Source organism: Pseudomonas gebzensis (assembly GCF_034427815.1).
Taxonomy (GTDB): domain Bacteria; phylum Pseudomonadota; class Gammaproteobacteria; order Pseudomonadales; family Pseudomonadaceae; genus Aquipseudomonas.
In genome coordinates, this window is sequence record NZ_JAXQNS010000007.1 from 1 (window position 1) to 57,671 (window position 57,671).

Here is a 57,671-nt window from a genome sequence, read left to right on the forward strand (position 1 = left end):
TGGCTGTAAGCCCCGCTGGATGGGGGCTGCAGCGGTTTTTAGGGGCTGTAGGGCGGGGTTTTGCTGTGCAACTTCTTGCGCACTCACTCCTTACGGCTGCAGATTTCAAATGGGATCGGTTTGGAGATTTCAGGGCGCTATTCGTCCCTCTTTTTAAGCGATGGGTACTCGTCAAAATACCCGTCGAGAAAACGCTACTTCACAGGGGCTATGCAAACGTGTCGCCTCTGGAAGCAGTCAAAGATGGGCAGGTCTTACGCAGGGCTTGTCTCCCCCCTCAATGCCCGTGACTGCGCCCGACATGGGACGGCTCGGTGTCGGGCGCAGTGACGGCGCCGTTGACCTCCAGCTGCTGCAGGATCGCGCATTCGGCGCCTTGCTCGCGGCAGCGCTCGCGCAGCTCTACCAGCTGGCGCTGCAATGCCACCAGACCATCGATCCGCGATTGCACATGCTCGATGTGCTCATCGATCAGCGCGTTGACGCTACCGCACTGGCCATCGGGGCTGTCACGCAAGTGCAGCAGGCTGCGGATTTCGTCGAGGGTCATGTCCAACGTGCGGCAGTTGCGGATGAACGTCAGGCGCTCGGCGTGGGCCTGGGTGTACTGGCGGTAGTTGCCCTCGCTGCGCGCGGGTTCGGGCAACAGGCGTTCGCGTTCGTAGTAGCGAATGGTTTCGACAGCGCAATCAGTGGCTTTGGCCAGTGCTCCAATCTTCATCGACATTCTCCATGACGGTGCTTGACCCTATAGTGGCTACAGGGTGTTCACTTGGCAACAGGTGCCCTTTAAGGAAGATCCGATGAACTCGCCCGTCAGCCCAAAGCCTCGCCACGATCACGATCACGATCACGATCACGATCACGCGCATGCTGATGCCAGACACCCCAGTCAAGCCCCGGTGCAGACCGACGTCGAAGGCCGCGGTCCTGAATGTGCGCCTGTCGAAGGCAACGACCATCCTGACCGGGCGCCTGCCGACGCTGAAGCACACGGTCATGCCCACTCGCACGCCCACGAAGAGCACGGCCATGAGCATGCGCACGACCAGGCCACATCCCACGCTGGCCACAACCACGGCGCCGACGCCTGTTGTGGCACCTCGGCCGCCCCGGCGCACGTGCAGCTCACCGAGCAGGCCAGTGACGACGCCCAGTTCAGTCGCTTTCGCATCGAGGCCATGGACTGCCCCACCGAGCAGACCCTGATTCAGGACAAACTGGCCAAGCTTGCCGGCGTCGAGCAACTGGAATTCAACCTGATCAACCGCGTACTGGGCGTGCGCCACACCTTGGGCGGCACCGAGGCGATCGAGGGCGCCATCGCCAGCCTGGGCATGCACGCCGAACCCTTGACCGGCGATGACGCCAGTGCTGTCCCAGGCGCGGCGCCGCGCACCCGCTGGTGGCCGCTGGCATTGTCGGGCGTGGCTGCCGTGGCCGCCGAATTGGTGCACTTTACCCAGACCGGCCCCGAATGGCTGGTCGCGGCGCTGGCGCTGGTGGCGATCCTTGGCTGCGGGCTGAGCACCTACAAAAAGGGCTGGATCGCCCTGAAGAACCGCAACCTCAACATCAACGCGCTGATGAGCATTGCCGTGACCGGTGCGGTGCTGATCGGCCAATGGCCCGAGGCGGCCATGGTGATGGTGTTGTTCAGCGTTGCGGAACTGATCGAGGCCCGCTCGCTGGACCGTGCACGCAATGCGATCGGCGGTCTGATGCAGCTCAGCCCGGACCTGGCCACGGTGCAGCAGGCCGATGGCCAGTGGCGCGAGGTGGACGTACGCCAGGTGGCGATCGATGCGCGGGTGCGGGTCAAGCCTGGCGAGCGTATTGGTCTGGATGGCGAGGTGCTGAGCGGTCAATCGAGCGTCGATCAGGCGCCGATTACCGGCGAAAGCCTGCCGGTCGAAAAGGGCGTCGGCGACAAACTGTTCGCCGGCACCATCAACCAGGCCGGCGCGCTGGAATACCGCGTCACCGCGGCGTCAGGGCAGTCGACCCTGGCGCGCATCATCAAGGCCGTCGAAGAGGCCCAGGGCAGCCGCGCACCGACGCAACGCTTCGTCGATCAGTTTTCGCGCATCTATACCCCTGCGGTGTTCGCCGTGGCGCTGGCCATCGCCGTGCTGCCGCCGCTGTTCATGGGCGCGGCGTGGTTCGACTGGGTCTACCGCGCGCTGGTGCTGCTGGTGGTGGCCTGCCCATGTGCGCTGGTGATCTCCACCCCGGTGACCATTGTCAGCGGGCTGGCGGCGGCGGCGCGCAAGGGCATCCTGATCAAGGGCGGGGTGTACCTGGAAGGCGGGCGCAAGCTGGACTTCCTGGCCTTGGACAAGACCGGCACCCTTACCCACGGCAAGCCGGTACAGACTGATTTCCAGGTGCTGGATCCGGCGTTCGAGGCCCAGGCCCAGGCGCTGGCTGCCAGCTTGGGCGCGCGTTCCGACCATCCGGTGTCACGTGCCATTGCACAGTTCGGTCAGCAGCAAGGCTTGGCGCTGCGCGAGGTAGAAGCATTCGCGGCCCTGGCAGGGCGTGGGGTGCGTGGCGACATCGACGGCCGGCGCTATCACCTGGGCAACCATCGCCTGGTCGAAGAGCTAGGCCTGTGCTCACCGGCGCTGGAAGCCACCCTCGACGGCCTCGAACGTCAGGGCAAGACCGTGGTGCTGCTGCTTGATGCGTCGGGCCCGCTGGCGCTGTTCGCCGTGGCCGACACGGTCAAGCAGAGCAGCCGCGAGGCGATTGCCGAACTGCATGCGCTGGGCATCAAGACCCTCATGCTGACCGGCGACAACCCGCACACCGCGCACGCCATCGCCGCCCAGGTGGGCATCGATCGCGCCGAAGGCAACCTGATGCCGGCCGACAAACTGGCCGCTATCGAAGGGCTTTACGCCCAGGGGCATCGGGTCGGCATGGTGGGCGACGGCATCAACGACGCACCGGCTCTGGCGCGTGCTGAAATTGGTTTTGCCATGGCGGCGGCGGGCACCGACACCGCGATCGAAACCGCTGACGTGGCGCTGATGGACGATGACCTGCGCAAGATCCCGGCCTTCGTCCGGCTGTCGCGCCAGGCCAGTGCGATTCTGGTGCAGAACATCGTGCTGGCACTGGGCGTCAAGGCGATCTTCCTGGCGATCACCTTCGCCGGGTTCGCTACGCTGTGGATGGCGGTGTTCGCCGACATGGGCGTGAGCTTGCTGGTGGTGTTCAATGGGTTGCGGTTGTTGCGTAAATAGCCACTGATCGACGTCGACTGCACAGGGTGACACTGTCGCGCGCACACCGGTGTCGTGTTGAAGCACCGGAGCGTCCGCTCGCGGACCGCGTTTCTTCCCGAGAAGAGGCGCAGATAGGCGCTCGCATGACCCTGCCCACCGCGATCTCTGCAGACGCCAACCCACCGCGGTCCGTGTAGGAGCGAGCTCGCTCGCGATGACCGGCAAAGCCGGTCCTCTGGCCGCCACGCTTTATCTGCAGGTCATTCGTGCTGTCTACATTGGGGCGGCTTTGCCGGTCGCCTGGCTGGCATGCTTTATCTGCAGGTTATTCGTGTGATCTACATTAGGGCGGCTTTGCCGCCCTTCGCGAGCAAGCTTGCTCCTGCAGGGGCCGTTTTTTTGTGAGACGCGAGCATGCATTGGGGTTCGAATGAGCCCAAGGTCAAAGGTATCGCTGGGAGCGCCTGCCGTTGCAGGGGGCTTGGCTACAAGCCTTCCAGCAAAGCGCGGTAGTCATCCACCGCGGCAAATTCCTGGGTATCTCGGTCCGCCGCTTTGCTGTCTGGCTTGAGCACGGCCAGCAGGTGCGCCACGCCGAAGCGTCCGGCGCTGCGCAGGATCGCCAGGGTGTCATCGATGAACAGGCTACGCGCCGGATCAAAGCCCAGGTCAGCCCGCAATGCGTCCCAGAACTGCGGGCTTTCCTTGGGAAAGCCATAGTCGTGGGAACTGATCAGCCGCTCGAAGTACGGCGCCAGCTCCACCCGCTCCAGCTTTAGCGACAGCGAGTCGCGGTGGGCATTGGTGATCAGTACCACCTGCTTGCCAGCCCCACGAATCGCGCTCAGAAACGGCGGTGCATCGGGTCGCAGGGCGATCAGCTCGATCAGTTCCTGCTTGAGTTCACGGATCGGCAGTTGCAGCTCGCGGCTCCAGAAGTCCAGGCAGTACCAGTTCAAGGTGCCGGCATTGCGCTCGAACAACGGCTGCAGCTCCAACTCGGCCATCGCCCGGCTGACCCCATGCACCTCGGCATAGCGCTGTGGCAGATGCTGCAGCCAGAACTGGTTGTCGTAATGCAGGTCGAGCAGCGTGCCGTCCATGTCGAGCAACACGGTGTCTATGTCGGACCAGGGAAGAAGTGCCATGGGAAACTCTCGTAGGGTAAGCCAGCCACGGTATAGTAACCCGTTCATGCCAAGGAGCCTCCCATGCGCCAGAAACCCACCGTCTTGAGCCGCGAGATCGTCGCCAGCAGCCGCCTGTTTCGCGTCGAAGCCGTGCAGTTGCGCTTCAGCAACGGCGTCGAACGCACCTATGAGCGGCTGGTTGGCAGCGGGAATGGCCCGGGCGCGGTGATGATCGTGGCAATGCTCGACGCCGAGCGCGCGGTGCTGGTGGAGGAATACTGCGGCGGCACCGACGCCTACGAGCTGTCGCTGCCCAAGGGTTTGATCGAACCGGGTGAAGACGTGCTCGCCGCCGCCAACCGCGAGCTCAAGGAAGAAGCCGGTTATGGCGCGCGGATGCTGGAACACATCACCGAGCTGTCGCTGTCGCCAGGCTACATGAGCCAGAAAATCCAGGTGGTGTTGGCCAGCGACTTGTATGAAGAACGCCTGGAGGGCGATGAGCCTGAGCCGATGCGTGTCGACAGCATCGACCTGCGCGAGCTGTCATCGCTCGCCACCCACCCGCAGTTCTCCGAAGGCCGCGCCCTGGCGGCGCTGTACCTGGTACGAGACCTGCTCACCCAACGAGGCCTGTTCAGCGCATGAACGACAAACACTTGATGCTTGAGGTAGTCCAGCTCGCCCGTGTGGCCGGGGCGGCGATCCTGCCGTTCTGGCGTGCTGACGTGGCCGTGACGGCCAAGGCCGATGATTCGCCCGTGACCGCTGCGGATCTCGCCGCGCACCATGTGATCCTGGCGGGTCTGCAGGCCCTGGCGCCGGACATTCCGGTGCTCTCGGAAGAAGACTGCGACATCCCTCTGCAGGTCCGCGCCGGTTGGCAGCGCTGGTGGCTGGTCGACCCGCTGGATGGCACCAAGGAATTCATCGCGGGCAGTGAGGAATTCACCGCCAACATTGCCTTGGTCGAGCGCGGTGAAGTGGTGTTTGGCGTGGTGTCGATGCCCACCAGTGGGCGCTGCTATTTCGGCGGCCATGGGCTGGGCGCCTGGCGCTCCGAGGTGGGTGGAGAGGCGCAGGCGATTTCCGTGCGCAGCACGCTGGGGGCGGGCGAACGCTTCACCGTGGTGGCCAGCCGGCGCCACACCAGCGCGCAGCAGGAAACCTTGCTCGAAGGCCTGTCCCAGGCCGTGGGCGAACTGACCCTGGCCAACATTGGCAGCTCGCTGAAATTCTGCCTGCTGGCCGAAGGCAGCGCCGATTGCTACCCGCGCCTGGCGCCCACCTCGCAGTGGGATACCGCCGCCGCGCAAGGGGTGCTGGAAGGGGCAGGGGGCGAGGTGCTGGGGCTGGACGGGTTGGCGCTGACCTACCCGGCGCGCGAGTCGCTGCTCAACCCGTTCTTCCTGGCCTTGCCGTCGCTAGCCGGCTGGCGTGAAGCGTTGGTCAGATTGGCTGCAACGGTGTGAGCGCGAGCTTGCTCGCGAAAAAATGCCGTGGTTGATCAGGCAGGCTGGCTATAGCCCACGTGCTTTGCGAGCGAAGTCGCGCCTGCCGACAAAGCTGGCGCGGTGGATCATGCCAGCCTCAGCGGTGCAGCACATACTGCCCGGTGAAACTCACCGCCGCCGCCTCGCTGCCCCTGTTGCTCACGGTGGTGTGCAGGGTCAGCCGCGCCCGACCGCGGCGCTGGTACAGCGCCAGGAAGCGCTGCCAGAGCGCGTCATCGGGCGCTCTGCAGCAGGCCACTGCAGCCGTGGTCACCGGTAGCGGGTAGTCGATCTGGCCCTGCTGGATAACGATATGCCCATCGCTGACGCCCTCCTCGTGCAGCCGCAGGTGCAGCCAGCCCCAACCCGCCAGCACTGCCGCGCAATACAGACTGCCACCGAACATCGTGTGTTTGTGGTTGACGTTGGCGTCGAGCGGTAGCTGCAGCCGCAGAGTGCCGGCCTGCCAGTCGAGCACTTCCAGGCCCATCTCGCGCGTCAGTGGAATGTCATGGTGCAGCACCTGCTGCAGCGCCGCGGCCTCTGGGTTCATGGGCGGTGTTCCTCGTGATCGTCGTGGCCGCTGTGGCCCTCGAAGCTCAAACCGTGCTTGCGCAGCTTGTCGTGCAGGGTCTTGCGCGGCATGCCCAAGGCCTCGGCCAGGCTGCGCATGGAGCTGTGCGGCTGGCTCAGTTCGGCGGCAATCAGCGAGCGCTCGAACTGCTCGACCTGCTCGGCGAGCGGCCCGCTACGCAGCACCGGAGCCACACTGACAGGCGCCGGCGGCGGCGTGTCCAGGGCCAGCTCCAAGCCCAGGGCGAAGCGTTCGGCGGCGTTCTGCAGCTCGCGTACGTTGCCTGGCCAGTCATGGCGCAGGAGCATGGCGCGCTGTGCGGGTTGCAGCATGTGCGGCGGCAGACCATGGCGCTGGCTGGCGGCATCGGCGAAGTGCTGGAACAGCACCAGAATGTCATCGCCGCGCTCGCGCAGTGGGGCGATGCGCAGTGAGGCCACGTTCAACCGGTAGTACAAGTCAGCTCGGAAGCGCCCCTGGTCGGCGGCCTGGCGCAGGTCTTCCTTGGTGGCAGCGACGATGCGGATGTCGAGCGGGATCAGCTGGTTACCGCCCAGTCGCTCGACCACCCGTTCTTGCAGCAGGCGCAGCAATTTGACCTGCACATCCAGGCTCATGCTTTCGATTTCATCGAGAAACAGTGTGCCGCCGTTGGCGAACTCGAACTTGCCGATGCGCCGTTTCTGCGCGCCAGTGAAGGCGCCCGGCTCATGGCCGAACAACTCGCTTTCCACCACCGACTCCGCCAGCGCGCCGGCGTTGATCGCCACGAACGGCCCCTCGCGACGGCTCGACAGGTCATGCAGCGCACGCGCCACCACCTCCTTGCCCGCGCCCGTCTCACCGAGGATCAGCACGTCGGCGCGGGTGCCCGCCAGGGCACCGATCTGCTCGTGCAGACGCAGCATGGTGGGCGACTGACCGACCAGGCGCGTCGAAAGCTGCTGGCGGTCGCTCAGGGCCAGGCGCAGGCTGCGGTTGTCCAGCACCAGCCGGCGCAGGGCCAAGGCGCGGCGCACGCTGTCGAGCAGGGCATCGCTGGCGAAGGGCTTCTCGAGAAAGTCATAGGCCCCGGCGCGCATCGCTTGCACCGCCAGCGGCACATCGCCGTGGCCGGTGATCAGCAGCACTGGCAGCTCCGGGTCGCGGGCGTGCAGCTGTTCCAGCAGTTGCAGGCCATCGATGCCCGGCATGCGGATGTCGCTGACCACAACGCCTGGCCAGTCGGCTTCGATGCGCTCGGCCAGACCCTGGGCGTCGGTCAGCGAAGCGACCTTGAGCCCGGCCAGGTCGAGGGTCTGGCTCAGGGCCTGGCGCAGGTGCGGGTCGTCGTCGACCAGGATCACCTGGGTCTGGCTGTCGATCAGCGTGGTCATGCCGAAGGGTCCTCTGAAGATTGCAGGTTGACGCCCGCGGGAGCTACGCGCAGGCGCAGGGTAAGCAGCGCGCCGCCCTCGGGGTGATTGGCCAGCAGCAACTCGCCGCCCAGGGTACGCATCAGGCTGTCGCAGATGGCCAGGCCCAGACCCAGGCCCTGGGTGCGGGTCTTGGTGGTGAAGAACGGCTCGCGGGCGTGAGCCAGGGCCTGGCTGCTGAAGCCTGGGCCGTTGTCGCGGATGAGCAAGTGCACGTGCTCGTCGCGGGTTTCGGCGCTCAGCCACAAGGTGCGCGGGTTGGCCTTTTCGGTCAGAGCGTCGAGGGCATTGGCCAGCAGGTTGCCGAGCACTTGGCGCAAGCGCGTTTCGCCGGCCTGCACCCACAGGGTGGCGTCGGGCAGGTCGCGCACCAGCTCCACGGCCATGGCCCGGCGGCGCTTGGCCAGCAAGGCCAGGGCATCGTCCAGCGCCGGTTGCAGGGCCACACTTTCCGGGGCATGGCGATCACGCCGGGCGAAGGCGCGCAGGTGGGCGATGATCGAGGCCATGCGCCCGGTCAGCTCGCCGATCAGCTTGAGGTTGCCGCGTGCGTCTTCGGTGCGTTCATGGTCAAGCAGCACCTCGGCGTTCTCGGCGTAGCTGCGGATGGCCGCCAGCGGCTGGTTCAGCTCATGGCTGATGCTGGCGGACATGGTGCCGAGCACCGACAGCTTGCCGGCCTGGACCAGCTCGTCCTGCGCGCTGACCAGTTCCTGCTGGGCGTTTTCCCGCTCCAGCACGGCGCTTTTCAAACGGGTGTTGAGGCCTTCCAGCGCGGCGGTCCGTTCGATCACGCGCTTTTCCAGCTCTTGTCTGGCATGCGCCTCGAAGCGGATGCGGTCGATGTAGTGGCGCCGCCTTTGCATCACCAGGCCGGCCAGCAGCATCAGCACCAGCAAGGCGGCGCCACCAATGGCCATCACCGTCTGTACCGAGCGGTCGACCAGCGTGCGCGGGGCGAGGATGCTCACTTTCCAGCCGGTCTCGCGGATGTCGCGGGTCTGCGTGATCCAGGTCTCGGGGCTCAGTTGCAGCGGCTGCGGTGCCTGGGTGGGGTAGGGCTGGATGGCGATGATGGCCTGGCGTTCGGCCTCGCTCAGCGGGCGCGTGGCCCGGAAACGCCAGTCTGCGCGCGAGGTCAGCACCACCACGCCGTTGTGGTCGGTCAGCAGCAGTTGCTCGGGAGTCCGGCCCCAGAGGGTCTCGGTATGGTCGAGGTCGACCTTGACCACCAGCACGCCGATCACTCGGCCGTTGTCGCGCACGGCCGCGGCGAAGAAGTAGCCGCGCTTGGCCGAGGTGGTGCCTTGGCCGAAGAAGCGCCCCAGGTTGCCCTGCATGGCCTCGAGAAAGTACGGGCGGAAGGCGAAGTTACGGCCCACGAAGGAGTCGTGCTTGTCCCAGTTGGAACCGGCCAGGGTATTGCCGCTGACGTCCATCAGGTACATCACTTCGGCGCCGGTCTGCTGGCTGATGTCCTTGAGCAGGCGGTTGGCGTTGGTCACCGATTCCAGGCGCAAGGGGTCTTTCAGCACGCCGCGCAGCGCCGGCAGGTCGCTGAGGATCTGCGGCAGGGTTTCGTAGCGATGCAAGGTGCCGAGCAGGTTGGCGACGTACAGGTCGAGGGTCTGGCGGTTCTGCGACGCCAGTTGGTCCTGGTAATAGCGCTCGGCCAGGTGATGCAGCGGCCACAACAGCGGCGCCAGGCACAGCGCCAGCAGGGCCAGGCTGCGCCACCGGGGGCGTCGGGGTGGGGTCGGGGTGGGGATCATCGACAGTCGCGCCAAGGAAATAGGCGGTCATTATGCGCCACTTGCGTGTGCCCCTTGAATATCGGCAGGCGTGGTGGCGTTATAGACGGCAAAAACGAGGTCCGCGCGATGTCCCTGAGTACCCTGCTTCAGCGTTCCAGCTTGCCCAACCCGATCCTCAGCCCGGCCCAGGCCGGTGCTCTGGTGCTGCGCCACTATGGCGTGCGCGGTGAATTGCAGCCGCTGGGCAGCCAGCAGGACCTCAACCTGCGCCTGGACACCGGCCAACGTCGCTTCGTACTCAAGGTCTGCCACGCCAGCTATGCCGAGGCCGAGCTGGCCGCGCAGCATGCCGCGCTGGCGCATCTGCATGCCGCAGGCCTGCCGGTGCCGCAGGTACAAACGGCGCAGTCGGGCGAGGCGCTGCTGGCGCTGGATATCGATGGCCAGGCGCTGCGGGTGCGGCTGCTCGACTACCTCGAAGGACAATCGCTGAACGGCGTTGGCCATCTACCGACACGGCTGCTGGGCGAGCTGGGTGCGCTGTGCGGGCAGGTCGACCTGGCCCTGGCAAGCTTCGACCATCCAGGCCTTGAACGCACCTTGCAGTGGGACCCGCGCCACGCCAGCGCGTTGATCGAGCACTTGCTGCCGGTGCTCGACGGCGACCCGCGCCAGCGCTTGTTGCAGCAGCGCTGCGCCGAGGCCGCGCGGTGCCTGCAGCCACTGGTGGGCGATCTGCCGGTACAGGCCGTGCACCTCGACATCACCCCCGACAACACCGTCTGGGCTCGCGACGCTGAGCGTCAGTGGCAACTGCAAGGGGTGATCGACTTCGGCGACCTGATACGCACCTGGCGCATCAGTGACCTGGCCATCACCTGCGCCGGCCTGCTGGAGCATGTCGCAGACGATGCGCTGCGCATCGGCGAAACGGTACGCGCCTACCACGCGGTCAACCCGTTGCAGCCCGCCGAGTTGCGCGCGCTGTGGCCGCTGATCATGCTGCGCGCCGCAGTGCTGGTGCTGAGCAGCGCGCAACATTTGCGTGTGGACCCTGGCAACCCGTACATCCAGGCCAATGTGGCGTATGAGTGGCGCATCTTCGAGACGGCGGCGGCGATGCCTGCCGCGTTGATGGAGGGGGCGATACTGCAAGCGGCTGGCCAGCCTCTGGCAGACCTCGACCTGCGCCACGCCGCGCCGCTGCTGCCGGCGCTGGTCGGGCAAGCGGTGGCCCGTGTCGATCTCGGGGTGCTCAGCCATCACTGCGAAGCGGGTAACTGGCAGCAGCGCGGTTTCGATCAGCAGGTGCTCAGGGCGCAACCGGGGCTGGCCTGCACGCTGTACGGCCAGTACCGGTTGTCGCAAACCCTGATCGACTGTGCGGATGAACCCGCCACCTGCGCCTTGGGCGTCGAACTGAAGCTACCCACCGACAGCGCCCTATGCGCGCCTGAGGCCGGTCAGTGGCACGTCTTCGATCATGAGCGCGGCTGCCTGCGCACAGACGCGTGGTCGCTGTGGATAACCGGGCTGCGCGATACACCGGCAGACGGTCAGCGCCTGGCCTGTGGACAGGTCCTCGGGACAACCACTGGCCTGATCAGCGTGCAGCTCTGCCGCGCCGTCGACGTGACACCGCCTTTCTTCGCCAAGCCTTCTCATGCCAGCGCCTGGCGGGCCCTGTGCCCTTCGCCGCAGCGCTTGCTCGGCATCGATTGCAATGCCGAACCGGTGCCTGATGCCCAGGCCCTGCTGGCGCGTCGCGAGGCCAGCTTTGCCCGGTCGCAGAAGCACTACTACCAGCACCCACCGCAGATCGAGCGGGGCTGGCGCAATTACCTGATCGACCTGCAGGGCCGCTCGTACCTCGACATGCTCAACAACGTCGCGGTACTCGGTCACGGCCACCCGCGCATGGCGGCGGAGGCGGCGCGGCAATGGTCGTTGCTCAACACCAACTCGCGCTTTCATTACGCCGCCATCACCGAGTTCTCCGAGCGCCTGCTGGCATTGGCACCGCAAGGCTTCGACCGGGTGTTTCTGGTCAACAGCGGTACCGAGGCCAATGACCTGGCCATCCGCCTGGCCTGGGCCTATAGCGGTGGGCGCGACCTGCTCAGTGTGCTGGAGGCCTACCACGGCTGGTCGGTGGCCACCGACGCCATCTCCACCTCCATCGCCGACAACCCTCAAGCCCTGGCAACGCGCCCGGACTGGGTGCATCCGGTGGAGGCGCCGAACACCTTCCGTGGCCGCTTCCGCGGGCCCGACAGCGCGGACGATTACCTGCGCGACGTCGATGCGCGGCTGGCCGAGCTGGACGCCGAAAAGCGGCAACTGGCCGGCTTCATCTGCGAGCCGGTGTACGGCAATGCCGGTGGTATCTCATTGCCGCCGGGCTACCTGCAGCAGGCTTACGCCAAGGTCCGCGAACGGGGCGGGGTGTGCATCGCCGATGAAGTGCAGGTCGGCTATGGGCGGCTGGGCGAGTACTTCTGGGGCTTCGAAGAGCAAGGCGTGGTGCCCGACATCATCACCATGGCCAAGGGCATGGGCAACGGCCAGCCCTTGGGCGCGGTGATCACCCGGCGCGAGATCGCCGAGGCGCTGGAGGCCGAGGGTTATTTCTTCTCCTCCGCCGGCGGCAGCCCGGTGAGCTGTCGGATCGGTCTGGCCGTGCTCGAGGTGATGGACGAGGAAGGCCTGTGGGAAAACGCCCGCGAGGTAGGGCGCTATTTCAAGGCGCGCCTGGAAGCGTTGATCGATAAACATCCGCTTGTCGGGGCTGCGCATGGCTCAGGCTTCTATCTCGGCCTTGAGCTGGTGCGCGACCGTACCACCCAGGAACCGGCCACCGCCGAAACCCATCAGCTGTGTGAGCGCCTGCGCGACCTGGGCATCTTCATGCAGCCTACCGGCGATTACCTGAACATTCTCAAGATCAAGCCGCCGATGTGTACCACACAGGCCAGCGTCGACCATTTCGTCGAGTGCGTGGATCGAATCCTTGGCGAAGGGCTCTAGGACCAGGCCTGGACCGATACCCGGCCGGTACGCATCGAGCCGGGTTCTGTTCGAGGAAAGCCTGGGTCACATATCGAGCTTTAAAAGCAGATATTTATCGACTATAAAGCAGGTTCACGTTTACTCATCGCACCGGGGTTCCTGCCCGGGCATCGCAGAGGTCACCCATGAAAACCCGCACTACGACGCCGCGCGCCGACGGTTTCCACATGCCCGCCGAGTGGGCTGCGCAAACCCAGGTCTGGATGGTCTGGCCCGAGCGCCCGGACAACTGGCGCCTGGGCGGCAAGCCGGCGCAGGCTGCCCACGTCACCCTGGCCAAGGCCATCGCCCGCTTCGAGCCGGTGACCGTCGCCGTGTCGGCCGGTCAGTACGCCAATGCCCGCCGTCAGCTCGACCTGCCCAACATCCGCGTGGTCGAGATGAGCAGCGATGACGCCTGGGTGCGCGACACCGGGCCGACCTTCGTCATCGATGAGCACGGTGAAGTGCGTGGCGTTGACTGGGCCTTCAACGCCTGGGGCGGCTTCGACGGCGGTCTTTACGCACCGTGGAACCGCGACGCCGAACTGGCCACCAAGGTGCTGGAAATGGAGCGCTGCCAGCGCTACCAGACCGAGGGCTTCGTGCTCGAAGGTGGCTCGATTCACGTCGACGGTGAAGGCACCCTGATCACCACCGAAGAGTGCCTGCTCAACCGCAATCGCAATCCGCACCTGAGCCGCGAGCAGATCGAAGCGGTGCTGGCGGAAAACCTCGCCGTGGAGCGGGTGATCTGGCTGCCCGATGGCCTCTACAACGACGAAACCGACGGCCATGTCGATAACTTCTGCTGCTACGTGCGCCCGGGCGAGGTGCTGCTGGCCTGGACCGATGACCCGCAAAACCCCAACTATCCGCGCTGCCAGGCGGCGATGAAGGTGCTGCAGGCCAGCAAAGACGCCAAGGGCCGTTCGTTGATCGTGCACAAGATGCCGATTCCTGGGCCACTGTTCGCCACCGAAGAAGAGTGCGCCGGCGTCGACCAGGTGGTCGGTAGCCAGGAACGTGATCCATCGGTACGCCTGGCCGGTTCCTACGTGAACTTCCTGATCGTCAACGGCGGCATCATCGCCCCGAGCTTCGACGATCCGACCGACGCCAAGGCGCTGGAGATTCTCACCGCGCTGTTCCCTGACCACGAGGTGGTGATGATCCCGGGTCGTGAACTCCTGCTGGGCGGCGGCAACATCCACTGCCTGACCCAGCAACAGCCGGCGCCGGTAAAGCGCTGAGCAACAGGTAGGCGCTGCTGCCGGCGGCGAGCTCCCGCACTGATAACTCGGTTGTGGGAGCCCGCTGTCTTTCACTCCACCCACTCTGACAGACGGCCCTGGCTGCAACGGATCTGCCCGGATTGATCATGGGTGTCTGTCCTGAGCCGGCTTCACCGCCTATCGCCACTGAAGTCGCTCCACAAACCGGTGGCTACAGGCGGTCTATGAATCGAATGGGGTAGGTTCTGTCAGCGCTCAATCGCCCTTTCTTACTCACAGTTCAGAATCTTCCGCTTGAGAATAAATAACCTGTCTGCGTCGGATTTGCCCATCAAATCCACTGCCTGATGCGAGCTATTTGGTTATAAAGTTATGCATTTCACGATTTTTTGACATTTCCTGTAACTGCGGTCTAGGATTCGCTCCCTCGTGGCTGACCGGATTTGGCCAGCCTGCTACCCGTTGCGGTGTCGGCTCATCGTGCGCTGCGCGATGCCAGCCTGCCGGGTGAGCGTGTCTTGAGTTCGTGACTAAGGAAAACAACATGTTGAACACCAGGATCAGTCTCGTCGCCTTGGCCTTGATCGGCGCCACCCAGGCCCAGGCCAATGACCAGGCTGACAGCGCCGGCTTCGTCGAAGACAGCCACGCCAAGGTGCTGCTGCGCAACGCCTACATCAACCGCGACAAGAAACACGGCAGTTCAGACCAGGCCGAATGGGGCCAGTCGTTCATCGGCACGTTCTCCTCCGGGTTCACCCAGGGCACCGTGGGCGTGGGCGTCGACGCGTTTGGCCTGTACGCGCTGCGTCTGGACGGCGGCCGCGGCCGCAATGGCGGCGCGGGTGTCGACTTCTTCAAGCCCAGTGAAGACGGCTCCGGTCGCTCGCCGCATAACCTGGCTCGCGCTGGCGCCGCCGTGAAATTCCGCGTCTCCAACACCGTGCTCAAGTACGGCGACCAGATGCCGTCGCTGCCTGTGCTGCAGCACGACGACGCCCGTCTGCTGCCGGAAAGCTTCACCGGCACGCTGGTCACCTCCAAAGAGATCGAAGGCCTTGAACTCAATGCCGGCCGCTTCACCCAGGAAGCGCGCAAGAGCATGGAAGGCCGTGACAGCGGTGGCCTGAAGTCGATCAACGTGCTGGGCGGCAGCTACAAGTTCAACGACCAGCTCACCGGCTCGCTGTACACCTCGGACGTCGAAGATGTACTGAAGAAGCACTACCTGGGCCTGAACTACGTCCACGCGCTTGCCGATGACCAGTCCCTGACCCTGGACTTCAACGGCTACAAGACCGAGATCAACAACCGCTACGTCAAAGCCGCAGACCTGACCGGCGACCGCAACACCATCTGGAGCCTGGCCGCCACCTACGCCTTCGGCCCGCACGCCCTGACCCTGGCGCACCAGCGCAGCACCGGCAGCACTGGCTACAACTACGGCTGGTACCAGAACCGCGGTGGCGTAGGCGACGGTGGTTCGAGCATCTACCTGGCCAACTCCTACTGGTCTGACTTCAACGCCGAAGACGAGCGCTCCTGGCAGGTCTCCTACGACCTGAACTTCGCCGAACTGGGCGTTCCCGGCCTGACCTACAAAGTTGCCTACGTGCGCGGCGACAACATCAACACCCACGGGTTTGGTGAAGGCAAAGAGCGTGAAATCTTCAACCAGGTGCGTTATGTAGTGCCAGAAGGCCCGGCCAAGGACCTGTCGGTAAAACTGCGCAGCTCGATCCTGCGTACCTCCGACAGCGTTCGCCAGAATGGCTACAACGATGACGGCAACGAAGTGCGCCTCTTCGTCGAGTACCCGATCAGCCTCTTCTGATCCGTGACTGAGCGATAGGCACAAGCCCCGGTGAATACCGGGGCTTGTGCTTTTGGGAATCCGCTGACGCGATGCCTTTGCTCGGCTGGCTGTCGGGGTTGGCGGAGCGAGGCTGGCCAATCCTGTCGACGAGCGATCGGCCGGCGTCTCCATTACGGCGCGCTCAGCCCTGAGCGCTGCCCAGCGGCAACCACACACTGACCCGCAACCCACCCTCGGCACGATTGCTCACTTGCAGGCCACCGCCATGGCTGCTTGCGATACGCTGCGCGATGCTCAGGCCCAGGCCGTAGCCGCCGGAGGCCTGGCTGCGTGACGCTTCACCGCGCACGAACGGATCGGTGATGGTGGCCAGCAGCTCGGGGGCGATACCGGGGCCGTGGTCGTCGACGTACAGGTGCACGGCGCTGGCGCTGCGCTCGAGCTGCACCGACACCCCATGGGCGTAGCGCAATGCGTTGCCCAGCAGGTTCTGCAGGCAGCGCTGCAGCAACAACGGGTCGGCCTGTACGCTGCCGGCCGTGCCGTGAACGGTTAATGGTTCGTCATCGCTGGCCAGTTCCGCGCACTGGCGTGCGACCAGGCGGTCGAGGTCGACGGTGTGCAGTTGCTGTTGCTCCCCCGCGCGTAAGTAGTCGAGCACCTGCTGAATCATGTCGTCCATTTGCGCGATATTGCGCCGCAGGCGCTCCTTGTCTTCACCGTCTGGCAGGCGTTCCAGACGCAGGCGCATGCGCGTCAGTGGGGTGCGCAGGTCGTGGGAAACAGCGGCGAGGAAGTACGCCTTGTCGTTGACCATGGCGATCAGCCGCTGCTGCATGGCGTTGAAGGCGTGCGCGGCCTGGCGCACTTCCTGGGGCCCGTCGAGCGGCAACGGCGCCTGTTCCAGGTTGTCGCCCAGGCCGCGCGCCGCTTCAGCCAGCCGGCGCAGCGGGCGCAGGCACAGGCGCACCGCCACCAGGCAGACCAGCAACACGGCGACGATGCGCAGGGCGTACACGCGCAACACGTAGTCGCTGATCAGCACCCAGGCCGACTCACCGCTCCAACCCTGCATTTCCTGGCCGTCGATGGTCAGCCAGTGGCCGTCGGCCAGTGGCACGGCAAACTGAATATGCGCTTGCGCCGTGCGCAGGCCGAACAGGCTGCGCCAGACCAGCGGCTGGCCTAACTCATCGGTCAGTTGCACGTTGAGCAGGCGGGCGTTCTGGCTGTGGCCCAGTTCCAGGCGCAGCGCCTGGTGCAGCAGCAGTTCGATGCGCCGCCGACCGCGACGCTCATCCACCGGCACCTGTGGCGCGTGTTCCGCGCACCGCAGGTGGTAGCCACGGGGCACCACAGCGCGCTCGGCATGGCACTGGGCCTGGGCGATCAACGGCGCGCTACGGGCAGCCATCAGCCGCACCGGCGCTTCCAGCACCTGGGCGAAGCGCACGTCGAACCAGATGCTGCTGGAGACCAACTGCACCAGCAGGGTGCCGCTGACCATGATCAGCAGCAGCTGGCCGAACAGCGTGCCGGGCCACAGGCGCCGCAGCCAGCGCACTTCAGGTGTCCGCGCCGGGCTGCTCGATGCTGAGCAGATAGCCTTCGTTGCGGATGGTGAGAATCTGCACCGTGGCCTCTGGCGCCTTGCGCAGGGATTGGCGCAACCGACTCACGCACATGTCCACCGAGCGGTCGTCGGGCAGATGATCACGGCCGAACGCGCTGCGCGTCAGGTGATCGCGCGAGACGACGCGGTGGTTGGCTTCGAGCAGTTCGCGCAACACCCGGTAGTCCGAGCGCGGCAGGCTCAACACGTCGCCGTCGGGGCAGGTCAGTACCCGCTTGATCGGGTCGAGGCTGAAACCACCGAAAGCATGGGGCAGGTCACCGGGTGCGTCGTCGCGTGCGTCCAGGCGCTGCGGGCGGCGCAGCACCGCCTTGATGCGGGCGATCAGTTCGCGCGGCTCGAACGGTTTGCCGAGGTAGTCGTCGGCGCCCACCTCCAGGCCGATGATGCGATCGAAGGTGCTGCCTTTGGCCGACAGCATGATCACCGCCAGGCCCGGGTGGGCCTGCAACTGACGGCACAGGCTGAGGCCGTCTTCACCTGGCAGCATCAGGTCGAGCACCACAAGGCGCACCGGCTGCGCGGCCAGGTGCGCGCGCATTTGCTCACCGTTGGCCGCTGCCAGCACCTGGTAGCCGGCGTCCTTGAGGTAGTCGCAGAGCAGTTCGCGGATCTCGTCGTCGTCGTCGACGACCAGCAACGTCGTAGTCATCAAGCCAGTACCTGTGTGAAAGAGCGCCGGGGTCGCTCATTACGTTCGATTACATGCGCGTACAAAGCCGGGCATGGAGGGGGCGGGGTCGAGGAATAGAATCGCCGCAAAAACACAGCTGCGAATACGACGCTTTAGCAAATGAACCCAAGAGCATTATGAACCTGACCATTCACTTCACCCGAGGCAGCCACCGCCTTACCCCCCCTGGCCCTGGCCGTTACCCTGAGTGTTTCCGGCGCAGCTTTGGCGGCCGAGAACGCTACGCTGGACCTGGGCGTCATCAACATCGACGAGTCAGCCGTCGGCGCCGATGATACCGGGCAGCTAGGGTACACCGTCGAGACCACCCGTAGTGCCACCGGCCTGAAACTGACGCCGCGCCAGACGCCGCAGTCGGTCACTACCCTTACCCGTGAGCAGATGCAGGATCGCGATATCCACAGCATCGAGCAGGCGCTGGAAAGCGCGCCCGGGGTGAGCGTCAGCAAGATGGAAGTGGGTGGCCGCACCGAGTTTCGCGCCCGTGGCTATGGCGTCACGAACTGGAAGGTCGACGGTCTGCAGTTTCCCGGCGGCACCGACTTCAGCGGTGGCGGCAGTGCGCTGAACACTGACCTGTACGAGCGCATCGACATCGTGCGTGGTGCCAACGGACTGCTCGGCGGCACCGGCGATCCATCGGCCTCGGTCAACCTGATCCGCAAGGCGCCGACCCGCACCTTCGGCGCCAGCGCCTATGCCACCTACGGCAGCTGGGACCGCCGCCGCCTGGGCGCCGACCTCAACCTGCCGCTGTCCGACGATGGCCGTCTGCGCTCGCGTTTCGTGCTCACCCAGCAAGACGCCAACGCGTTCCGCGACAACGAGTCCGAGCGCTCGCGCGCCGCCCTGGCCAATTTCGCCTTCGACCTGGATGACGACACGACCCTCGGTGCGGGCCTGCAGTACGAGTACAGCAAGACCGTCGGCAGTGGCTGGGGCGCCAACTTCCCGATCTGGTACGGCGATGGCAGCAAGACCAACCTGCCCCGCAGCACCAACCTGGCGCCCAGCTGGAGCTATAGCGAAGTCGACACGCGCACCGCCTTTGCCTCGCTGCAGCATCGCTTCGCCAACGACTGGACGCTGAATCTGCAGGGCGCGCAAAGCACCCTCGATTCGGTGGGGCACCGCGGCATGGCCAAGGTCAATTCGGTGTCGCGTGGGGTGTTCGGCGGCTACTGGAACCCCGACGGCAGCGGCGCCGTGCTCAACGGGCTGCACAGTTCCACCGACACCACGCAGCAGTCGGCGCAGATCGATCTGTCCGGCCCCTTCCAGCTGATGGGCCGCAGCCACCAGGCCATGCTCGGCTACAGCGACAGCCGCACCGTCGCCTGGTCGCCGCAGTACAGGTGCAACTGGGTGAGCAATGCCGGCTACGGGGCGAGCACCACCGGCTGCATGTACCGCGCCAACAATGGCTTGCCGATCAGCAACTGGCACGATGGCGTGGACGATGACTTCGACATGCTGGTGTCCAGGACCGGCCTGCACAGCAAGGTCACCACGCGCCTGCAAGGCCTGTATGCCGCAACCCGTCTGAGCATCACCGATCCGCTGTCGGTGATCGTCGGTGCACGCACCAGCGACTACGCCTCGATCAGCCGCGACGTCAATGGCGGGCGCACCAGCCAGCACAACAACGGCGTGGTCACCCCTTACCTGGGGGCGGTCTACGACCTTGATGACACCTACTCGTTGTATGCGAGCTACACCGACATCTTCACCCCGCAAAGCGAAGAAACCGCCAGCGGCGGCAAGGTGGAGCCGATTCGTGGCCAGAGCTACGAAACCGGCCTCAAGGGGGCGTGGTTCGACGGTCGCCTGAATGCCTCGGCGGCGTATTTCCGCACCAAGCAGGAAAACAAGGCGGTCATGGATGGCGCGCAGAGCACGGCCAACGGCAACCAGGCCTACAAGGCCGGCACCGGTCAGGAAACCGACGGTATCGACCTGGAACTGGCCGGCGCTCTGACCCCGAGCTGGAACGTCTACGGCGGTTATACCTACCTGCACTTTCGCCAGACCGACGCTGATGGCCGCCAGGACCCTTCGCACCTGTTCAAGGCTTCGACCACCTATCGCTTGTCCGGCCTGCTTGAGCGCTGGACCCTCGGCGCTGGCGTCACCGCGCAGAGCAACATCCGCGCCGTGTCCTCGCCGGCCGGGCAGCCGGTCAACGGCGTGAGCCGGGGCAGCAGCGACGTGAACTGGTCGGGGTATGCGATCTGGAATGCGCTGGCCAAGTACCAGGTCACCGACGACACCAGCGTCAGCCTCAATGCCAGCAACCTGTTCGACAAGCACTACTACAGCCGCTACGGATTCTATGCCGGTGGCATCTACGGCGACCCGCGCAGCCTGTCGCTGACGGTGAACACCGCGTTCTGACGCAAACGAAAATGGCCCGCAGATGCGGGCCATTTTCTTGCTGCGCGACGCTGATCAGCGCTTGGCGATTCTCAGGTCCTGGCTGTTCAGCGGCTCCTTGGGCAGCACGCGTTTGGCGACCACGTAGTGCTTCTGCCAGTACGGCTTGTTCAAGGTGTCGATGCTCACGTTCTTACCGCGACGAGGCGCATGGATGAAGCGGTCGTTACCCAGGTAGATGGCAACGTGGTTCACCCGGCGGCTCTTGATGTTGAAGAAGATCAGATCGCCAGGCTTGAGGTCGGCCTTGGCCACCTTCACGCCATGACCCTGGGCCATGGCGCTGGAGGTGCGGGGCAGATCGACATTGGCCACGTCGTTGAAGGCATATTGCACCAGGCCGCTGCAATCGAACCCTTTTTTCGGGTTGCTGCCGCCCCAACGATAAGGGGTACCGAGCACATTGACGGCGCGGCTGAGTACCTGGCTGCTCTGCTTGGCGGGCGCGGCGGTCGCGGCCAGGCCATTCGTCTTGCTGACCACAGGACGGGCGCGGAGCGTGGTGATGTGCTTCACCTGAGGGCGCTTGACCACGGCGCTCGAGGCGCTGTGTACGGTCTGGCCGGTGAAGCCGTTAGGAAGACGTTGCTCACGGTTGGTGGCGTGGGCGGCCAATGGCAATAAGAGACAGAGGGTCAGCCATGTCTTGAAAAGAGGCGGCATAGATGAAGCTCATGTGAATGTTGTGGGGTTGGGCGCGCAACTTTATAACAGCTTTTTGATCCATTCCGGACCCGTTGGTCGATTGGGCCGCTACCGCCTGTCGGTCATCGTGAAAAAAGTCACAACTTTTTTTAGAGAATTTTCTGCATAAGCGGCGAGGTTTATTGAATGAATGGTTATGGAAACGGGCAGCCTGCTACAGGCACCCACAGTGTGCTACTGGGTTATCTGTTGTGGATCTTCGGCTTCACCGGCGCCCACCGCTTTTATTACGGCAAGCCCGTCACCGGCACGATCTGGTTCTTCACCCTGGGCTTATTGGGGATTGGCTGGCTGATCGACCTGTTCCTGATCCCGGCGATGGACCGCGAAGCCGACGCACGTTTTCAGCCTGGGCGCGTGGACTACAACCTGGCGTGGATTCTGCTGACCTTCCTGGGCCTTTTCGGCGCGCACCGCTTGTATCAAGGCAAGTGGATCAGCGCGATCATCTACTTCTTCACCGGCGGCCTGTTCCTGCTCGGCGTGCTGTATGACTTCTGGACGCTCAACCGGCAGATATCGGAGGTCAATAGCGGGCGCCGCTAAACGCACCAGGCAGAAAAAAGGCCTTGTCTCTGTGGGGAGGCAAGGCCTTTTTCATTACTGGCGGGTCTGTCGCTGTTGCAACAGCAAGTTGCTGAACCCGGCACCCCCCAGTTGCTTCTGGGCCACGGTCAGCTGCTCGCGGTTGCTGAAGGGACCGACCAGCACGCGGTACCAGGTCTCTTCCTTGACCGTTCCCGACTCCACCTTCACCGATTGGCCCAACAGGATGATCTGCGCGCGCACCTTGTCGGCATCGGCCTGCTTGCGGAACGAGCCGGCCTGCAGGAAGAACTGCGTGGTGGCCGCCGGCTTGAGCACGGGCGGCGCTGGCGGTGGGGTCTGGCCCGACAGGGCGGCCTGGGCGCGCGCGGTGTCGATCTTCGCCGCCTCGGCCGGCGTTACCGGGGTGACCGGTTGCGCAGGCACCGGCGGAGTTTTCTCCGGCACGGCCTCAGGCGGCACGATCACTTCCGATTCCGGCAGCAGGGTGTAGAAGTCGTACTTCGGCTTGACCGGCTGCTGCGGCGACGGATCGGTCTTGTTGGCCTCAGCGATCTTGCCGGGCTTCTGCTGTTCAGGCTTGGTGCGCTGGATGTCACCCGAGCCCGGCTCGAGTTTCATCAGGAACACCACGAAGGCGCCGACGGTCAGCCCGACTGCCAGCCAGATCCACCCCGGGATCGGCTTCTTGGTCTGGGCTTGCTGGCGGCTGGCGCCGCGCTTGGGGGCAGGTTTTTTCTTGGCAGCCAAGTTACATGCGCTCCAGGGTTTCCAGGCCAAGCAATTCAAGGCCCTGTTTGAGGGTGCGACCGGTCAGTGCAGCCAGGCGCAGGCGGCTTTGTTGCTGCTCGGGGGTCTCGGCAGTGAGGATCGGACAGTTTTCCCAGAAGCTGGAGAACAGGCCGGCAACGTCGTAGAGGTAGCTGCACAACGTGTGCGGAGTGCCTTTTTCGGCGGTGCTGTTGAGCACTTCGCCGAACTGCGCCAAGCGTGCGGCTAGTTCCTGCTCATGCGGCGCGTGCAGCACGATCTGGCCATCGGCCTCTGCAAAGCCTTTGCCCAGCTTGCGGAACACACTGGCCACGCGGGTGTAGGCGTAGAGCAGGTACGGCGCGGTGTTGCCGTCGAAGTTGAGCATCAGCTCGAAGTTGAAGCTGTAGTCACTGGTACGGTGCTTGGACAGGTCGGCGTATTTGACAGCGCCAATGCCTACCACCTCGCCGATGCGGCGCAGTTCCTCTTCGGGCAGGGTGGGGTTTTTGTCTTTGACCAGCGCGTAGGCGCGTTCCTTGGCTTCGTTGAGCAGGTCGATCAGCTTGACCGTGCCGCCGTCGCGGGTCTTGAACGGACGACCGTCGGCGCCGTTCATGGTGCCGAAGCCCATGTGTTCCATGCGCATTGGATGGCCGATGAAACCGGCGCGGCGGGCCACTTCGAACACCTGGTTGAAGTGCAGCGCCTGGCGCTGGTCGACGAAATACAGGGCGCGGTCGGCCTTGAGCACGTTGCTGCGGTAGCGCACGGCGGCCAGATCCGTGGTGGCGTACAGGTAACCGCCGTCGGCCTTCTGCACGATCACCGGCAGCGGGTCGCCTTCGGCGTTCTTGAATTCGTCGAGGAACACGCACTGCGCGCCCTGGTTTTCCACCAGCAGACCGCTGTGCTTGAGGTCGGTGACGACATTGGCCAGGTCATCGTTGTAGGCGCTTTCGCCCATGACGTCGGCCATCTTCAGCTTGACGTTGAGCACCTCGTAGGTGGCCTGGCAGTGCGACAGCGAAATGTCCTTGAAGCGCGTCCATAGCGCCAGGCAGTCGGCATCGCCGGCCTGTAGCTTGACCACCAGGCTGCGCGCGCGGGTGGCGAACGCTTCGGATTCATCGAAACGCTTCTTGGCGGCGCGGTAGAAGTTTTCCAGGTCCGACAGCTCGTCGCTGGTGATCGGATTTTCTTCCAGATAGGCCAGCAACATGCCGAACTGGGTGCCCCAGTCGCCGACGTGGTTCTGGCGAATCACCTGGTCGCCGAGAAATTCCAGAATGCGCGCGACGCTGTCACCGATGATGGTCGAGCGCAGGTGGCCAACGTGCATTTCCTTGGCCAGGTTCGGCGCCGACAGGTCGACCACCACCTTTTCCGCCGGGCCGTTTTTGCGCACGCCCAGGTGCTCGTCTGCCAAGGCCGCGTCCAGGCGAGCGGCCAGCGCGTCGGTGTTCTGGAAGAAGTTGAGAAAGCCCGGGCCGGCGATGTCGACCTTGCTGATGTCGTCGCTGGCCGGCAGCGCCTGGATCAGTTTCTCGGCCAGGTCGCGCGGCTTCAGGCCGGCGGGTTTGGCGAGCATCATGGCGATGTTGCTGGCGAAGTCACCGTGGGTCTTGTCGCGGGCGTTTTCCACCTGGATCGCTGGCGACAACCCTTCAGGCAGCACACCGTCGGCGACAAGTTGGGTGAGGGCTTGCTGGAGCAGCTGGCGAATGGTGTCTTTCATCAGGATCTCTTTTCGACCGCAAGCGCGGCGTGGCGCTGGGAGGCGCGGGTGGAAAAACTGCGCATTATCCGTGGCTAGGCGCGGGTTGCCAACCTCTGGGGACGCGGCAGGACGATTGGTTGGCGCGCGTCAATGCAAGTCTACTGGGTCGACGTCCAGCGACCAGCGCACCTGACGCCCGCTGGGCAGTTGTTCGATCTGTACCAGCCAGCCGCTGAGCAGGCGGTGCAAGGCCGCTCGGCTCGAGGCCTGGACCAGCAACTGCGCGCGAAAACGCCCGGCGCGGCGCTCCATGGGCGCCGGCACCGGCCCCAGCAGCTCGATGCCTGGCTGGGGAAACTCGGCCAGCCAAGCTTCGGCGCCAGCACAGGCCTGGTCGAGGAAGCCCTCGGCCTGCTCGGGCTTGTGCGCTTCGGCGCGCAGCAGGGCCAGGTGCGAGAACGGCGGCAGGCCCGCTGCGCGGCGTTCGCTCATGGCCTGGTCGGCGAAGGCGAAATAGCCCTGCTCGGTCAGCTGGACCAGCAGCGGGTGCTCGGCCAGGTGGGTCTGGATGATCACCTTGCCGGGCTCCTCGGCACGGCCGGCGCGGCCGGCGACCTGGAGGATCAACTGGGCCATGTGTTCGCTGGCGCGGAAATCCCCTGAAAACAATCCACCGTCGGCGTTGAGCACGGCGACCAGCGTGACCCGCGGAAAGTGGTGCCCCTTGGCCAGCATCTGGGTGCCGACGAGGATGCACGGCTGGCCGCGCTGCACGGTACCGAACAGGGCCTGCATGGCGTCCTTGCGCGCGGTGCTGTCACGGTCGACGCGCAGCACCGGGAAGTCTGGGAACAACACTTTCAGGCGATCTTCCGCGCGCTCGGTGCCTGCACCGACCGGGCGCAGATCGACATGGTCGCATTGGGGGCACTGGTGCGGCAGGCGTTCCTCGTAGCCGCAGTGGTGGCAGCGCAGCATGGCCGAGCGCTGGTGCACGGTCATTCGCGCGTCGCAGCGCGGGCAGCCCGACAGCCAGCCGCAGTCATGGCACAACAAGGTCGGCGCAAAGCCGCGGCGGTTGAGGAACACCAGCACTTGCTGGCCGGCCTCGAGGGTTTGCCGGATGGCCTGCTGCAGCGGCCCGCTGATACCGCCGTCCAGCGGCAAGCTGCGCACGTCCAGGCGCAGCAGGCGCGGCTGCTTGGCGCCGCCGGCCCGGTGCTGCATGCGCAGCAGGCCGTAGCGGCCGGTATGGGCGTTGTGCAGGCTTTCCAGGGACGGTGTGGCCGAGCCGAGCACGATCGGCACCTGTTCCTGGTGGGCCCGCACGACTGCCAGGTCGCGGGCGTGGTAGCGCAGGCCTTCCTGCTGTTTATAGGAGCCGTCGTGTTCTTCGTCGATGATGATCAGGCCGGGGTGCTTCATCGGCGTGAACAACGCCGAGCGGGTGCCGATGATGATGTCGGCCTCGCCGTCACGCGCCGCCAGCCAGGCGTCGAGTCGGTCACGGTCATTGACGGCCGAATGCAACAGGGCGATGCGCGCGTTGAAGCGTTGCTCGAAGCGGGCCAGGGTCTGCGGGCCGAGGTTGATCTCGGGAATCAGCACCAGCGCCTGCTTGCCAGCTTCCAGGGTTTCACGGATCAGTTGCAGGTAGACCTCGGTCTTGCCGCTGCCGGTGACCCCGGCCAACAGGAACGGGTGAAACGCGCCGAAGCCCGAGCGCACGGCGTCGAATGCCGCCTGCTGTTCCTCATTGAGTGCCAGTTCCGGCTGCGCCAACCAGTGCTCATGCCGCCGCGCCGGGCCGTGGCTGCGGACTTCCACCTGCACCAGGGCCTTGGCCAGCAGCAGGTCGAGGCTGTCTTTGTTCAGCTTGAGTTTGCTCAACAGGCTGTGGGCCACGCCGTGAGGGTGCTGGGCGAGGGTCTGCAGGGCTTCACGCTGGCGTGGCGCACGCGCAATGCGCGGATCCTCCAGGCTGGCGCCAGGGGCGGCGTGCCAGAAGCGTTCCTGCCGAGCTTCGGCGGCTTCGCCCTGGCGCAGCAGGTTGGGCAGCGCCCAGCTGAAGGTGTCGCCGAGGCTGTGCTGGTAGTACTGCGCGGTCCACAGGCACAGGCGGAAGAATGCCGGTGGCAGCGGCGAGGTGTCGTCGAGCAGCGCGCTGGCCGGCTTGAGCTTGTCGGCCGGCACGTCAGTGTGGTCGACGACCTGCACCAGCACGCCGATCATTTCCCGTCGGCCAAACGGCACGCGTACGCGCATGCCGGGGGTCAGCGGCTGCTGCAGCATGCGCGGTGTTGCTTTGTAGTCGAAGAGGCGGCGCAGCGGAGAGGGCAGGGCGATGCGCAGGATGACGTCGGACACGCGGGAGGTCTCTGGGGTGTATCTGAATGCGACTGGATGCGCCGAGCCTAGCAGACGACAGTCGGTGCAAGCGACAACTTGCGCTGATCGCGCGCTCTGGTATTATTCCCCGCCTAATTACGTGCGGTATTCAACAATGGTGTTGGGTGGCGGCACGCAGCTCGAGGAAATGACGATGAAAGACAATATCCATCCGAATTACGAAGCAGTTGCAGTCACTTGCAGCTGCGGCGCCAAGTTTGAAACCCGTTCGACCCTGGCCAAGCCACTGTCGATCGACGTGTGCTCGCTGTGCCACCCGTTCTACACCGGTAAGCAAAAGGTGCTGGACACCGGTGGTCGCGTACAGAAGTTCGCAGACCGCTTCGGCATGTTCGGTGCCAAGAAGTAAGACTGCACATGGCGAATCCTTCGGGTTTCGCGTTGCTGCACAAGAAGGCGTCCCTGGTGGGCGCCTTTTTTGTGGGCGCTGTTTGGCAGGCCACGGCCTTGGCGCTGTGCCCAAGCCCGGTAGCGAGCACGTCCTACGCCGTCGAGCGGGTGATCGATGGCGACACGCTGCGCCTGGCTACCGGTCGTAGCGTGCGGCTGATCGGCATCAATGCCCCGGAGCTCGGGCGTGGCGGGCGTGCGGGCGAGCCCTACGCCGATGCTGCCAGGCGCCGCTTGCAGGCGCTGATACAAGCCAACGGTGGGCGCGTTGGGCTGGTGCGTGGCGCGCAAGGCAGAGATCGCCACGGGCGCATCCTGGCCTATGCCTATGGGCGAAATGGCGACAATCTGCCGGCCCAATTGCTGCGCGAGGGCTTGGGGTTTCATACGGTCATCGCGCCCAACGCCCGATTTGCACAGTGCCTGGCTCAGGCCGAACAGGCTGCCCGGCGCGCTCGGCTGGGCCTTTGGCAAGGTAGCCCGGTAGCCAGGGCCAGGGCCGTGCAGCGCTCAGGCTTCGCCGTGGTCTCGGGCCGTGTGAGCCAGGTACGCCGCAGCAACGGTGCGCTGTCGTTTCAGCTTGAAGACGCGCTGCGGATACGCCTCCCCGCTCGTCTGCTACGCACCGCGCCGCGGGGCTTTGTGGATAACCTGAGCGGACGCACGCTGGAGGTGCGTGGCTGGATCAAGAGGGCGGGTCGTTCGGCGTCAGGCCCTGTTCGCTGGCAGTTGGAAATCACCGACTGGCGCATGCTCTCCAGTCTCCCCGAGAAGAAATGTGTAGACATTAATCGCAAGGATTGTACACACTGATTCTTCCTTCCACCGCAGGGCATAGCACAAAGTCGTAGGCTAGGGGCCTTGACAGTTGTGACCGGGCAGTCTTGTCGCTCTCGGGCACTTTGCGTATCCTCGGCGGCCCGTCAGAACAGTTAATAGCGGAATGCCCACAATGTCAGATCTTAAAACTGCCGCTCTCGAATACCATGCCAAGCCTCGTCCAGGAAAACTGAGCGTCGAGCTCACCAAGCCTACCGCCACCGCCCGTGATCTGGCGCTGGCCTACAGCCCAGGCGTGGCTGAACCGGTACGTGAAATCGGCCGTGACCCTGAGCTGGCGTACAAGTACACCGGCAAAGGCAATCTGGTTGCCGTGATCTCCGATGGCACCGCTATTCTCGGCCTGGGCGACCTTGGCCCACTGGCCTCCAAGCCGGTCATGGAAGGCAAGGGTGTTCTGTTCAAGCGCTTCGCCGGGATCGATGTGTTCGACATCGAAGTCGAGTCCGAAAGCCCACAGGCCTTCATCGACACCGTCCGCCGCATCTCCATCACCTTCGGCGGCATCAACCTGGAAGATATCAAGGCGCCTGAGTGCTTCGAAATCGAGCGCACCCTGATCGAGCAGTGCGACATTCCGGTGTTCCACGATGACCAGCACGGCACCGCCATCGTGACCGCCGCTGGCATGATCAACGCCCTGGAAATCGCTGGCAAAACCCTGGAAGACGCGCAGATCGTCTGCCTGGGCGCCGGCGCTGCGGCCATTTCCTGCATGAAGCTGCTGATCAGCATGGGTGCCAAGGTCGAAAACATCTTCATGATCGACCGCAACGGCGTGATCCACGCCGGCCGTGAAGACCTGAACCAGTACAAGGCGCAGTTCGCTCACCCCACCGACAAGCGCACCCTGGCCGACGCCCTGAACGGCGCCGACGTGTTCGTCGGCCTGTCCGGCCCGAACCTGCTCAGCGCCGAAGGCCTCAAGTCGATGGCGCCCAACCCGATCGTGTTCGCCTGCTCCAACCCGGACCCGGAAATCAGCCCGGAACTGGCCCATGCAACCCGCAATGACGTGATCATGGCCACCGGTCGCTCCGACTACCCCAACCAGGTCAACAACGTGCTGGGCTTCCCCTTCATCTTCCGCGGTGCCCTGGACGTTCGCGCCAGCCGTATCAACGAAGAAATGAAGATCGCTGCCGCCATCGCCCTGAAGGAGCTGGCCAAGGAGCCGGTGCCCAAGGAAGTCTGCGAGGCCTACGGCGTACAGGCCCTGGAGTTCGGTCGTGAGTACATCATTCCGAAGCCCATGGACCCACGCCTGATCACCCTGGTCTCCGATGCCGTGGCCAAAGCGGCCATCGAATCGGGTGTCGCCACCCTGCCATACCCGAAGAACTACCCGCTGAAAAGCGTCGATGACGTGTTCAACGGCTGATCCAGCGGTATGAAAAAAACCGGCTCATTGAGCCGGTTTTTTTGTCTGGCAGTGTTGGGCAGCGCACTCTTCTACCGGAGGGTAGGCATGTGTAGGCGCGAGCTTGCTCGCGAAGGGCGCCGCCGCCGCCGATTCGGACAACACGAATGACCTGCAGATAACGCGTGGCGGCCAGAGGACCGGCTTTGCCGGTCATCGCGAGCAAGCTCGCTCCTACAAGGGGTTAGGACCGCGAATACCTGAAGCTCACGCGGTCCTGCGCTGCGGATTGCCGCGATGGGCTGCGCAGCAGCCCCAGTAACAGCACCTCAATCTCGGCCCTCACCATCCAAGCCTGCCGAGACTGACGTTGCGCAGGGCTCCCACGGGTTGAGCCTTTCCCCCCACCCCAGGTGCCCCTCTGCGAGCCTTTAGAACAAGTCCATCGGTGTCGCTTCATCCGCCGGCAGCGGGCTGCCTGGGGCGGCGCCGTTACCCAGTTCGTCGCCATTGGGCGGTGAGTCTTCGGCCTTGAACAGCTCGAAGTAGGCGTTCGGTGTGCTCGGTGTGGCCGCACGTCCGCTGACCGGGTCGACCCGCAGGCTAAGGATGCCTTGCGGTTCGGCCGGTGGATGGCTCGGTTTGTCCTTGAGCGCAGCGCCCATGAATTTCATCCAGATCGGCAGCGCGGCGGTGCCGCCGTATTCACGGCGACCCAGGCTTTCAGGCTGGTCGAACCCGACCCAGACCGTGGTCATGTAGTCAGCGTTGTAGCCGGAGAACCAGGCATCCTTGGACTCGTTGGTGGTACCCGTCTTGCCGGCCAGGTCAGTGCGGCCCAGGGCCATGGCGCGACGTCCGGTGCCGCGCTTGATGACGTCCTGCAGCATGCTGGTGAGGATATAGGTGGTACGGCCGTCGATGATGCGTTCGGCCACCGCCGGAGCGGCGGGCGCTGCCACGGCAGCGGCGCCTTCGCCTGTGGGTACTGGGGCTTCGCCCGGCAGGCCGGTGGTGTCGATGGCGTGTTCCGGCGCGGCGATGCCCGCCTGGTCTTCACTGCCCTGCGGCACGCGGGGTGGGTTGGCGGTGAACAGGGTTTCACCGCTGCGGCTCTCGATGCGCTCCACCAGGTACGGGCTGATCTTGTAGCCGCCGTTGGCGAACGTGCTCCAGCCCGTGGCGATCTCCAGCGGAGTCAGCGTGGCCGTGCCCAAGGCCAGGGACAGGTTGCGCGGCAGGTCCTGCTTGTTGAAGCCGAACTTGGCGATGTAGTCGATGGTGCGGTCGATGCCCATGGCCTGCAGCAGGCGGATCGAGACCAGGTTGCGCGATTTGTACAAGGCTTCGCGCATGCGGATCGGGCCGAGGAAGGTATTGGTGTCGTTCTTCGGTCGCCAGACCTTGTCCACTGACTCATCGACGAACACGATCGGTGCATCGTTGACCAGGCTGGCCGCCGTGTAGCCACTGTCCAGCGCCGCGCTGTAGACGAACGGCTTGAAGCTCGAACCGGGCTGGCGCTTGGCCTGGGTGGCGCGGTTGTAATTGCTCTGCTCGAACGAGAAACCGCCCACCAGCGCCCGAATGGCGCCACTGGCGGGGTCGAGCGTGACCAGCGCACTCTGTGCCACCGGCACCTGGGTGAACTTCAACGTGCCATCGGTCAGGCGGTGCACACGCACCAGGTCGCCGACCTGTGCCACGTCCGCAGGCGACTGCGGTGCGCGGCCTTGCGCGTTGGTATTGATATAAGGGCGCGCCCACTTCATCGAATCCCAGGCAATGTGCTCGTCCTCACCGGTACGGCTCATGACGTTGATGCCGGTTTTCTCGACCTGCGTGACGATCGCCGGCTCAAGGCCACCCAAGGTGCGCTGCTTGGCCAGTTCGCTCAGCCATTCGGTGCGGCTCTTGCCGGGGAAGCGTGCCGCGGGGCCGCGGTAACCGTGGCGTTCGTCGTATTCCGAGAGGCCATCGCGCACGGCGCGGCTGGCCATGTCCTGCATGTCGCTGGACACGCTGGTGGTGACGCGGAAGCCTTCCGTATAGGCCTCGCTGCCATAGCGGCCGACCATTTCGGCGCGGGCCATCTCGGCGATGTACGGTGCGTACACCTCCGGGGTCGGCACGTGATAGCTGGCGTTCAGCGGCTCGGCGAGCGCGTTTTCATAGGTGGCCTGGTCGATCTTGCCGAGGCGGTGCATGCGGCCAAGGATCCAGTCCCGCCGCTCTTTGGCACGCACCGGGTTGGCCAGTGGGTTGAAGCGCGACGGCGCCTTGGGCAGGCCGGCGATCATGGCCATCTGTGCCAGGCTGACATCGCGGATCGACTTGCCGTAATACACCTGCGCTGCAGCGTCGATGCCATAGGCGCGGTTACCCAGGTAGATCTTGTTGACGTAGAGCTCGAGGATTTCGTCCTTGGTCAGCTCCCGTTCGATCTGCAGCGCCAGGAGAATCTCGTTGGTCTTGCGCGAGAAGCTGCGTTCACTGGTCAGGAAGAAGTTCTTCGCCACCTGCATGGTGATGGTGCTGCCACCGGTCTGGATATGCCCGGTTTTGACCAGCTGCGACGCGGCGCGCATGAGGCTGCCCGGGTCCACCCCGTAGTGGTTGAGGAAGTTGTCGTCCTCGGCTGACAGAAGCGCCTGTATGAACTGTGGGGGAATTTCCGAAAAGCGGATGGGCGAGCGCCGCATCTCGCCGAATTCGGCAATCAGCTTGTCGTCGCTGCTGTACACCCTCAGGGGTATCTGCAACTGGATGCTTCTCAGCGAATCGACCGACGGAAGGTTGGGACTAAGATACAGAAACGCGCCGCTCAGACCGAGTACGAGCGAACAGATCACTGCAACGAAAGACCACCAGCAGAACTTCAACAGGCGTATCAAGGCTTTGGGGTGTCCAGGTTGAGGGGTGGGTTGCGCGCGCCGGCGGACAGGGAAAATCGCCGGGCATTATAAGCATTTTTCGCTTGCCCGGGTGACCGCCCGGGCAGCCGCCCGACGGGCCACATGACGTCGGCAGGCAGGTATAGACACCACCCTTAAAGGAAAAAGCAATGCTTGGACGCATAGGCAGGGATGCCAGTTCACCCTTGGCGGTACAAATCGCCCCAGACTCCATCAGGATCCTGCAGTTGAGCGGTCGGCGCGTGCAGCCGCGGGTGAGCGCCTGGGCGCTAGAACCGCTGGAGCAGCGCGCTGCTGCGCTCCGGGTCGATGGGTCGTTGGAGTCGCTCGCAGCCCCGCTGTGTCGCGCCCTTGAGCAGTGCGGCAGCCGCCAGCGCCAGGCCGTGCTCGCGCTGCCGGCGGCGCAGGTCATGTGCAAGCGCTGTTGCCTGCCTGCAGGCCTGAACGACGATGCCCTCGAGCAGCAGGTGCTGGCCCAGGCCGAGCAGTTGTTCCCCGTCACGCTCGATGATCTGGCGCTGGACTTCCAGGTGTTGGGCCCGGCCGCCACGCCCGGGCAGGTAGAGGTTCTGGTGGCCGCCTGCCGACAGCACATGCTTGACCCGCTCGAGGCGCTTTGTGCCGCGGTGGGGCTTGAGCTGGTGGCGCTGGAAGTCGACAGCCTGGCCCTGCAGCGCGTCATGCCGGCTACCTCGGGCGCTTGTGCAGCACTGCTGGAGTTGGAGGCGGGCAGCACTGTCCTGCACAGCTGGCCCGACGCCGCTACGGCGTTGCAGCAGCACCTGGTGAATGCGTCTGGTGATGCACATGACACCGGCTGGCTGCCAGCGCTGGGGCGTTTGCTCTGCGTCGCAACGCCAGACCAGCAGGTTCGGGCGTTATTCATCACCGGAGCGCTCGCCACTGCAACCTTCGCGCAACACCTGCAGGTGGCGTTGGGGTTGCCCTGTCAGATGCTCCCTGCGCTGGACGGTCTGCATCTGGATCATGCTGCGCGCAAGGCCCAGGCTGGCTGTATGGCGTTGCCCTACAGCCTGGCGCTGGGAGGGCTGCGTTGATGCTGCGGTTGAATCTGCTGCCTTGGCGAGAGCAACGTCGCGCGGCTGCGGTGCGGCGTTTTCAGCGGTCCCTGTTCGGCGGGGCGGTGGCAGCGCTGGCACTGGTCCTGGTGATCGATCAACTGGCGCAGGCGCGGGTGCGTCAGCAGCAGGTCGTGAACGCCGCGCATCACGCCAATGGCGTTGCGCTTGAGCAACAGGTCGAGCAGTTGGACACGGTGATCGAGCAGCGCAAGCAGTTTGAGCAGCGCCGCGCCGGTCTGGTTCGTCTACATGCCGGCCAGGGCGCCGTTCCGGGCATCTTGGCCGGGCTCGAACAGGCAGCGCCCGCCGGCCTGCAACTGACCCGCCTGCACCTGAAGGACGGCCAGGTGACCCTTGCGGGCCTGGCGGCAACGCCTGCATTGGTCGCGCGGCTGGTCAGAGAGATCCAGCGCCTGGCCGTGTTGCAAGACGTCGAAGTGAAGCAGATCCGCAGCAGCCCGGCGGGCGACCGTTTCGAGCTGGTGGCGAAACTTCCGGCACATGGGTCATGAAAGTGCTGGCTACGCTGGACTGGGCAGCGGTTGCGGGCCAGCCAGGCTGGATGCGCCTGGCGCTGGTCACCAGCCTCATGCTGGTGATCGTGCTCGGCGGCTATGTTTACCGTCTGCACGAGCTGCGGCTTTCCTTGGCCCAAGGGCAGGTCGTCGCGCGCGACCTGCAGCAGCGCCACAGCCAGGCCCATGCCCGCCTGCAACACCTGGCTGCCGAGCAGCAGGCGCTGCAAGCGGCGCAACTGCAATGGCAAGAGGCGCGTTGGCGGCTGGCGGGGGGCGAAGATATCAGCGAACTGGTCGACCAGTTGACCCTGGCCGGCCATGAACACGGCCTGACGTTCGAGCAGATCGGCGTCACCCCGCAGCCGCCTCAGCAGGATTTTCGCGGGGCGTCGCTGGAATTGCGTGTGCGCGGTGCGTATCCAGGCCTGCGCGTTTGGCTGGACGACTGGCTGGCGCAGGTGCGGGTGCTGCGTATCCGTGAAGCGGTGCTGGCCCAATCAACCACTCACCCCGGGCGCGTCGAAGCCCGGCTCCTGGTCCAGACTTACCATCCCGGCGAAGACCTCGACACTCCACCGTCGTTGGCCCACGAGCCTGCGCGCAATCGCGCCGCGGTCGCGCACAACCTGTTCCAGCCTTGGGCCAGCCAGCGCACCCACGCAGATCTCAGCCGGGTGCCGTTGGAGCAGATGGACATGGTCGGCAGCCTGTTCCAGGGCGGGCAACGACAGGCCGTAATCGCCTCGGCTGGCCGGCTCTACCGCGTCAGCCTGGGCGATCGCCTGGGTCCGCATCAGGGCCGGGTGGTGACGCTGCACGAGCGGCAGTTGGTGGTTCGCAAGCGGGTCTATATCGGCGATACCTGGCAGGAGCGCAGCAGGACGCTGTCGCTTCGACACGGGGCAGATCAAAAGGGCAAGGATGATGCTGAGAACAAGGACGTGGTGGGCACTGGCAACCCTGTTGGCGATTGGCAGCTCGCCGGGGGCGCTGGCTGAAGAAGGGCCGCTGTCGCTGAATTTTCAGGACGTGGAGGTGCGCTCGGTTTTACAGGTGCTGGCCGATCATGCCGGCATCAACCTGGTCGCCAGCGACAGCGTGCAGGGGCGTATTACCCTGCGGCTGGAAGATGTACCGTGGGATCAGGCGCTTGACCTGGTGCTGCGCAGCAAGGGGCTGGGCCGTCGCCAGGAAGGCAATGTCTTGCTGGTGGCACCCACCAGCGAGTGGCTCGAACAGTCCAGGGAAGCCCATGTCGGTCGCGCGCTGGAGGCTCGGTCAGAGCCGTTGCAGCGCGAGTTGCTGCCGGTTCGCCATGCCAATGCTGCAGACCTGGCTGACTTGCTGCTGACCACCTCGCTCGGCGAACCGAGCGAGGTCGGCGCCGGGAGCCTGAATGTGGATGTGCGGACCAACACGCTGATTCTCCACCAGACCGCCGAGCGCATGCGCGAGCTGCGTGCCCTGATCGCCCAGCTCGATGTGCCGGTGCGCCAGGTGATGATCGAAGCGCGCATCGTCGAGGTCAGCGTGGACCGTGAGCAAGGCCTTGGGGTGCGCTGGGGCGCCGGCCTTTATAAAGAACACGCGCGCGCCGGCAAGGAACTGTTCGTCGACCTCGGCATGCAGCGACCAGCTGCCGTGCTCGGTCTGGGGCTGCTGCGCGGCGATCACCTGCTTGACCTTGAATTGAGCGCCATGGAAAGAAACGGCACCGCCGAAATCATCTCCCAGCCCAAGGTGTTCACTGCCGACAAGGAAACGGCACGCATCCTCAAAGGTACCGAAGTGCCTTATCAGGAAACCAGCAAGAGCGGCGCGACCTCCACCTCGTTTCGCGAGGCGTCGCTGTCGTTGGAGGTCACGCCGCAGATCACCCCCGATGGCAGCGTCATCATGACGGTGAGGGTGACCAAGGATGAGCCGGATTTCGTCAATGCACTGAACGATGTACCGCCGATCCGCAAGAACGAGGTGAACGCCAAGGTGCGTGTCACCGACGGCGATACCGTGGTGATTGGCGGTGTATATTCGACGTCGCAAAACAAAGTGGTCGACAAGGTGCCATTTCTTGGCGATCTACCGTATGTTGGGCGGCTGTTTCGACGCGATGCATTACAAGAGAAAAAATCCGAGCTGCTGGTCTTTCTGACTCCGCGTATCATGGGGGACCAGGCGATTGCTGTGAGTCGTTGATTCCGTGCGAAATATGATACTTGTGGGGCCCATGGGCGCTGGAAAGAGCACCATCGGACGCTTGTTGGCCAAAGAGTTGCGCCTGTTATTCAAAGATTCCGACAAGGAAATCGAATTGCGTACAGGTGCCAATATTCCGTGGATCTTCGACAAGGAAGGCGAGCCTGGTTTCCGTGATCGCGAACAGGCGATGATCTGCGAGCTGTGCGACCTTGAAGGCGTGGTACTGGCCACTGGCGGCGGTGTCGTCATGCGCGATGCCAATCGCGCCGCGCTGCGTCAGGGCGGGCGGGTCATCTACCTGCATGCCTCGGTCGAACAGCAAGTCGGGCGCACCGCCCGCGATCGCAACCGGCCGCTGCTTCGCACCGGCAATCCCGAGGCCACCTTGCGCTCGCTCCTGGAGCTGCGCGATCCGCTCTACCGCGAAATTGCCGACCTGGTCGTGGAGACCGATGAACGACCTCCAAGAATGGTCGTGCTCGATATTCTCGAACGCCTTGAAAAGTTGCCGCCCCGGTAAGCCGGGTCTATTCTCGGCGACCACTGCCGAGACAGGTTAAACGCTAGCGCACGGGTCGCCTGGGTGATTCCGTGCATTACCACTTGTGGGGATACATGCAGACACTGAAGGTCGACCTGGGCGAGCGAAGCTACCCGATCTACATTGGCGAAGGCCTGCTGGACCAGCCTGAATTGCTCGCGCCACACATCGCTGGGCGGCAAGTTGCAATCGTCTCCAACGACACCGTCGCACCGCTGTATCTCGAACGCCTGACGCGCACGTTAGGCGCCTACACGGTATTGCCCGTCGTGCTTCCCGATGGCGAAGCCCACAAGAACTGGGAAACCCTGCAACTGATCTTCGATGCCCTGCTCACCGCCCGGCATGATCGGCGCACCACGGTCGTCGCCCTCGGCGGCGGGGTGATCGGTGATATGGCCGGCTTCGCTGCGGCGTGCTACCAGCGTGGCGTCGACTTCATTCAGGTGCCGACCACCCTGTTGTCCCAGGTCGACTCATCGGTCGGTGGCAAGACCGGAATCAACCACCCGCTGGGCAAGAACATGGTCGGTGCGTTCTATCAGCCCAATGCCGTGCTGATCGACACCACCAGCCTGAACACCTTGCCGCCACGCGAGCTCTCGGCCGGGCTGGCGGAAGTCATCAAGTACGGGCTGATCTGCGACGAGCCCTTCCTGACCTGGCTCGAACAGCACATGGCGACCTTGCGTGAACTCGATCCGGCCACCCTCACCGACGCCATCGCACGATCCTGCGCAGCCAAGGCTGCCGTCGTCGGCGCCGATGAGCGCGAATCGGGCGTGCGCGCTACCCTCAATCTTGGCCACACGTTCGGCCACGCCATCGAGACCCACATGGGCTACGGCGTGTGGCTGCACGGTGAGGCCGTCGCTGCCGGGACGGTAATGGCGCTGGAAATGTCCATGCGCCTGGGCTGGATCAGCGAACCGCAGCGTGATCGCGGTATCCGCCTGATGCAGGCCGCCGGGCTGCCGGTGGTGCCACCCACGGAAATGACCCCTGCCGATTTCATGCAACACATGGCGGTCGACAAAAAGGTGCTGGATGGTCGTTTGCGCTTGGTACTGTTGCGCCAGATGGGCGAAGCCGTAGTGACCGACGACTATCCGACAGAGATTCTCCAGGCCACGCTGGCGGCGGATTACCGCGCCATCGTGTCCCAGCTTTGAGGTTGTGACAGCGCAATGACCAGTTTGCATGCCGACGAGGCCTTCCTCGACCATTACCAGTTGAGCCACGATCCGTTCGCACCGCGCGTGCCGGGTTTCAAATTCTTCCCCGCCCAGCGCAAGCCGGTGCTGGGCCAGTTGCACCATCTGGCCCGTTACAGCCATCTGCTGCTGGTCGTCACCGGCCCGTTGGGCAGCGGCAAGACCTTGCTGCGCCAGGCGCTGGTCGCCAGCACCAACAAGCAGTCGGTACAGAGCGTGGTGGTGTCGGCCCGTGGCGCCACGGACGCGGCCAGTGTGCTGGGCCAGGTGGCGCAGTCGCTGAACGTGGCCAAGGCCGAAGTGCAGGCGATCCTGTCGCAGGTGGTGCAGCTGGCGCTGACCGGGCAGGAGGTCTATCTGCTGGTGGACGATGCGGAACAACTCGACGACTCGGCACTCCAAGCGTTGCTGGAGTTGGCTGCCGGTGTCTCGCAAGGCCGTCCGCATGTGTTTCTGTTCGCTGAGCCTTCGTTGATCGCGCGTCTGGATGACTTCAGTGCGCAGGAAGAACGTTTCCACGTCATCGAACTGGAACCGTATACCGAGGACGAGACCCGTGAATACCTTGAGCAGCGCCTGGAAGGGGCGGGCCGGGGTATCGACGTGTTCACCCGCGAGCAGTTGGCCGACATCCACGAAAACTCGGACGGTTGGCCTGGGGTCATCAACCAGGTCGCCCGCGATACCTTGATCGAAGCCATGATCGCCAGCCGCACTGCGGTGAAACGACCAACCATGGGGTTCACTATGCCGAAGAAACATGTCCTGGCGCTGTCTGCCGTCGTTGTGGTCGCCGTTGCCGCCGCTGTGCTGATGCCGAAGAAAGGCGACAAACCGACCCAGGAACCGGTCGCCCAAAGCCAGGAGAAGGATGCTTCGGGTAATCCGTCCATCGAATTCTCCGGCACCACCAAACCGCTGCCGTTAGGTGGCCAGCAGCCGGTCATGCGCGAGCCATTGGCCGAGGCTGCCGGCATGGGTGATGGCGAGGAAGGCGGCCCGGCGAGCAATACGCCGCCGCAGCCGTCCAGCCCGCAGCCGTCGGCGTCGGTTCCGCCGACCGTCACCACCACTGCGCCGCCGCAGGGTATGACCGCCGGGCCCGCACCGACGCCAGCGCAACCTGCAGCCACGGCGCCTGCGCAAAAGCCGGTGGCCACGCAGCCTGCTCAAGCGACCAAGCCTGCCACGCCGGCCACCAAGCCAGCACCGCAGGCCCCTGTGCAGATCGCCAAGGCCACACCCGCCGTCAAGCCTGCCGAAAAGCCGGCCGCTGCGGTCTCTGGCGGCAACGGTAACAGCAGCTGGTACAGCAGCCAGAAAGCCGGGAACTTCGTCGTGCAGATCCTCGGCACCAGCTCCGAGGCGTCGGCTCAGGCCTTCGTCAAGGCGCAGGGTGGCGAATACCGCTACTTCAAGAAATCGCTGCAGGGCAAGCCGCTTTATGTGGTCACCTATGGTAATTTCGCCAGCCGTGATGCGGCAGTAGCCGCTATCAAGAACTTGCCAGACAAGGTCCAGGCTGGTAAACCTTGGCCTCGTTCCGTCGCCAGTGTCCAACAAGAGCTGGCCTCGGCCCGCTGATCCTGCCGGGCGGCTTCACCCCGCCGCCCAGTTGCTGAGCGATTCCTGACTCCCCAGCCTGCTGCATCCCCATGCGGCAGGCTTTTCTGTCCCAGACTGCCGGCCACAAGCCCCCCACGCAGCCTCGGCTGAACCGGTTCAGGTTGTACCGTGCCTCATCCAGGCATCCCGTGCAAAACATTCAAAAATGCGACATAAATTTTCAATCATGAGACATGAAAATTTGTGGGCGTGACTGTCGCTGTGCAACAATGAAATTCAATGGCCCCACGAAAAAAGCTGGCAATCGACCAGGGTGGTAGTCAAGTGATTGATCTAAAAAGAGTTTAGCCTTCGTCGAGAGGCGAACCTGGTGAGAATGTGTCTATGAAAACAGGTCTGTACCGCCCCGAAGAATTCAAGGACAACTGTGGTTTTGGCCTGATCGCCCATATGACGGGCGAACCCAGTCACCACCTTCTGCAAACCGCCATGCAGGCGCTGACCTGCATGACCCACCGCGGTGGCATCAACGCTGACGGCAAGACCGGCGACGGTTGTGGCCTGCTGATGCAGAAGCCCGATCAGTTCCTGCGCGCCACGGCCCAACACCATTTCGCCGTCGAGCTGCCCAAGCAATACGCCGTGGGCATGGTGTTCCTCAATCAAGACCCGATAAAAGCCGAAGCCGCCCGCGCCAACATGGACCGCGAGATCCTCGCCGCCGGCCTCAGCCTGGTTGGCTGGCGCAAAGTGCCGATCGACACCCGCGTGCTGGGCCGCCTGGCCCTGGAGCGCCTGCCGCAGATCGAGCAGGTGTTCATCGGCGGCGAAGGCCTGAGCGACCAGGAATTCGCCATCAAGCTGTTCAGTGCCCGTCGTCGCTCGTCGGTGGCCAACGCCCACGACAGCGATCACTACATCTGCAGCTTTTCCCACAAGACCATCATCTATAAAGGCCTGATGATGCCGCGCGACCTCGCGGCTTTCTATCCGGACCTCAGCGACGAGCGCCTGCAGACCGCGATCTGCGTGTTCCACCAGCGCTTTTCCACCAACACCCTGCCGAAGTGGCCGCTCGCCCAGCCCTTCCGCTTCCTCGCCCATAACGGCGAGATCAACACCATCACCGGCAACCGCAACTGGGCCATGGCCCGTCGCACCAAGTTCGCCAACGACCTGATCCCGGACCTCGAAGAGCTTGGCCCGCTGGTCAACCGCGTAGGTTCGGACTCCTCGAGCATGGACAACATGCTCGAACTGATGGTCACCGGCGGCATCGACCTGTTCCGCGGTGTGCGCATGCTGGTACCGCCAGCCTGGCAGAACGTCGAGACCATGGACGCCGACCTGCGCGCCTTCTACGAATACAACTCCATGCACATGGAACCGTGGGATGGCCCGGCCGGTATCGTCATGACCGAAGGCCGCCACGCGGTGTGTCTGCTCGACCGCAATGGCCTGCGCCCGGCACGTTGGGTGACCACCAAGAACGGCTACATCACCCTGGCCTCGGAAATCGGCGTCTGGGGTTATCAGCCCGAAGACGTCATCGCCAAGGGCCGCGTCGGCCCGGGGCAGATTTTTGCCGTGGACACCGAAACCGGCCAGATCCTCGACACCGACGCCATCGACAACCGCCTCAAGTCGCGCCACCCGTACAAGCGCTGGTTGCGTCAGCACGCCACGCGCATCCAGGCGACCCTGACCGACGACCAGGGCGTGGCCAGCTACGACGCTGACCAGCTCAAGCAGTACATGAAGATGTTCCAGGTCACCTTCGAGGAGCGCGACCAGGTGCTGCGCCCGCTGGGCGAGCAGGGCCAGGAAGCGGTCGGCTCGATGGGCGATGACACGCCGATGGCCGTGCTGTCGCAGCGCGTGCGCTCGCCGTACGACTTCTTCCGCCAGCAGTTCGCCCAGGTCACCAACCCGCCGATCGACCCGCTGCGCGAAGCGATCGTGATGTCGCTGGAAATCTGCCTGGGCGCCGAGCGCAACATCTTCCAGGAATCCCCCGAGCACGCCTCGCGGGTCATCCTCAGCTCGCCGGTGGTGTCGCCCGCCAAGTGGCGCACGCTGATGACCCTGGAGCGCGACGGTTTCGAGCGCCAGCACATCGACCTCAACTACGACGTCAGCGTCGGCCTGGAAGCGGCCGTGCGCAACATTGCCGACCAGGCTGAAGAAGCCGTGCGCAGTGGCAAGACCCAGCTGGTGCTGAGCGACCGTCTGATCGCCCAGGGGCGCCTGCCGGTGCACGCGTCCCTGGCGGTCGGTGCGGTGCACCACCGCCTGACCGAAAAAGGCCTGCGCTGCGACAGCAACATCCTCGTGGAAACCGCCACCGCCCGTGACCCGCACCACTTCGCCGTGCTGCTCGGCTTCGGCGCCTCGGCGGTGTACCCGTACCTGGCCTATGAGGTGCTCGCCGACCTGATCCGCACCGGCGAAGTGCTGGGCGACCTGGACGAGGTGTTCAAGTACTACCGCAAGGGCATCTCCAAGGGCCTGCTGAAAATCCTCTCCAAGATGGGCATTTCCACCGTCGGCTCTTACCGGGGCGCCCAGCTGTTCGAGGCCATTGGCCTGTCGAGCGATGTGGTCGACCTGAGCTTCAAAGGTGTCCCTAGCCGTATCCAGGGCGCCCGTTTCGTCGACCTGGAAAACGACCAGAAACTGCTGGCCGCCGAAGCCTGGAGCGCGCGCAAACCGATCCAGCAAGGCGGCCTGCTGAAGTTCGTGCATGGCGGCGAATACCACGCCTACAACCCGGATGTGGTCAACACCCTGCAGGCCGCCGTGCAGCAGGGCGACTACGCCCGCTTCAAGGAATACACCGCGCTGGTCGACAAGCGCCCGGTGTCGATGATTCGCGACCTGCTCAAGGTCAAGGTCGCCGACCAAGCCTTGCAACTGACCGAGATCGAGCCGCTGGAAGCCATCCTCAAGCGCTTCGATTCGGCCGGTATTTCCCTTGGCGCCTTGTCGCCGGAGGCCCACGAAGCGCTGGCCGAGGCGATGAACCGCCTGGGCGCACGCTCGAATTCCGGTGAGGGCGGCGAAGACCCGGCGCGTTATGGCACCGTGCGCAGCTCGAAAATCAAACAAGTGGCCACCGGCCGTTTCGGTGTGACCCCGGAGTACCTGGTCAACGCCGAAGTGCTGCAGATCAAGGTCGCTCAGGGCGCCAAGCCGGGCGAGGGCGGGCAACTGCCAGGCGGCAAGGTCAATGGCCTGATCGCCAAGCTACGCTATGCCGTACCGGGCGTGACGCTGATCTCGCCACCGCCGCACCACGATATTTATTCGATCGAAGACCTGTCGCAGCTGATCTACGACCTCAAGCAGGTCAACCCGCTGGCATTGGTCTCGGTCAAGCTGGTCGCTGAAGCCGGTGTCGGCACCATCGCCGCTGGCGTGGCCAAGGCCTACGCCGACCTGATCACCATCTCCGGCTACGATGGCGGCACCGGCGCCTCGCCCCTGACCTCGATCAAGTACGCGGGTGCGCCATGGGAACTGGGCCTGGCTGAAACCCACCAGACCCTGCGCGGCAACGACCTGCGCGGCAAGGTACGGGTACAGACCGACGGCGGCCTGAAGACCGGCCTGGATGTGATCAAGGCGGCCATTCTCGGCGCCGAGAGCTTCGGCTTCGGCACTGCGCCGATGATCGCCCTGGGTTGCAAATACCTGCGTATCTGCCACCTGAACAACTGTGCCACGGGCGTGGCGACGCAGAACGAGAAGCTGCGCAAGGACCACTACATCGGCACCGTCGACATGGTGGTCAACTTCTTCACCTTCGTGGCCGAAGAAACCCGCGAGTGGCTGGCCAAGCTGGGCGTGCGCAGCCTGGGCGAGCTGATCGGTCGCACCGACCTGCTCGAGATCCTGCCTGGCGACACCGAGCGCCAGCAGTACCTGGACCTCACACCACTGCTCGGCAGCTCGCACATTCCGGCCGACAAGCCGCAGTTCTGCGAAGTCGAGAAGAACCCGCCGTTCGACAAGGGCGAGCTGGCCGAGCGCATGGTCGAAATGGCCTTGCCGGCCATTCGCGACCAAGCCGGTGGCGAGTTCGCGCTGGACATCTGCAACTGCGACCGCTCCATCGGTGCGCGTATCTCGGGCGAAATCGCCCGCTTGTACGGCAACCAGGGCATGGCTGCCAAGCCGGTGACCTTCCGCTTCAAAGGCACCGCCGGGCAGAGCTTCGGCGTGTGGAACGCCGGCGGCCTGAACATGCGCCTGGAAGGTGATGCCAACGACTACGTGGGCAAAGGCATGACCGGTGGCAAGCTGACCATCGTGCCGCCGGCCGGCAGCCCGTTTGCAACGCAACACAGCGCCATCGTCGGCAACACCTGCCTGTATGGCGCCACCGGCGGCAAGCTGTTCGCTGCCGGTACTGCGGGCGAGCGCTTCGCGGTGCGCAACTCCGGGGCCCACACCGTGGTCGAGGGCACTGGCGATCACTGCTGTGAATACATGACAGGCGGTTTTGTCTGCGTGCTGGGCAAGACCGGTTACAACTTCGGATCTGGCATGACGGGCGGTTTCGCCTACGTGCTCGACATGGACAACTCTTTCGTCGACAAGCTGAACCATGAACTGGTGGAAATCCAGCGCATCAGTGGCGAAGCGATGGAGGCCTACCGCACCCACCTGGCGCGGGTCCTTGCCGAATACGTGGAAGAAACCGGCAGCGAATGGGGGCGCGAGCTCTCGGAGAACCTGGACGATTACGTGCGGCGCTTCTGGTTGGTCAAGCCCAAGGCGGCCACCCTCAAGCAACTGCTGTCCAGCACCCGCGCCAACCCGCAGTAAAAGCAGCTGCAAGTGGCAAGCCCCCCGCTGCGATCAGAAGCAGCACGGGGCCTGCCTGGCTTACGTGATCGTCTTGCAGTGTGCAGCCCAAGCGTGCACCTGCTGTGAAGAGGTTTTGAAACATGGCTGAACGTCTGAGTAACGACTTCCAGTTCATCGAAGTAGGGCGCAAAGACCCGAAGAAAAAGCTGCTGCGCCAGCGCAAGAAAGAGTTCGTGGAAATCTACGAGCCCTTCAAACCGCAGCAATCGGTCGAGCAGGCCCACCGCTGCCTGGGGTGCGGCAACCCGTACTGCGAATGGAAGTGCCCGGTGCACAACTTCATCCCCAACTGGTTGAAGCTGGTATCCGAAGGCAACATCCTCGCCGCTGCCGAGCTGTCTCACCAGACCAACACCCTGCCAGAGGTGTGCGGCCGGGTGTGCCCGCAAGATCGCCTGTGCGAAGGCGCCTGTACGCTGAACGACGGCTTCGGCGCGGTGACCATCGGTTCGGTCGAGAAGTACATTACCGACACCGCCTTCGCCATGGGCTGGCGTCCGGACATGTCCGGCGTCAAACCGACCGGCAAGCGTGTCGCGATCATCGGTGCGGGCCCTGCGGGCCTGGGCTGCGCCGACGTGCTGGTGCGTGCCGGGGTAACCCCGGTGGTGTTCGACAAGAACCCGGAGATTGGCGGCCTGCTGACCTTCGGCATTCCTGAGTTCAAGCTGGAAAAGACCGTTCTGAGCCATCGCCGCGAAGTCTTCACCGGCATGGGCATCGAGTTCCGCCTCAACACCGAGGTAGGCCGCGACGTCACCGTGGAGCAGCTGCTGGCCGAGTACGACGCCGTGTTCATGGGCATGGGCACCTACACCTACATGAAGGGCGGCTTCCCCGGTGAAGACCTGCCGGGTGTGCACGACGCGCTGGATTTTCTCGTCGCCAACGTCAACCGCAACCTCGGTTTCGAGAAGTGCGCCGAAGATTTCATCGACATGCAGGGCAAGACTGTTGTGGTGCTCGGCGGCGGTGATACCGCGATGGACTGCAACCGCACCTCGATTCGTCAGGGTGCTGGCAGCGTGACCTGCGCCTACCGTCGCGACGAGGCGAACATGCCTGGCTCGCGCAAGGAGGTGAAGAACGCCAAGGAAGAAGGGGTCAAGTTCCTCTATAACCGCCAGCCGATCGCGATCGTGGGGGAAGACAAGGTCGAGGGCGTCAAGGTGGTCGAGACCCGTCTGGGTGAGCCCGACGCGCGTGGCCGCCGCAGCCCGGAACCGATTCCTGGCTCTGAACAGATCCTGCCGGCCGATGCCGTGGTCATCGCCTTCGGCTTCCGCCCGAGCCCTGCGCCATGGTTCGAGCAGTTCGACATTCGTACCGACAGCCAGGGCCGCGTAGTGGCCCCTGAAGCCGGTCGCTTCAAGCACCAGACCAGCAACCCGAAGATCTTCGCCGGTGGCGACATGGTGCGTGGGTCGGACCTGGTGGTGACAGCGATCTTCGAGGGGCGTACGGCAGCGGAAGGGATTCTGGATTACCTGGAGGTCTGACGAGGCGCATGGTGGCGGCTGGACGAGGTGGGCTGCGCAGCCGACCCAAGACTGCAGCCTCCATGCCCCTACTGTTTCGCGGCGCCTGGATCGGGCCGGCGCAGACGGCCCTCCTCAGACGCTGCGCAATCAGTGATAAAACGTGAGCTGCAGCCTTTGCGCCAACCGCGCCGCATCCTTACCGGTCGATGCGCTCAACTGCCCCTGGACCCTGGATAACCCCCCCAGCGTCCGCTCGTAATCTCCTCCCCGCCTTGACCCAAAGCACCCAGCAGACGAATCGCCCCGTCTGAGCCGTGCCTTTTGCGTCCGTGTCTGAGAAAATGCCCGCACTTTTTTGCCGGATGCCGACATGACTGCCTTGAAGAACGATCGTTTCCTGCGCGCACTGCTCAAGCAACCCGTGGATGTCACCCCTGTCTGGATGATGCGCCAGGCCGGTCGCTACCTGCCGGAATACCGCGCCAGCCGTGCCAAGGCGGGTGATTTCATGAGCCTGTGCATGAACCCGCAGTTTGCCTGCGAGGTGACCCTGCAGCCGCTGGAGCGCTATCCGCTCGACGCCGCGATCCTGTTCTCCGACATCCTCACCATCCCCGATGCCATGGGCCTTGGCCTGTACTTCGAGACCGGCGAAGGTCCACGCTTCAAGAAAGTCGTGCGTACCTTGGCCGACATCGAGGCGCTGCCGGTGCCCGACCCGCAGAAAGACCTGGGTTATGTGATGGACGCGGTGAGCACCATCCGCCGCGAACTGAACGGACGCGTGCCGCTGATCGGTTTTTCCGGCAGCCCCTGGACGTTGGCGACCTACATGGTCGAAGGCGGCTCCTCGAAGGATTTTCGCAAGATCAAGGCCATGGCCTACGACACCCCTGAAGCGCTGCACCTGCTGCTCGACAAGCTGGCGCAGTCGGTCACGTCTTACCTGAACGGGCAGATCCTGGCTGGTGCGCAGGCGGTGCAGATCTTCGACACCTGGGGCGGCAACCTGTCGTCTGCGGCGTATCAGGAGTTCTCCCTGGCCTACATGCGCAAGATCGTCAGCGGCCTGATCCGTGAGCACGACGGGCGCAAGGTGCCGGTGATCCTGTTCACCAAGAACGGCGGGCTGTGGCTGGAAAGCATCGCTGATGCGGGCGCTGATGCCTTGGGCCTGGACTGGACCTGCGACCTTGGCGAAGCGCGTCAGCGGGTCGGCAGCAAAGTCGCCCTGCAAGGCAACATGGACCCGACCGTGCTGTACGCCAACCCGGCGGCGATTCGCAAGGAAGTGGCGCGTATTCTGGCCAGCTACGGCCACGGTAACGGGCACGTGTTCAACCTTGGCCACGGCATCACTCCCGAGGTCGATCCGGCGCACGCCGGCGTGTTCATCGAAGCGGTACACGAACTGTCGGCGCAGTACCACGGCTGAAGCCCAGTCCCCCGTGCGTTTTGCCAGCCTGCAACGGGCTGGCAAGTGGCTCCTGTCAGTTGAAGACCAATCCGTTTCACAGAGCCGCCTTTTCCTACGGCACATTCCGATCGCTACTCATAAGCTTGCGCGCCTTTGATCCACTGCGCCGTTTGCCGGACTGGCAGCCTCACACGCTGTAGCCCGGACAACGCGCGTCGTCTATGAGGCGCTACCGTGAGCGAACATTGCAAAGTCGACCGTTATGGCTGGGAACAGGTGCTGCTGCACTGGGCGTCAGCACTGGTCATCATCTGGGTGTTGATCAGCGGCTTCTACGTCGCCTATGCCGAGGTCGAGGCGCCGACGCGCGCTTGGGTGGGCTGGGTGAACGTCTCGCTGTCTACCGTCTACATCCCGGTGTTCGTGCTGCGTTGTCTGGTGCGGGTGCTCAAGCCAGCGCCAGCCAGCATCGACCGACGAGCGCTGGGCCATCTGGCAGCCTGCATCGCTCATCAAGCGCTCTACTGGCTGACAGCGCTGGTACTGCTTTCAGGCGTGCTGATGATGGAGCGTGCCATCGACGTCTTCGGATGGTGGCAGATCCCAGCGCCCCTGGCTGACGTCACTTGGCAAGGGCGCTGGTTCACGCTGCACATCGCCAGCTGTGTTGGGCTGGCGGTCGTCGTGCTGGTGCACGTTGCGGCCGTGTGCGTGCACCAGCTCAGCGGCCAGCGGATCTTGCGGCGCATGTGGCTGTAACGTTCAGCCCTTGGGCGGGAGGCGGCTCAGGTGCACGGCGATGCCCAGCGCGAGGGCCAGCAGGCTGCCGATGAACAGGCCGATGCCATTCCAGCCGCCCAGGTGCCAGAACACACCGCCCGCTGTCCCGGCGACACTCGACCCTGCGTAGTAGCTGAACAGGTACAGCGACGATGCCTGGCCTTTGGCGGTCAGCGCCCGCCGGCCGATCCAACTGCTGGCCACCGAGTGCGCGCCAAAAAAGCCGAAGGTGAACACCAGCATGCCGATGATGATCAGGCTCAGCGGCGCAGCCATGGTCAGCGCCATACCCGCCGCCATGACCACGATGCTGGCCCAGAACACCTTGCGCCGACCCAGCTTGTCAGCCAGGGCGCCGACCTGCGCAGAGCTGTAGATGCCTGAGAGGTAGACCACCGACAACACGCCGACCAGCGCCTGGTTCAGGTGATACGGCCCTGCCAGCAGGCGGTAGCCGATGTAGTTGAACAGGGTGACGAACGCGCCCATCAGCAAAAACGCTTCAAGGAACAACCACGGCAGGCCTGCATCCTTGAAGTGCAGCACGAAGCCATCGAGCAAGCGGCGCGGGCGCAGGGACTGAGGCCGGAAGTTGCGCGATTCGGGCAGTACCTTCCAGAACACCACAGCGGCTGCCAGGGCTAGCGCGCCCATCACCAGCAATGCCGTGTGCCAGCTGACGAAGTCGATCAGGACACCGCTGATCAGGCGCCCGCTCATGCCGCCAATGGCGTTACCGCCGATGTACAGGCCCATGGCCAGGCCGATGTGCTGTGGCGCGATTTCTTCGCTCAGGTAGGTCATGGCCACTGCCGCCAGGCCGCTGAGCGACAGGCCCACCAGCGCCCGGGTCGCCAGCAGGGTTTCCCAGGTCGGCATGACGGCGCTGGCCAAGGTGGCCAGCGCGGCGCAGAGCAGGGCAGCGACCATCACCGGTTTGCGCCCGATGCGGTCGGAAATGGGGCCCGTGATCAGCAGCCCGACGGCCAGCGTTGCCGTGGAGACCGACAACACCAGGCTGCTCTGCGCCGCATTGATGACGAAGTCATGAGACAGCAGCGGCATCATCGGTTGTACGCAGTACAACAGGGCGAAGGTGGCAAAGCCGCCACTGAACAGCGCCAGCACGGTTTTCATGAAAGCTGGCGTGCCTTTCTCGATCCAGAGCGATGGCCCGGGCGCGGCGTGGGCGGTGGAGGGGCGGGTGGCAAGCGGAGCGACGGCGGATTTCACGAAACTGAACCTCGGACGGCATGGGCCGGTGGTGCGGTACGAAAAATCATATAGCTGGCTAATGATTACTTCCAATATATTGTTCGACCTATTTAAGAGCTTTCACGACTCAATAAGAGGCCGCCCATGGAGCTGCGTCACCTGCGTTATTTCATCGCCGTGGCCGAAGAGCTGCATTTTGGCCGCGCCGCCCAGCAACTTGGCATTTCCCAGCCACCGCTGAGCCAGCAGATCCAGGCGCTGGAACAGCAACTGGGCGCACGCCTGTTCGAGCGCACCAACCGACGGGTCGAGCTGAGTGAGGCGGGGCGCTTGTTTCTCGACGAGGCGCGGCAAGTGCTGGCCCAGGTCGAAAAGGCCGCCGACGTGGCGCGCCGCGCACAGCTGGGCGAGCTGGGCGAAATGAAGATCGGCTTTACCTCATCAGCGCCTTTCACCTCGAAGATTCCCAAGGCGCTGCATGCGTTTCGCCAGCGCTTTCCGGCCGTGCACCTGAACCTCAAGGAACTGAGCAGCCGCGATGTGGCGGCGGGGGTGTTCGATGAGTCCATCGAGGTCGGGCTGATGCGGCCGATGCCCTTGCCGGACGGGCTGGTCGCCACCGAACTGCTGCGCGAGCCGCTGGTGGCGGTGATCAACGCTTCGCATCGGTTGGCCGAGGGCAGCGAAACGGGCTTGTACATGGCCCAACTGGCCGACGAGCCGTTCGTGTTCTTCCCACGCAGTTATGGCAGCGGCCTGCATGCGCAATTGCTGAGCCTGGCGCGCACGGCCGGATTCAGCCCGCATTTCGCCCAGGAAGCCGGGGAGGCAATGACCATCATTGGCCTGGTCTCGGCGGGGCTTGGGGTGTCGGTGCTGCCGGCCTCGTTCCAGCGCATGCGCATCGAGGGCGTGGTGTACCGCACCCTGCTGGACGAGGATGCGGTGACTGCGGTGTGGCTGGTGCAGCGCCAGCAGGGCGGGTCGGCGATGGCCAAGGCCTTTGCCGAGTTGCTGCAGGAGGGCTTGGGCGCGCCGTGAGGCGCGCCCTCTGGGTTGCATCGGACGCGCGCCCAGGCGGGCGTCAGGTCGGAGCGCACACGCCCTCCGGCGCGCCTCGGTGGCTCAGATGTGCGTGAGCTCAGCCCGCTCTTCGCTGGCCAGCACCTGCGCATCGGTCTGCTTGAGCAGTTGGCTGGTGACCATACCCGCTGTCATCGAACCATTCACGTTCAGCGCGGTGCGGCCCATGTCGATCAGCGGCTCGACGGAAATCAGCAGCGCCACCAGTTCGACCGGCAGGCCCATGGCGGGCAGCACAATCAGTGCGGCGAAAGTGGCACCGCCACCCACCCCGGCCACGCCGACCGAACTCAAGGTGACGATGGCCACCAAGGTGGCGATCCACAGCGGATCGAACGGGTCGATGCCCACCGTCGGCGCGACCATCACCGCCAGCATGGCCGGGTACAAACCCGCGCAACCGTTCTGGCCGATGGTGGTGCCGAACGATGCACTGAAGCTGGCGATCGACTGCGGCACACCCAGGCGCAAGGTTTGCGCTTCGATGTTGAGCGGAATGCTGGCCGCGCTGGAGCGGCTGGTGAAGGCGAAGGTCAGCACCGGCCAGACCTTGCGCAAAAAGCGCAGCGGGCTCACGCCCGTGGCGGCCAGGATCAGGCCGTGCACCACGAACATCAGACCCAGGCCCAGGTACGAGACCACCACAAAGCTACCCAGCTTGAGTATGTCTTCCAGGTTGGAGCTGGCAACGACCTTGGCCATCAACGCCAGTACGCCATACGGCGTCAGCTTCATGACCAGGCGCACCAAGCGCATGACCCAGGCCTGCAAGGTCTCGATGGCCGACAGCACGCGGGTGCCTTTCTCGGCATCATCCTTCATCAGTTGCAGCGCAGCCATGCCGAGGAACACCGCGAAGATCACCACGCTGATGATCGAGGTCGGCTTGGCCCGGGCCAGGTCGCCCACCGGGTTGCTGGGGATGAACGAAAGCAGCAGTTGCGGCACGTTGAGGTCCGCGACCTTGCCGACGTAGTCGGCATGGATGGCCTGCAGCCGCGCGCTTTCCTGCACGCCCGCGATCAAGCCTTCGGCGCTGAGGCCGAACAGGTTGGTCAGCAGGATGCCGATCAGCGCGGCGATGGCCGTGGTGATCAGCAGCGTGCCGATGCTCAGCACGCTGATGCGCCCGAGGGACGAGGCATTGTGCAGGCGACCGACGGCGCTGAGAATCGAGGCGAAGATCAACGGCATGACGATCATCTGCAACAGACCAACATAGCCATTACCGACCAGGTCGAGCCAGGTGATGGTCTGCTTCAGCACCGGATGGCCAGCGCCATACAACGTGTGCAGCACCAACCCGAACAGCACGCCGAGCACCAGGCCCAGCAGCACCTTCTTCGCCAGGCTCCAGTCTGTGCGCCGGGTTTGCGCCAGGCCCAGCAGCAGGGCGAGGAACGCCAGGAGGTTGAGAGACAGCGGAAGATTCATTGAGGCTCCAGTTCGAGCAAGACGTGGGCAGCGCTGCAGTGAGCGCAGGCAATCGGAAATGCTAACAGGCTGAAAACAAAGGAATTTATACCTAAATGTTATTTCGTTAGGCGTTTTCGGAATAATGAAGGCTGTGACGCGGGCACCGACGGAACCGTTCAACCCTTCCGCCCGATGGCAAGGTGAGCTCACGCTCGTCACACAATCGGGCTAGTCTTTAGTGCCCACATCTTTGGAGAGCCCACAATGTCCGCTTCGAAATGTCTGATGGGCGGTTTTGCCCTGCTGTTCAGCGCCAGTGGCTGGGCGGCCACCGAACTCAAGCACTGGCCTGTCGAGGCTGCCAAGCAGCTCGACACGATGATCGCCGCCAATGCCCATCAGGGTAATTACGCGGTGTTCGACATGGACAACACCAGCTACCGCTACGACCTCGAAGAAGCCCTGCTGCCGTTCATGGAAAACAAGGGCCTGCTGACCCGCGACACACTCGACCCCTCGCTCAAGCCGATCCCCTTCAAAGACACCGCCGAACACCAGGAAAGCCTGTTCAGCTATTACTACCGCTTATGCGAAATCGACGACATGGTCTGCTACCCGTGGGTGGCGCAGGTGTTCTCGGGCTTCACGCTCAAAGAGCTGAAAGTCCAGGTCGATGAGCTGATGGCGTCTGGCAAACCGATTCCGGCCACCTATTTCGAGGGGGATCAGGTCAAGTCCATGGACGTGCAGCCGCCGAAAGTCTTCGCCGGCCAGGCTGAGCTGTACAACAAGCTGATGGAGAACGGCATCGAGGTCTACGTGGTCTCGGCTGCAAGCGAGGAGCTGGTGCGCATGGTCGCGTCAGACCCGCAATACGGCTACAACGTCAAACCCCAGAATGTCATCGGCGTCAGCCTGCTGCTCAAGGATCGCGCCACTGGCAGCCTGACCACCGCGCGCAAGCAGATCAGCGCCGGTCACTACGAGCCCAAGGCCAACGAAAACCTGGAACTGACCCCGTACCTGTGGACTCCGGCCACCTGGATGGCGGGCAAGCAGGCGGCCATTCTCACCTACATCGATGAGTGGAAGCGGCCCGTGTTGGTGGGTGGCGACACGCCGACCAGTGATGGCTACATGCAGTTTCACGGGGTGGATGTCAGCAAAGGCGGTATCCACCTGTGGATAAACCGCAAGGCCAAGTACCTGGATCAGCTCAACGGCATGATCGCCAAGAACGCCGCAGCTCAAGCCAAGGAAGGGCTGTCGGTGACGGCAGACAAGAACTGGGTGATCGTGACGCCGGAGGAGATCCAGTAACCCCACCGGCTGCAACTCAGCCTGCCGGTCAGCCGCGATGGGCCGCAAAGCGGCCCCGATCATTTGGTTGAGCGGCATGACGCAGCAAGCGTCGGTTTTCGTTCATGTCCGCCGAGCCTTACAGCCCTTCGAGCATGGCCTTGTTGCGCACCGCGCCCTTGTCGGCGCTGGTCGCCAGCAGGGCGTAAGCCTTGAGGGCGGTGGTGACTTTACGCGGGCGCACTTCGACCGGTTTCCAGCCTTGCTTGTCTTGTTCGATACGCCGGTGCGACAGCTCTTCGTCGCTGACCAGCAGGTTGATCGAACGGTTGGGGATGTCGATCAGCACCTTGTCGCCGTCGCGTACCAGACCAATCGCGCCGCCGGCAGCGGCTTCTGGCGAAGCGTGGCCGATGGACAGCCCCGAGGTGCCGCCCGAGAAGCGACCGTCGGTGAGCAGGGCGCAGGCCTTGCCCAGGCCTTTGGACTTCAGGTACGAGGTGGGGTAGAGCATTTCCTGCATGCCCGGGCCGCCTTTCGGGCCTTCGTAGCGGATGATCACGATGTCGCCCGCCTGCACTTCATCGGCGAGGATGCCGCGCACAGCGCTGTCCTGGCTTTCGAAGATCTTCGCGTTGCCTTCGAACACGTGGATCGACTCGTCCACACCGGCGGTTTTCACCACGCAGCCGTCCATTGCGATATTGCCGTACAGCACGGCCAGGCCCCCTTCCTGCGAGTACGCGTGCTCGAAACTGCGGATGCAGCCGTTCTCACGGTCGTCGTCGAGGGTCTCCCAGCGGGTCGACTGGCTGAACGCGGTCTGCGTCGGGATACCGCCAGGGCCTGCCTTGAAGAAGGTGTGCACGGCTTCGTCATCGGTCTGGGTGATGTCCCACTTGGCGATGGCTTGTTCCATGCTGGGGCTGTGCACGGTGGGCAGGTCGGTGTGCAGCAGGCCGCCACGGGCCAGCGAGCCGAGGATGCTGAAGATGCCGCCGGCGCGGTGCACGTCTTCCATGTGGTACTTCTGGATGTTCGGCGCCACCTTGCACAGCTGCGGCACAGTGCGCGAGAGGCGATCGATGTCGCGCAGGTCGAATTCGACTTCGCCTTCCTGCGCCGCGGCCAGCAGATGCAGGATGGTGTTGGTCGAACCGCCCATGGCGATGTCGAGCATCATGGCGTTCTCGAACGCCTTGAAGTTGGCGATAGTGCGCGGCAGCACCGATTCGTCGTTCTCGCCGTAGTAACGCTTGCACAGCTCGACGATGGTGCGGCCAGCCTGGAGGAACAGCTGCTCGCGGTCGGCGTGGGTGGCCAGGGTCGAACCGTTGCCCGGCAGGGCCAGGCCCAGGGCTTCGGTCAGGCAGTTCATCGAGTTGGCGGTGAACATGCCCGAGCAGGAACCACAGGTCGGGCAGGCGCTGCGCTCGTATTCGGCGACTTTTTCGTCGGAGGCCGACGAGTCAGCGGCGATGACCATGGCATCGACCAGGTCCAGACCGTGGCTGGCCAGCTTGGTTTTGCCCGCTTCCATCGGCCCACCGGACACGAAGATCACCGGGATGTTCAGGCGCAGTGCAGCCATGAGCATGCCGGGGGTGATCTTGTCGCAGTTGGAGATGCAGACGATGGCGTCGGCGCAGTGCGCGTTGACCATGTATTCCACCGCATCGGCAATGATTTCGCGGCTTGGCAGCGAATAGAGCATGCCGTCGTGGCCCATGGCGATGCCGTCGTCGACCGCAATGGTGTTGAATTCCTTGGCTACGCCACCGGCGCGTTCGATTTCGCGGGCCACCAGCTGGCCCAGGTCCTTCAGGTGCACGTGCCCCGGGACGAACTGGGTGAACGAGTTGGCGATGGCGATGATCGGCTTCTTGAAGTCGTCGTCTTTCATGCCGGTGGCGCGCCACAAGGCACGGGCGCCGGCCATGTTGCGGCCGTGGGTGGAAGTCTTGGAACGATAATCAGGCATGAAGCACTCCTGGCGGCTTGATCAGATCACGAAAAGGGGAAGTGAGCTTCTCTTGTCCATTGCGCCGAAAGCCGGTTGCCGTTGGCACGGATGAGGTCGACGACAGCACGGGATCACCGCGTGCTCGACCAGAGCTCATAAACCCGCCGGGGGATGACTGGCGATGAATAGGGCCGATTCTACACCGCCGGGGCAGGGAAGGAATGGCGAGTTGGATGTCCGGCCGCTGTCGGTTTGCGGCGTCCTGAGCCGGACATTGATCGAACGGCGTGTAAGACGCTTCCGAAAATTCAAGGATTGGCGAGTCCAGTGCTGACTTCGGCCATGCCCCTCCCTATGATTGCCGCGCCGCATGTGCGGCTCGACGAGAAACACTTCAATGGACCTTCCCAGTTTCAGTTCCCTCGGAATCTGTCATCTGGCACTGAGCGCGCCGTCGCCAGGGCTGCCGCCGGCTTGAGCCCTACAGGGTGAGGTCCGCAGGTGCCTGGACGGCGCCTGGAGACTCTCATGCACCACGATTTTCACGCTACCCCTTCCCCAGACGATCTGCGTCAGGCTGCCCAGGCCCGCCGCGATCAGTTCCTGCAACTCGGCCACTACCGCGAAGGCACCGCCGGTGCGCTCATGACCAGCCAGTATTCGAGCCTCGATGATGGCCTGCACGCCAGCCAAGCCATCGACATGCTGCGCCACGAGGCGGCCGATGCCGAAACCATCTATCAATCCTACGTTCTGGATAGCGCGCGCAATCTGCTCGGCACGGTTTCTCTGCGCGAGTTGATCCTGGCACTGCCGGACTGCCCGGTAGACCGGCTCATGACGCGCAAGGTGCTCAGCGTGGGTGTTTCTACCCCGCAGGAGGACGTGGCACGATTGATTCGCGCGCACGACCTGCTGGCCGTACCGGTCATCGACGATGCCGGACGCCTAGTGGGCATCATCACCTGCGACGAGGCGATGGACGTGGTGGTCGATGCCGCCACCGAGGATTTCCACAAGGGCGCATCGATCACCACCCACATCGGCAACCTGAAAAACGCCACCCTCGGTCTGCTCTACCGCAAGCGTGTGCTGTGGCTGGTGCTACTGGTCTTCGGCAACCTGTTCTCCGGTGCCGGGATCGCGGCATTTGAAGACACCATCGCGGCCCACATTGCGTTGGTGTTCTTCCTGCCGCTGCTGGTCGACAGCGGCGGCAACGCGGGTGCCCAGTCCGCAACCTTGATGGTCCGGGGCCTGGCGACGGGCGAAGTGGTATTGCGCGACTGGCTGCAGTTGCTCAAGCGTGAATGCGGGGTTGCCTTGGCATTGGGAGGCACCATGGCCATCGCGGTCGCCGGCCTCGGCCTGGTGCGCGGCGGTGCGGATATTGCGTTGATCGTTGCCAGCAGCATGGTGCTGATCGTGCTGATGGGTAGCCTGATCGGCATGAGCTTGCCGTTCATGCTCAGCCGACTCAAGCTCGACCCTGCCACCGCGAGCGGACCGCTGGTCACCTCGATCGCCGATGCGGTAGGGGTATTGGTGTACTTCGGTATTGCGTCGCATGTCTTGCAGATCTGAGAGCACCTTGGCGACAGCGACCACGTTTAGGGTGGTCGCACGCTGGGCCCGCGCATGACGCGCTTCAGCTGTTGGGCAACAACCGGCAGGTGATGCTCTTGATGTAGCGCGTTTCCGGGATTGCCGGGTGCACCGGGTGGTCCGGGCCCTGGCCGCCGCGTTCGAGCAGTTGCAGGTTGCGGTCCAGGTGACGGGCGCTGGTCAGCAGGATGCCGTTGAGGTCGTCTTCGGGCAGGTGCATCGAGCACGAAGCGCTGACCAGAATGCCGTCCTTGTTCAGCAGGCGCATGGCTTGCTCGTTGAGGCGGCGGTACGCACCTTCGCCGTTTTTCAGGTCTTTCTTGCGCTTGATGAAGGCGGGCGGGTCGGCAATGATCACGTCGAAGCGCTCTTCAGCGGCCTTGAGCTCCTTGAGCGCCTCGAACACGTCGCCTTCGATGCAGGTCATCTTCTCGCCGATACCGTTCAGCGCGGCGTTGCGTTCCACGCCGTCCAGGGCAAAGCTCGAGGCGTCGACGCAGAACACTTCACTGGCGCCGAACACACCGGCCTGCACACCCCAGCCGCCGATATAGCTGAACAGGTCGAGCACGCGCTTGCCGCCCACATACGGCGCCAGGCGCGCGCGGTTCATGCGGTGGTCGTAGAACCAGCCGGTCTTCTGCCCGTCACGCACCGGCGCTTCGAACTGCACGCCGTTTTCTTCCAGCGCCACCCAATCCGGCACTTCGCCATAGACGGTATCGACATAACGCTCGAGGCCTTCGGCGTCACGGGCGGCGGAGTCGTTCTTGAACAGGATGCCGCTGGGTTTGAGCACCTGCACCAGGGCAGCGATCACTTCGTCCTTGTGCGCTTCCATGGTCGCCGAGGCCAGCTGCACCACCAGGATGTCGAAGAAGCGATCCACGACCAGGCCTGGCAGCAGGTCGGAGTCGCCGTAGACCAGGCGGTAGCACGGTTTGTCGAACAGCCGCTCGCGCAGCGACAGGGCCACGTTGAGGCGGTGCACCAGCAGGGACTTGTCCAGCATCAGCTTGGCATCGCGCGACAGCAGGCGGGCGCAGATGAGGTTGTTCGGGCTCACGGCCACCACGCCCAGGGGCTTGCCGCTGGCGGTTTCGAGGATGGCTTGCTGGCCGGCGCTCAGGCCTTGCAGCGGGGTGGCGGCGACGTCGATCTCGTTGCTGTAGACCCACAGGTGACCGGCGCGCAGGCGGCGGTCGGCGTTGGCTTTGAGGCGAAGGCTGGGCAGGGACATGACGTCGCTCCGGGGAAAAAAGAGCGGGAGTATAGCGTGTCGGCCACGCCCGGTCGTGCCCGAGCGCCGGCCCGTGACAAATGGTTC

At 64.4% G+C, this 57,671-nt stretch carries 41 protein-coding genes; 25 read left to right on the forward strand and 16 right to left on the reverse strand.

Translation table 11 applies throughout. The features are described from left to right. Positions 1-277: 277 nt before the first annotated feature. The gene (cadR, locus tag SJI00_RS14325; RefSeq protein WP_322462373.1) at positions 278-721 is read right to left on the reverse strand and encodes a Cd(II)/Pb(II)-responsive transcriptional regulator; all 444 of its coding nucleotides are present in this window, start codon (positions 719-721) and stop codon (positions 278-280) included. Positions 722-803: 82 nt separating this feature from the next. On the opposite strand from cadR, the gene SJI00_RS14330 reads away from it, so the two are divergent. Then, positions 804-3,251 (forward strand): heavy metal translocating P-type ATPase, encoded by a 2,448-nt coding sequence (locus tag SJI00_RS14330; protein ID WP_322462374.1) that lies wholly within the window; start codon positions 804-806, stop codon positions 3,249-3,251. Between the two features lie 467 nt (positions 3,252-3,718). On the opposite strand, the gene yrfG is transcribed toward SJI00_RS14330, so the two are convergent. Further along, complete coding sequence (gene yrfG / locus SJI00_RS14335) at positions 3,719-4,381, reverse strand: GMP/IMP nucleotidase (RefSeq protein ID WP_322462375.1); 663 nt, start codon at positions 4,379-4,381, stop codon at positions 3,719-3,721. 63 nt (positions 4,382-4,444) lie between these two features. On the opposite strand from yrfG, the gene nudE reads away from it, so the two are divergent. Then, entirely contained in the window at positions 4,445-5,011 is a 567-nt protein-coding gene (nudE, locus tag SJI00_RS14340) for an ADP compounds hydrolase NudE (RefSeq protein ID WP_322462376.1), read from the forward strand. After that, entirely contained in the window at positions 5,008-5,835 is an 828-nt protein-coding gene (gene cysQ, locus SJI00_RS14345; protein ID WP_322462377.1) for a 3'(2'),5'-bisphosphate nucleotidase CysQ, read from the forward strand. The genes nudE and cysQ overlap by 4 nt, the downstream gene beginning before the upstream one ends. 118 nt (positions 5,836-5,953) lie before the next feature. Here the strand turns inward: cysQ and SJI00_RS14350 are convergent, their stop codons facing one another. Genes SJI00_RS14350 through SJI00_RS14360 form a run of 3 tightly spaced genes read right to left on the reverse strand, consistent with a single transcriptional unit; the run spans position 5,954 to position 9,617 of the window. After that, positions 5,954-6,409 (reverse strand): YiiD C-terminal domain-containing protein, encoded by a 456-nt coding sequence (locus SJI00_RS14350; protein ID WP_322462378.1) that lies wholly within the window; start codon positions 6,407-6,409, stop codon positions 5,954-5,956. After that, a complete protein-coding gene (locus SJI00_RS14355) occupies positions 6,406-7,806 on the reverse strand; it encodes a sigma-54-dependent transcriptional regulator (RefSeq protein WP_322462379.1) in 1,401 nt (466 codons plus the stop codon). The genes SJI00_RS14350 and SJI00_RS14355 overlap by 4 nt, the downstream gene beginning before the upstream one ends. Continuing rightward, complete coding sequence (locus tag SJI00_RS14360) at positions 7,803-9,617, reverse strand: sensor histidine kinase (RefSeq protein ID WP_322462380.1); 1,815 nt, start codon at positions 9,615-9,617, stop codon at positions 7,803-7,805. The genes SJI00_RS14355 and SJI00_RS14360 overlap by 4 nt, the downstream gene beginning before the upstream one ends. Before the next feature lie 108 nt (positions 9,618-9,725). On the opposite strand from SJI00_RS14360, the gene SJI00_RS14365 reads away from it, so the two are divergent. The 3 genes from SJI00_RS14365 (at position 9,726) to SJI00_RS14375 (ending at position 15,716) form a co-directional block, all read left to right on the forward strand. Beyond that, on the forward strand, positions 9,726-12,626 hold the full coding sequence (locus tag SJI00_RS14365; RefSeq protein WP_322462381.1) for an aminotransferase: 2,901 nt from the start codon (positions 9,726-9,728) through the stop codon (positions 12,624-12,626). A 167-nt stretch (positions 12,627-12,793) separates the two neighbouring features. Beyond that, the gene (gene aguA / locus SJI00_RS14370; RefSeq protein WP_322462382.1) at positions 12,794-13,900 is read left to right on the forward strand and encodes an agmatine deiminase; all 1,107 of its coding nucleotides are present in this window, start codon (positions 12,794-12,796) and stop codon (positions 13,898-13,900) included. A gap of 526 nt (positions 13,901-14,426) precedes the next feature. Next, the gene (locus tag SJI00_RS14375) at positions 14,427-15,716 is read left to right on the forward strand and encodes an OprD family porin (protein WP_322462383.1); all 1,290 of its coding nucleotides are present in this window, start codon (positions 14,427-14,429) and stop codon (positions 15,714-15,716) included. Between the two features lie 163 nt (positions 15,717-15,879). Here the strand turns inward: SJI00_RS14375 and SJI00_RS14380 are convergent, their stop codons facing one another. Together SJI00_RS14380 and SJI00_RS14385 are read right to left on the reverse strand one after the other, a co-directional pair. Continuing rightward, a complete protein-coding gene (locus tag SJI00_RS14380; RefSeq protein WP_322462384.1) occupies positions 15,880-17,262 on the reverse strand; it encodes an ATP-binding protein in 1,383 nt (460 codons plus the stop codon). Between the two features lies 1 nt (position 17,263). Then, positions 17,264-17,983, reverse strand: coding sequence for a response regulator transcription factor (locus SJI00_RS14385; protein WP_322462385.1), 720 nt, complete (start codon positions 17,981-17,983; stop codon positions 17,264-17,266). A gap of 207 nt (positions 17,984-18,190) precedes the next feature. Here SJI00_RS14385 and SJI00_RS14390 point away from each other — a divergent pair, with 207 nt between their 5' ends. Then, on the forward strand, positions 18,191-20,419 hold the full coding sequence (locus tag SJI00_RS14390; protein ID WP_322462632.1) for a TonB-dependent siderophore receptor: 2,229 nt from the start codon (positions 18,191-18,193) through the stop codon (positions 20,417-20,419). A 54-nt stretch (positions 20,420-20,473) separates the two neighbouring features. Here the strand turns inward: SJI00_RS14390 and SJI00_RS14395 are convergent, their stop codons facing one another. Then, positions 20,474-21,121 carry a C40 family peptidase gene (locus SJI00_RS14395; protein ID WP_322462386.1) on the reverse strand — a complete coding sequence of 216 codons (648 nt, stop codon included), beginning with the start codon at positions 21,119-21,121 and terminating at the stop codon, positions 20,474-20,476. A 168-nt stretch (positions 21,122-21,289) separates the two neighbouring features. Here SJI00_RS14395 and SJI00_RS14400 point away from each other — a divergent pair, with 168 nt between their 5' ends. Beyond that, positions 21,290-21,709, forward strand: a complete 420-nt coding sequence (locus SJI00_RS14400) for a TM2 domain-containing protein (protein WP_322462387.1) — start codon at positions 21,290-21,292, stop codon at positions 21,707-21,709. 54 nt (positions 21,710-21,763) lie between these two features. On the opposite strand, the gene SJI00_RS14405 is transcribed toward SJI00_RS14400, so the two are convergent. From SJI00_RS14405 to SJI00_RS14415, 3 genes are all read right to left on the reverse strand, one after another. Next, positions 21,764-22,459, reverse strand: a complete 696-nt coding sequence (locus tag SJI00_RS14405; protein ID WP_322462388.1) for an SPOR domain-containing protein — start codon at positions 22,457-22,459, stop codon at positions 21,764-21,766. 1 nt (position 22,460) lies between these two features. Continuing rightward, positions 22,461-24,197 carry an arginine--tRNA ligase gene (argS, locus tag SJI00_RS14410; protein WP_322462389.1) on the reverse strand — a complete coding sequence of 579 codons (1,737 nt, stop codon included), beginning with the start codon at positions 24,195-24,197 and terminating at the stop codon, positions 22,461-22,463. Positions 24,198-24,326: 129 nt separating this feature from the next. Further along, entirely contained in the window at positions 24,327-26,546 is a 2,220-nt protein-coding gene (locus SJI00_RS14415) for a primosomal protein N' (protein ID WP_322462390.1), read from the reverse strand. A 175-nt stretch (positions 26,547-26,721) separates the two neighbouring features. On the opposite strand from SJI00_RS14415, the gene rpmE reads away from it, so the two are divergent. The 3 genes from rpmE to SJI00_RS14430 all read left to right on the forward strand — a co-directional run bounded on the left by rpmE (position 26,722) and on the right by SJI00_RS14430 (position 29,199). Then, on the forward strand, positions 26,722-26,937 hold the full coding sequence (gene rpmE, locus SJI00_RS14420; RefSeq protein WP_312934417.1) for a 50S ribosomal protein L31: 216 nt from the start codon (positions 26,722-26,724) through the stop codon (positions 26,935-26,937). Positions 26,938-26,939: 2 nt separating this feature from the next. Then, positions 26,940-27,791, forward strand: a complete 852-nt coding sequence (locus SJI00_RS14425) for a thermonuclease family protein (protein ID WP_416221053.1) — start codon at positions 26,940-26,942, stop codon at positions 27,789-27,791. Positions 27,792-27,930: 139 nt separating this feature from the next. After that, complete coding sequence (locus tag SJI00_RS14430) at positions 27,931-29,199, forward strand: malic enzyme-like NAD(P)-binding protein (protein ID WP_322462392.1); 1,269 nt, start codon at positions 27,931-27,933, stop codon at positions 29,197-29,199. A gap of 410 nt (positions 29,200-29,609) precedes the next feature. On the opposite strand, the gene SJI00_RS14435 is transcribed toward SJI00_RS14430, so the two are convergent. Further along, positions 29,610-32,072, reverse strand: a complete 2,463-nt coding sequence (locus SJI00_RS14435) for a penicillin-binding protein 1A (protein WP_322462393.1) — start codon at positions 32,070-32,072, stop codon at positions 29,610-29,612. A gap of 170 nt (positions 32,073-32,242) precedes the next feature. On the opposite strand from SJI00_RS14435, the gene pilM reads away from it, so the two are divergent. The 11 genes from pilM to SJI00_RS14490 all read left to right on the forward strand — a co-directional run bounded on the left by pilM (position 32,243) and on the right by SJI00_RS14490 (position 47,742). After that, entirely contained in the window at positions 32,243-33,151 is a 909-nt protein-coding gene (pilM, locus tag SJI00_RS14440) for a type IV pilus biogenesis protein PilM (RefSeq protein WP_322462394.1), read from the forward strand. After that, positions 33,151-33,687, forward strand: a complete 537-nt coding sequence (locus SJI00_RS14445; RefSeq protein WP_322462395.1) for a PilN domain-containing protein — start codon at positions 33,151-33,153, stop codon at positions 33,685-33,687. The genes pilM and SJI00_RS14445 overlap by 1 nt, the downstream gene beginning before the upstream one ends. Beyond that, positions 33,684-34,691 (forward strand): pilus assembly protein PilP, encoded by a 1,008-nt coding sequence (locus SJI00_RS14450; protein WP_322462396.1) that lies wholly within the window; start codon positions 33,684-33,686, stop codon positions 34,689-34,691. The genes SJI00_RS14445 and SJI00_RS14450 overlap by 4 nt, the downstream gene beginning before the upstream one ends. Next, complete coding sequence (locus SJI00_RS14455) at positions 34,618-35,889, forward strand: type IV pilus secretin PilQ (RefSeq protein ID WP_322462397.1); 1,272 nt, start codon at positions 34,618-34,620, stop codon at positions 35,887-35,889. Before SJI00_RS14450 ends, SJI00_RS14455 begins: the two co-directional genes overlap by 74 nt. A gap of 4 nt (positions 35,890-35,893) precedes the next feature. Further along, positions 35,894-36,412 carry a shikimate kinase AroK gene (aroK, locus tag SJI00_RS14460; RefSeq protein WP_322462398.1) on the forward strand — a complete coding sequence of 173 codons (519 nt, stop codon included), beginning with the start codon at positions 35,894-35,896 and terminating at the stop codon, positions 36,410-36,412. Between the two features lie 95 nt (positions 36,413-36,507). Continuing rightward, the gene (gene aroB / locus SJI00_RS14465) at positions 36,508-37,605 is read left to right on the forward strand and encodes a 3-dehydroquinate synthase (protein WP_322462399.1); all 1,098 of its coding nucleotides are present in this window, start codon (positions 36,508-36,510) and stop codon (positions 37,603-37,605) included. Positions 37,606-37,620: 15 nt separating this feature from the next. Continuing rightward, a complete protein-coding gene (locus tag SJI00_RS14470; RefSeq protein ID WP_322462400.1) occupies positions 37,621-39,231 on the forward strand; it encodes an SPOR domain-containing protein in 1,611 nt (536 codons plus the stop codon). 366 nt (positions 39,232-39,597) lie between these two features. Then, positions 39,598-44,043 carry a glutamate synthase large subunit gene (gene gltB, locus SJI00_RS14475; protein ID WP_322462401.1) on the forward strand — a complete coding sequence of 1,482 codons (4,446 nt, stop codon included), beginning with the start codon at positions 39,598-39,600 and terminating at the stop codon, positions 44,041-44,043. A gap of 122 nt (positions 44,044-44,165) precedes the next feature. Then, complete coding sequence (locus tag SJI00_RS14480) at positions 44,166-45,584, forward strand: FAD-dependent oxidoreductase (protein WP_322462402.1); 1,419 nt, start codon at positions 44,166-44,168, stop codon at positions 45,582-45,584. A gap of 352 nt (positions 45,585-45,936) precedes the next feature. Further along, positions 45,937-47,001: a uroporphyrinogen decarboxylase gene (hemE, locus tag SJI00_RS14485; protein ID WP_322462403.1), complete on the forward strand. Its 1,065-nt coding sequence runs from the start codon at positions 45,937-45,939 to the stop codon at positions 46,999-47,001. A 216-nt stretch (positions 47,002-47,217) separates the two neighbouring features. Then, positions 47,218-47,742, forward strand: a complete 525-nt coding sequence (locus SJI00_RS14490; protein WP_322462404.1) for a cytochrome b — start codon at positions 47,218-47,220, stop codon at positions 47,740-47,742. 3 nt (positions 47,743-47,745) lie between these two features. Here SJI00_RS14490 and SJI00_RS14495 read toward each other — a convergent pair whose 3' ends face one another. Then, positions 47,746-48,996 carry an MFS transporter gene (locus SJI00_RS14495; RefSeq protein ID WP_416221045.1) on the reverse strand — a complete coding sequence of 417 codons (1,251 nt, stop codon included), beginning with the start codon at positions 48,994-48,996 and terminating at the stop codon, positions 47,746-47,748. Between the two features lie 126 nt (positions 48,997-49,122). Here SJI00_RS14495 and SJI00_RS14500 point away from each other — a divergent pair, with 126 nt between their 5' ends. Beyond that, positions 49,123-50,019: a LysR family transcriptional regulator gene (locus tag SJI00_RS14500; RefSeq protein WP_322462405.1), complete on the forward strand. Its 897-nt coding sequence runs from the start codon at positions 49,123-49,125 to the stop codon at positions 50,017-50,019. A gap of 84 nt (positions 50,020-50,103) precedes the next feature. On the opposite strand, the gene SJI00_RS14505 is transcribed toward SJI00_RS14500, so the two are convergent. Continuing rightward, entirely contained in the window at positions 50,104-51,495 is a 1,392-nt protein-coding gene (locus tag SJI00_RS14505) for an L-cystine transporter (RefSeq protein ID WP_322462406.1), read from the reverse strand. Between the two features lie 246 nt (positions 51,496-51,741). On the opposite strand from SJI00_RS14505, the gene SJI00_RS14510 reads away from it, so the two are divergent. Beyond that, entirely contained in the window at positions 51,742-52,797 is a 1,056-nt protein-coding gene (locus SJI00_RS14510; protein WP_416221046.1) for an HAD family hydrolase, read from the forward strand. Positions 52,798-52,915: 118 nt separating this feature from the next. Here the strand turns inward: SJI00_RS14510 and ilvD are convergent, their stop codons facing one another. Next, entirely contained in the window at positions 52,916-54,757 is a 1,842-nt protein-coding gene (gene ilvD, locus SJI00_RS14515; RefSeq protein WP_322462407.1) for a dihydroxy-acid dehydratase, read from the reverse strand. 510 nt (positions 54,758-55,267) lie between these two features. Between ilvD and mgtE the strand changes: the two genes are divergently transcribed. Continuing rightward, positions 55,268-56,323, forward strand: coding sequence for a magnesium transporter (gene mgtE / locus SJI00_RS14520; RefSeq protein ID WP_322462408.1), 1,056 nt, complete (start codon positions 55,268-55,270; stop codon positions 56,321-56,323). A gap of 64 nt (positions 56,324-56,387) precedes the next feature. Here mgtE and SJI00_RS14525 read toward each other — a convergent pair whose 3' ends face one another. Then, entirely contained in the window at positions 56,388-57,584 is a 1,197-nt protein-coding gene (locus SJI00_RS14525; protein WP_322462409.1) for a class I SAM-dependent rRNA methyltransferase, read from the reverse strand. Positions 57,585-57,671: the final 87 nt, after the last annotated feature.

Bases quoted from the DNA above. Each gene is read 5' to 3' on its own strand.
- cysQ (WP_322462377.1), top strand. From the start codon at position 5,008: ATGAACGACAAACACTTGATGCTTGAGGTAGTCCAGCTCGCCCGTGTG.
- SJI00_RS14355 (WP_322462379.1), bottom strand. From the start codon at position 7,806: ATGACCACGCTGATCGACAGCCAGACCCAGGTGATCCTGGTCGACGAC.
- argS (WP_322462389.1), bottom strand. From the start codon at position 24,197: ATGAAAGACACCATTCGCCAGCTGCTCCAGCAAGCCCTCACCCAACTT.
- SJI00_RS14470 (WP_322462400.1), top strand. From the start codon at position 37,621: ATGACCAGTTTGCATGCCGACGAGGCCTTCCTCGACCATTACCAGTTG.
- gltB (WP_322462401.1), top strand. From the start codon at position 39,598: ATGAAAACAGGTCTGTACCGCCCCGAAGAATTCAAGGACAACTGTGGT.
- mgtE (WP_322462408.1), top strand. From the start codon at position 55,268: ATGCACCACGATTTTCACGCTACCCCTTCCCCAGACGATCTGCGTCAG.
- SJI00_RS14395 (WP_322462386.1), bottom strand. From the start codon at position 21,121: ATGCCGCCTCTTTTCAAGACATGGCTGACCCTCTGTCTCTTATTGCCA.
- SJI00_RS14500 (WP_322462405.1), top strand. From the start codon at position 49,123: ATGGAGCTGCGTCACCTGCGTTATTTCATCGCCGTGGCCGAAGAGCTG.
- SJI00_RS14375 (WP_322462383.1), top strand. From the start codon at position 14,427: ATGTTGAACACCAGGATCAGTCTCGTCGCCTTGGCCTTGATCGGCGCC.
- nudE (WP_322462376.1), top strand. From the start codon at position 4,445: ATGCGCCAGAAACCCACCGTCTTGAGCCGCGAGATCGTCGCCAGCAGC.
- cadR (WP_322462373.1), bottom strand. From the start codon at position 721: ATGAAGATTGGAGCACTGGCCAAAGCCACTGATTGCGCTGTCGAAACC.
- rpmE (WP_312934417.1), top strand. From the start codon at position 26,722: ATGAAAGACAATATCCATCCGAATTACGAAGCAGTTGCAGTCACTTGC.
- SJI00_RS14330 (WP_322462374.1), top strand. From the start codon at position 804: ATGAACTCGCCCGTCAGCCCAAAGCCTCGCCACGATCACGATCACGAT.
- yrfG (WP_322462375.1), bottom strand. From the start codon at position 4,381: ATGGCACTTCTTCCCTGGTCCGACATAGACACCGTGTTGCTCGACATG.
- SJI00_RS14365 (WP_322462381.1), top strand. From the start codon at position 9,726: ATGTCCCTGAGTACCCTGCTTCAGCGTTCCAGCTTGCCCAACCCGATC.
- hemE (WP_322462403.1), top strand. From the start codon at position 45,937: ATGACTGCCTTGAAGAACGATCGTTTCCTGCGCGCACTGCTCAAGCAA.
- SJI00_RS14360 (WP_322462380.1), bottom strand. From the start codon at position 9,617: ATGATCCCCACCCCGACCCCACCCCGACGCCCCCGGTGGCGCAGCCTG.
- SJI00_RS14430 (WP_322462392.1), top strand. From the start codon at position 27,931: ATGTCAGATCTTAAAACTGCCGCTCTCGAATACCATGCCAAGCCTCGT.
- SJI00_RS14510 (WP_416221046.1), top strand. From the start codon at position 51,742: ATGTCCGCTTCGAAATGTCTGATGGGCGGTTTTGCCCTGCTGTTCAGC.
- SJI00_RS14385 (WP_322462385.1), bottom strand. From the start codon at position 17,983: ATGACTACGACGTTGCTGGTCGTCGACGACGACGACGAGATCCGCGAA.
- SJI00_RS14450 (WP_322462396.1), top strand. From the start codon at position 33,684: ATGAAAGTGCTGGCTACGCTGGACTGGGCAGCGGTTGCGGGCCAGCCA.
- SJI00_RS14480 (WP_322462402.1), top strand. From the start codon at position 44,166: ATGGCTGAACGTCTGAGTAACGACTTCCAGTTCATCGAAGTAGGGCGC.
- ilvD (WP_322462407.1), bottom strand. From the start codon at position 54,757: ATGCCTGATTATCGTTCCAAGACTTCCACCCACGGCCGCAACATGGCC.
- SJI00_RS14445 (WP_322462395.1), top strand. From the start codon at position 33,151: ATGCTGCGGTTGAATCTGCTGCCTTGGCGAGAGCAACGTCGCGCGGCT.
- SJI00_RS14350 (WP_322462378.1), bottom strand. From the start codon at position 6,409: ATGAACCCAGAGGCCGCGGCGCTGCAGCAGGTGCTGCACCATGACATT.
- SJI00_RS14455 (WP_322462397.1), top strand. From the start codon at position 34,618: ATGCTGAGAACAAGGACGTGGTGGGCACTGGCAACCCTGTTGGCGATT.
- SJI00_RS14505 (WP_322462406.1), bottom strand. From the start codon at position 51,495: ATGAATCTTCCGCTGTCTCTCAACCTCCTGGCGTTCCTCGCCCTGCTG.
- aguA (WP_322462382.1), top strand. From the start codon at position 12,794: ATGAAAACCCGCACTACGACGCCGCGCGCCGACGGTTTCCACATGCCC.
- SJI00_RS14525 (WP_322462409.1), bottom strand. From the start codon at position 57,584: ATGTCCCTGCCCAGCCTTCGCCTCAAAGCCAACGCCGACCGCCGCCTG.
- pilM (WP_322462394.1), top strand. From the start codon at position 32,243: ATGCTTGGACGCATAGGCAGGGATGCCAGTTCACCCTTGGCGGTACAA.
- aroB (WP_322462399.1), top strand. From the start codon at position 36,508: ATGCAGACACTGAAGGTCGACCTGGGCGAGCGAAGCTACCCGATCTAC.
- SJI00_RS14400 (WP_322462387.1), top strand. From the start codon at position 21,290: ATGAATGGTTATGGAAACGGGCAGCCTGCTACAGGCACCCACAGTGTG.